The sequence below is a fragment of the Streptomyces sp. NBC_00448 genome (assembly GCF_036014115.1).
GTDB lineage: Bacteria > Actinomycetota > Actinomycetes > Streptomycetales > Streptomycetaceae > Actinacidiphila.
This window is the reverse complement of sequence record NZ_CP107913.1, coordinates 2,348,223-2,405,893: the sequence shown is the minus strand read 5'-3', so window position 1 is coordinate 2,405,893 and position 57,671 is coordinate 2,348,223. Positions and strand designations below refer to the sequence as shown.

45 protein-coding genes and 1 pseudogene (1 of these 46 only partly in view) are annotated in these 57,671 nt (G+C 72.1%); 33 read left to right on the top strand and 13 right to left on the bottom strand.

Going from position 1 to position 57,671, the window contains the following annotated elements:
• The 10 genes from OG370_RS10245 to OG370_RS10200 all read left to right on the top strand — a co-directional run.
• Positions 1–97 carry the 3' portion of a Rieske (2Fe-2S) protein gene (locus OG370_RS10245; protein ID WP_328462793.1) on the top strand. The gene continues 335 nt to the left of window position 1, outside the view, so only the last 97 of its 432 coding nucleotides appear in the window; its start codon lies off the left edge, out of view; its stop codon occupies positions 95–97.
• 47 nt (positions 98–144) lie between these two features.
• A complete protein-coding gene (gene uvrC / locus OG370_RS10240) occupies positions 145–2,364 on the top strand; it encodes an excinuclease ABC subunit UvrC (RefSeq protein ID WP_328462791.1) in 2,220 nt (739 codons plus the stop codon).
• Between the two features lie 197 nt (positions 2,365–2,561).
• On the top strand, positions 2,562–3,455 hold the full coding sequence (gene rapZ, locus OG370_RS10235; protein ID WP_328473962.1) for an RNase adapter RapZ: 894 nt from the start codon (positions 2,562–2,564) through the stop codon (positions 3,453–3,455).
• 2 nt (positions 3,456–3,457) lie between these two features.
• Positions 3,458–4,477 carry a gluconeogenesis factor YvcK family protein gene (locus OG370_RS10230; RefSeq protein ID WP_328462789.1) on the top strand — a complete coding sequence of 340 codons (1,020 nt, stop codon included), beginning with the start codon at positions 3,458–3,460 and terminating at the stop codon, positions 4,475–4,477.
• Positions 4,468–5,445, top strand: coding sequence for a DNA-binding protein WhiA (gene whiA, locus OG370_RS10225; protein ID WP_103884000.1), 978 nt, complete (start codon positions 4,468–4,470; stop codon positions 5,443–5,445). Before OG370_RS10230 ends, whiA begins: the two co-directional genes overlap by 10 nt.
• Positions 5,446–5,890: 445 nt before the next feature.
• Entirely contained in the window at positions 5,891–6,895 is a 1,005-nt protein-coding gene (gene gap / locus OG370_RS10220; protein ID WP_328462784.1) for a type I glyceraldehyde-3-phosphate dehydrogenase, read from the top strand.
• Positions 6,896–7,045: 150 nt separating this feature from the next.
• On the top strand, positions 7,046–8,260 hold the full coding sequence (locus OG370_RS10215) for a phosphoglycerate kinase (RefSeq protein WP_328462782.1): 1,215 nt from the start codon (positions 7,046–7,048) through the stop codon (positions 8,258–8,260).
• Between the two features lie 6 nt (positions 8,261–8,266).
• Positions 8,267–9,052 carry a triose-phosphate isomerase gene (tpiA, locus tag OG370_RS10210; RefSeq protein WP_328462780.1) on the top strand — a complete coding sequence of 262 codons (786 nt, stop codon included), beginning with the start codon at positions 8,267–8,269 and terminating at the stop codon, positions 9,050–9,052.
• Between the two features lie 126 nt (positions 9,053–9,178).
• A complete protein-coding gene (gene secG / locus OG370_RS10205; RefSeq protein WP_328462778.1) occupies positions 9,179–9,415 on the top strand; it encodes a preprotein translocase subunit SecG in 237 nt (78 codons plus the stop codon).
• 228 nt (positions 9,416–9,643) lie between these two features.
• Entirely contained in the window at positions 9,644–9,979 is a 336-nt protein-coding gene (locus OG370_RS10200; protein ID WP_073497103.1) for an RNA polymerase-binding protein RbpA, read from the top strand.
• Between the two features lie 38 nt (positions 9,980–10,017).
• Here OG370_RS10200 and OG370_RS10195 read toward each other — a convergent pair whose 3' ends face one another.
• On the bottom strand, positions 10,018–10,905 hold the full coding sequence (locus OG370_RS10195) for a MurR/RpiR family transcriptional regulator (protein WP_328462775.1): 888 nt from the start codon (positions 10,903–10,905) through the stop codon (positions 10,018–10,020).
• 58 nt (positions 10,906–10,963) lie between these two features.
• Here OG370_RS10195 and OG370_RS10190 point away from each other — a divergent pair, with 58 nt between their 5' ends.
• From OG370_RS10190 to pgi, 3 genes are all read left to right on the top strand, one after another.
• Positions 10,964–12,157, top strand: a complete 1,194-nt coding sequence (locus OG370_RS10190) for an N-acetylglucosamine kinase (protein WP_328462773.1) — start codon at positions 10,964–10,966, stop codon at positions 12,155–12,157.
• A 178-nt stretch (positions 12,158–12,335) separates the two neighbouring features.
• Positions 12,336–13,100: an SIS domain-containing protein gene (locus OG370_RS10185; RefSeq protein WP_328462771.1), complete on the top strand. Its 765-nt coding sequence runs from the start codon at positions 12,336–12,338 to the stop codon at positions 13,098–13,100.
• Between the two features lie 245 nt (positions 13,101–13,345).
• On the top strand, positions 13,346–15,004 hold the full coding sequence (pgi, locus tag OG370_RS10180; protein WP_328462769.1) for a glucose-6-phosphate isomerase: 1,659 nt from the start codon (positions 13,346–13,348) through the stop codon (positions 15,002–15,004).
• A gap of 142 nt (positions 15,005–15,146) precedes the next feature.
• On the opposite strand, the gene pgl is transcribed toward pgi, so the two are convergent.
• The 5 genes from pgl to tkt are packed head-to-tail and all read right to left on the bottom strand — an operon-like array spanning position 15,147 to position 21,789.
• Complete coding sequence (gene pgl / locus OG370_RS10175) at positions 15,147–15,929, bottom strand: 6-phosphogluconolactonase (RefSeq protein WP_328462768.1); 783 nt, start codon at positions 15,927–15,929, stop codon at positions 15,147–15,149.
• Positions 15,926–17,005, bottom strand: a complete 1,080-nt coding sequence (opcA, locus tag OG370_RS10170; RefSeq protein ID WP_328462766.1) for a glucose-6-phosphate dehydrogenase assembly protein OpcA — start codon at positions 17,003–17,005, stop codon at positions 15,926–15,928. Before opcA ends, pgl begins: the two co-directional genes overlap by 4 nt.
• Positions 17,002–18,525, bottom strand: coding sequence for a glucose-6-phosphate dehydrogenase (gene zwf / locus OG370_RS10165; RefSeq protein WP_402449978.1), 1,524 nt, complete (start codon positions 18,523–18,525; stop codon positions 17,002–17,004). Before zwf ends, opcA begins: the two co-directional genes overlap by 4 nt.
• Before the next feature lie 22 nt (positions 18,526–18,547).
• Positions 18,548–19,666, bottom strand: coding sequence for a transaldolase (tal, locus tag OG370_RS10160; protein WP_328462762.1), 1,119 nt, complete (start codon positions 19,664–19,666; stop codon positions 18,548–18,550).
• 35 nt (positions 19,667–19,701) lie between these two features.
• Complete coding sequence (gene tkt, locus OG370_RS10155) at positions 19,702–21,789, bottom strand: transketolase (RefSeq protein WP_328462760.1); 2,088 nt, start codon at positions 21,787–21,789, stop codon at positions 19,702–19,704.
• Between the two features lie 293 nt (positions 21,790–22,082).
• On the opposite strand from tkt, the gene OG370_RS10150 reads away from it, so the two are divergent.
• From OG370_RS10150 to OG370_RS10135, 4 genes are all read left to right on the top strand, one after another.
• Positions 22,083–23,042: a heme o synthase gene (locus OG370_RS10150; RefSeq protein WP_328462758.1), complete on the top strand. Its 960-nt coding sequence runs from the start codon at positions 22,083–22,085 to the stop codon at positions 23,040–23,042.
• Between the two features lie 312 nt (positions 23,043–23,354).
• Entirely contained in the window at positions 23,355–26,495 is a 3,141-nt protein-coding gene (locus OG370_RS10145; RefSeq protein ID WP_328462756.1) for a GH92 family glycosyl hydrolase, read from the top strand.
• A gap of 147 nt (positions 26,496–26,642) precedes the next feature.
• A complete protein-coding gene (locus OG370_RS10140; protein WP_328462754.1) occupies positions 26,643–26,978 on the top strand; it encodes a hypothetical protein in 336 nt (111 codons plus the stop codon).
• Between the two features lie 121 nt (positions 26,979–27,099).
• Positions 27,100–28,185, top strand: coding sequence for an amidohydrolase (locus OG370_RS10135; protein WP_328473960.1), 1,086 nt, complete (start codon positions 27,100–27,102; stop codon positions 28,183–28,185).
• Positions 28,186–28,201: 16 nt separating this feature from the next.
• Here OG370_RS10135 and OG370_RS10130 read toward each other — a convergent pair whose 3' ends face one another.
• The gene (locus tag OG370_RS10130; RefSeq protein ID WP_328462752.1) at positions 28,202–29,218 is read right to left on the bottom strand and encodes a COX15/CtaA family protein; all 1,017 of its coding nucleotides are present in this window, start codon (positions 29,216–29,218) and stop codon (positions 28,202–28,204) included.
• A gap of 144 nt (positions 29,219–29,362) precedes the next feature.
• On the opposite strand from OG370_RS10130, the gene OG370_RS10125 reads away from it, so the two are divergent.
• Entirely contained in the window at positions 29,363–30,661 is a 1,299-nt protein-coding gene (locus OG370_RS10125; RefSeq protein WP_328462750.1) for a glycosyl hydrolase family 28-related protein, read from the top strand.
• A gap of 54 nt (positions 30,662–30,715) precedes the next feature.
• On the opposite strand, the gene OG370_RS10120 is transcribed toward OG370_RS10125, so the two are convergent.
• Entirely contained in the window at positions 30,716–31,543 is an 828-nt protein-coding gene (locus tag OG370_RS10120; RefSeq protein ID WP_328462748.1) for a phytanoyl-CoA dioxygenase family protein, read from the bottom strand.
• Positions 31,544–31,613: 70 nt separating this feature from the next.
• Here OG370_RS10120 and OG370_RS10115 point away from each other — a divergent pair, with 70 nt between their 5' ends.
• Positions 31,614–32,453, top strand: coding sequence for a helix-turn-helix domain-containing protein (locus OG370_RS10115; RefSeq protein ID WP_328462746.1), 840 nt, complete (start codon positions 31,614–31,616; stop codon positions 32,451–32,453).
• Here the strand turns inward: OG370_RS10115 and OG370_RS10110 are convergent.
• From OG370_RS10110 to OG370_RS10100, 3 genes and pseudogenes are all read right to left on the bottom strand, one after another.
• A pseudogene (locus OG370_RS10110) lies at positions 32,450–32,977 on the bottom strand (GntR family transcriptional regulator); the annotation flags it as partial. The gene OG370_RS10115 and the pseudogene OG370_RS10110 overlap by 4 nt on opposite strands.
• 115 nt (positions 32,978–33,092) lie before the next feature.
• Positions 33,093–33,902, bottom strand: a complete 810-nt coding sequence (locus OG370_RS10105; RefSeq protein WP_328462744.1) for an ABC transporter permease — start codon at positions 33,900–33,902, stop codon at positions 33,093–33,095.
• A complete protein-coding gene (locus tag OG370_RS10100) occupies positions 33,899–34,825 on the bottom strand; it encodes an ABC transporter ATP-binding protein (RefSeq protein ID WP_328462742.1) in 927 nt (308 codons plus the stop codon). Before OG370_RS10100 ends, OG370_RS10105 begins: the two co-directional genes overlap by 4 nt.
• Positions 34,826–34,993: 168 nt before the next feature.
• Between OG370_RS10100 and OG370_RS10095 the strand changes: the two genes are divergently transcribed.
• The 11 genes from OG370_RS10095 to OG370_RS10045 all read left to right on the top strand — a co-directional run bounded on the left by OG370_RS10095 (position 34,994) and on the right by OG370_RS10045 (position 46,169).
• Positions 34,994–35,899 (top strand): helix-turn-helix transcriptional regulator, encoded by a 906-nt coding sequence (locus OG370_RS10095; RefSeq protein WP_328462740.1) that lies wholly within the window; start codon positions 34,994–34,996, stop codon positions 35,897–35,899.
• Positions 35,896–37,317, top strand: coding sequence for a Fe-S cluster assembly protein SufB (sufB, locus tag OG370_RS10090; RefSeq protein ID WP_328462738.1), 1,422 nt, complete (start codon positions 35,896–35,898; stop codon positions 37,315–37,317). Before OG370_RS10095 ends, sufB begins: the two co-directional genes overlap by 4 nt.
• 69 nt (positions 37,318–37,386) lie before the next feature.
• The gene (gene sufD, locus OG370_RS10085) at positions 37,387–38,568 is read left to right on the top strand and encodes a Fe-S cluster assembly protein SufD (RefSeq protein ID WP_328462736.1); all 1,182 of its coding nucleotides are present in this window, start codon (positions 37,387–37,389) and stop codon (positions 38,566–38,568) included.
• 8 nt (positions 38,569–38,576) lie between these two features.
• The gene (locus OG370_RS10080; protein WP_328473958.1) at positions 38,577–38,894 is read left to right on the top strand and encodes a bifunctional 3-phenylpropionate/cinnamic acid dioxygenase ferredoxin subunit; all 318 of its coding nucleotides are present in this window, start codon (positions 38,577–38,579) and stop codon (positions 38,892–38,894) included.
• 7 nt (positions 38,895–38,901) lie between these two features.
• The gene (gene sufC / locus OG370_RS10075; RefSeq protein WP_328462734.1) at positions 38,902–39,666 is read left to right on the top strand and encodes a Fe-S cluster assembly ATPase SufC; all 765 of its coding nucleotides are present in this window, start codon (positions 38,902–38,904) and stop codon (positions 39,664–39,666) included.
• 23 nt (positions 39,667–39,689) lie between these two features.
• On the top strand, positions 39,690–40,940 hold the full coding sequence (locus OG370_RS10070; protein WP_443060856.1) for a cysteine desulfurase: 1,251 nt from the start codon (positions 39,690–39,692) through the stop codon (positions 40,938–40,940).
• Positions 40,941–40,953: 13 nt separating this feature from the next.
• Positions 40,954–41,409, top strand: a complete 456-nt coding sequence (sufU, locus tag OG370_RS10065; protein WP_328462732.1) for a Fe-S cluster assembly sulfur transfer protein SufU — start codon at positions 40,954–40,956, stop codon at positions 41,407–41,409.
• Positions 41,406–41,753, top strand: coding sequence for a metal-sulfur cluster assembly factor (locus OG370_RS10060; RefSeq protein ID WP_328462730.1), 348 nt, complete (start codon positions 41,406–41,408; stop codon positions 41,751–41,753). Before sufU ends, OG370_RS10060 begins: the two co-directional genes overlap by 4 nt.
• Positions 41,754–42,038: 285 nt before the next feature.
• Entirely contained in the window at positions 42,039–42,749 is a 711-nt protein-coding gene (locus tag OG370_RS10055) for a DUF4232 domain-containing protein (RefSeq protein WP_328462728.1), read from the top strand.
• Positions 42,750–42,980: 231 nt separating this feature from the next.
• Positions 42,981–44,666 (top strand): MGH1-like glycoside hydrolase domain-containing protein, encoded by a 1,686-nt coding sequence (locus tag OG370_RS10050; protein WP_328462726.1) that lies wholly within the window; start codon positions 42,981–42,983, stop codon positions 44,664–44,666.
• 132 nt (positions 44,667–44,798) lie between these two features.
• Positions 44,799–46,169 (top strand): ricin-type beta-trefoil lectin domain protein, encoded by a 1,371-nt coding sequence (locus tag OG370_RS10045; RefSeq protein WP_328462724.1) that lies wholly within the window; start codon positions 44,799–44,801, stop codon positions 46,167–46,169.
• Positions 46,170–46,249: 80 nt separating this feature from the next.
• Here OG370_RS10045 and OG370_RS10040 read toward each other — a convergent pair whose 3' ends face one another.
• On the bottom strand, positions 46,250–47,491 hold the full coding sequence (locus OG370_RS10040) for a glycosyltransferase (protein WP_328473954.1): 1,242 nt from the start codon (positions 47,489–47,491) through the stop codon (positions 46,250–46,252).
• 341 nt (positions 47,492–47,832) lie between these two features.
• On the opposite strand from OG370_RS10040, the gene OG370_RS10035 reads away from it, so the two are divergent.
• Entirely contained in the window at positions 47,833–49,662 is a 1,830-nt protein-coding gene (locus tag OG370_RS10035) for a DUF2264 domain-containing protein (protein WP_328462722.1), read from the top strand.
• 149 nt (positions 49,663–49,811) lie between these two features.
• Here the strand turns inward: OG370_RS10035 and OG370_RS10030 are convergent, their stop codons facing one another.
• Positions 49,812–52,034, bottom strand: a complete 2,223-nt coding sequence (locus tag OG370_RS10030) for an alpha-L-rhamnosidase-related protein (protein ID WP_328462721.1) — start codon at positions 52,032–52,034, stop codon at positions 49,812–49,814.
• A 343-nt stretch (positions 52,035–52,377) separates the two neighbouring features.
• On the opposite strand from OG370_RS10030, the gene OG370_RS10025 reads away from it, so the two are divergent.
• Both OG370_RS10025 and dapD read left to right on the top strand, forming a co-directional pair.
• A complete protein-coding gene (locus OG370_RS10025) occupies positions 52,378–56,394 on the top strand; it encodes a family 78 glycoside hydrolase catalytic domain (RefSeq protein WP_328462720.1) in 4,017 nt (1,338 codons plus the stop codon).
• Between the two features lie 293 nt (positions 56,395–56,687).
• Positions 56,688–57,665 (top strand): 2,3,4,5-tetrahydropyridine-2,6-dicarboxylate N-succinyltransferase, encoded by a 978-nt coding sequence (dapD, locus tag OG370_RS10020; protein ID WP_328462718.1) that lies wholly within the window; start codon positions 56,688–56,690, stop codon positions 57,663–57,665.
• Positions 57,666–57,671: the final 6 nt, after the last annotated feature.

Here is a 57,671-nt window from a genome sequence, read left to right as displayed (position 1 = left end):
GACCGGCGCCGTCGTGCGCGGCCCGGCCCCGAAGGCACTGCCGGCGGTGGACATCAAGGCGGTCGGCGGCAAGCTGACGGCGGGCCCCGCGAGCTGAGCGCTCCTGCCCCTGGATCGTCGTATCCCGACAGTAGGGTGGAAGGCATGGCAGACCCCAGCAGCTATCGACCGAAGCCGGGCCAGATCCCCGACTCCCCAGGGGTCTACAAGTTCCGGGACGAGCACCGCCGGGTGATCTACGTCGGCAAGGCGAAAAGCCTGCGGCAGCGCCTGTCGTCGTACTTCCAGGACATCACCAACCTGCACCAGCGCACCGCCACGATGGTCACCACCGCCGCGTCCGTGGAGTGGACGGTGGTCTCCACCGAGGTCGAGGCGCTGCAGCTGGAGTACTCCTGGATCAAGGAGTTCGACCCACGGTTCAACGTCAAGTACCGCGACGACAAGAGCTATCCGTCGCTCGCCGTGACGATGAACGAGGAGTTCCCGCGGGTTCAGGTGATGCGCGGGCCCAAGCGCAAGGGCGTGCGCTACTTCGGGCCGTACGCCCACGCGTGGGCGATCCGCGAGACCGTCGACCTGCTGCTGCGGGTCTTCCCGGTCCGCACCTGCTCGGCCGGGGTGTTCAAGCGTTCCGCGCAGATCGGCCGGCCCTGCCTGCTCGGCTACATCGGCAAGTGCTCCGCGCCGTGCGTCGGCCGGATCAGCCCGGAGGACCACCGTGAACTCGCCGAGGAGTTCAGCGACTTCATGGCCGGCCACACCGGCACCTACCTGCGCCGGCTGGAACAGCGGATGAAGGACGCGGCCGCCGCCATGGAGTACGAACAGGCGGCCCGGCTGCGCGACGACATCGAGGCGCTGCGCCGCGCCATGGAGAAGAACGCGGTGGTGCTCGCCGACGCCACCGACGCCGACCTGATCGCGGTCGCCGAGGACGAACTCGAAGCGGCCGTGCAGATCTTCCACGTCCGCGGCGGCCGGGTGCGCGGGCAGCGCGGCTGGGTCACCGACAAGGTGGAGGCGGTCGACACCGCGGGCCTGGTCGAGCACGCCCTCCAGCAGCTGTACGGCGACGAGCGCGGTGACGCGGAGCAGTCCGGCGGCAGCGGCGGCGTGCCCAAGGAAGTGCTGGTCCCGGCGCTGCCCGAGCCGGAGGAGCCGGTGGCGCAGTGGCTGGCCGAGCGGCGCGGTTCGCACGTCAGCCTGCGGGTGCCGCAGCGCGGCGACAAGAAGGACCTGATGGCCACCGTGCAGCGCAACGCGCAGCAGGCGCTGGCCCTGCACAAGACCAAGCGCGCCTCGGACCTGACCACCCGCTCCCGCGCGCTGGAGGAGATCGCCACCGCCCTCGACCTCGACACGGCGCCGCTGCGTATCGAGTGCTACGACATCAGCCACCTCCAGGGCGACGACGTGGTGGCGTCCATGGTGGTCTTCGAGGACGGCCTGGCCCGTAAGAGCGAGTACCGCCGCTTCCAGATCAAGTCGTTCGCCGGGCAGGACGACGTCCGGTCCATGCACGAGGTGATCACCCGCCGGTTCCGCCGCTATCTCCAGGAGAAGCAGCGCACCAGCGAGTGGGAGGAGCAGGAGCAGAACCCGCAGGACCAGCAGGGCTCGCCCGACGGCGGCCGGCAGCAGCCCGACGACCACGACCACGACCTGGCCGATCACCTGGCCGGACACGGGCACGACCTGGCCGGGCACGACCTGGCCGGGCAGGACGACGCGGCCGGGCACGACGACGCGGCGGAGCAGGACGAGGCGGTCGGCGGTCCGATCGACCCCGACACCGGCCGCCCCCGCAAGTTCGCCTACCCGCCGCAGCTCGTCGTGGTCGACGGCGGCCAGCCCCAGGTCGCCGCCGCGAGCCGGGCCCTGGCCGAGCTCGGCATAGACGACGTCGCGGTGTGCGGGCTGGCCAAGCGGCTGGAGGAGGTCTGGCTGCCGGGCGACGACGACCCGGTGATCCTGCCGCGCACCAGCGAGGGCCTGTACCTGCTCCAGCGGGTCCGCGACGAGGCACACCGCTTCGCCATCGCCTACCAGCGCAGCAAGCGCTCCAAGTCGATGAAGGCCGGCGCCCTGGACGCGGTGCCCGGGCTCGGCGCCACCCGCAAGCAGGCCCTGCTCAAGCACTTCGGCTCGCTGAAGCGGCTGCGCTCGGCGACCATCGCGGAGATCTGCGAGGTACCGGGGATCGGCCTTCGCACCGCGGAGACGGTCGCCGCCACCCTGGCGGCCGCGGCACCGGCCGGGCCGGCCGTGAACACCGCGACCGGAGAGATCATCGAGGACCGCGACGGGCAGCCCGCCGGGCCCGCGGCAGACCCGTCAGACCATCGGGGGAAGAGCAGATGAGCGAGCACGAAGAACCCAGGACCGCCACACCAGGAACCGGCACACAGGGCACCGGCAGCACCGGTAGCGCCGACAAGACCGGCACCGGCGACGCGAGCGGCACCGCCGACGAGACCGGCACCACCGACGACATCCGCACCATCAACGGGAACAGCACCATCGACGAGAACACCGCCGACAACGGGACCAGCACCGACATGACCAGCGGCGCAACGGGGGAGACCCCGGCGGCCATCCCCGAGCTCGTGATCATCTCCGGCATGTCCGGAGCCGGCCGCAGCACCGCGGCCAAGTGCCTGGAGGACCTCGGCTGGTTCGTCGTGGACAACCTGCCGCCCGCCCTCATCCCCACCATGGTCGACCTCGGCGCCCGCTCCCAGGGGAACGTGGCGCGGATCGCGGTGGTGGTCGACGTGCGCGGCCGGCAGTTCTTCGACAACCTGCGCGAGTCGCTCGCCGACCTCGCCACCAAGGGCGTCAAGCGCCGGGTGATCTTCCTGGAGGCGTCCGGCGACGCGCTGGTGCGCCGCTTCGAGTCGGTCCGCCGCCCGCACCCCCTGCAGGGCACCGGCCGGATCGTCGACGGCATCGCGGCCGAACGCGACCTGCTGCGCGAACTGCGCGGCGACGCCGACCTGGTGATCGACACCTCCAGTCTCAACGTGCACGAACTGCGGGCCAAACTCGACGCCCAGTTCGCCGGTGACGAGGAACCGGAACTTCGGGCCACCGTCATGTCGTTCGGCTACAAGTACGGGCTGCCCGTCGACGCCGACCTGGTGGTGGACTGCCGCTTCCTGCCCAACCCGCACTGGGTGCCGGAGCTGCGTCCCTTCACCGGGCTCAACGACGAGGTGGCCACGTACGTGTTCAACCAGCCCGGCGCCAAGGAGTTCCTGGACCGGTACGCCGAGCTGCTGCACATCATCGCGTCGGGCTACCGGCGCGAGGGCAAGCGCTATGTGACCATCGCCGTCGGGTGTACCGGCGGCAAGCACCGCAGCGTGGCGATGTCGGAACGGCTCGCGGCGCGGCTGGCGGCGGACGGAGTGGAAACGGTGACCGTACACAGGGACATGGGGCGCGAGTGATCATGACGGGTAGGCGGCGGCGCCGCGGCGGCAAGGACGCCGCCTCGGGCCGCCGGTCCGGGGTACCGCCGAAGGTGGTCGCCCTGGGCGGCGGCCACGGCCTGTCCGCCTCCCTGGCCGCGCTGCGCCGGATCACCGGCGATCTGACCGCGGTGGTCACGGTCGCCGACGACGGCGGCTCCAGCGGGCGGCTGCGCGCCGAGATGGGGGTGCTGCCCCCCGGCGACCTGCGCAAGGCGCTGGCCGCGCTGTGCGGCGACGACGAGTGGGGGCAGACCTGGTCGCGGGTGCTCCAGCACCGCTTCGTCAGCGGCGGCGACCTGCACGGCCACGCGGTCGGCAACCTGCTGATCGTCGCGCTGTGGGAGCAGTTGAAGGACGAGGTCGCCGCCCTGGAGTGGGTGGGCCGGCTGCTGGGCGCGCACGGCAGGGTGCTGCCGATGTCGGCGGTGCCGCTGGAGTTGGAGGCGATCGTCCGCGGCCACGACCCGAAACTGCCCGACGCCGTGTCCACCGTACGGGGGCAGGCCACCGTCGCGTTGACGCCCGGCGAGGTGCAGGAGGTGCACCTGGTGCCCGCCGACCCGCCGGCGGTGCCCGAGGCGGTGCAGGCGGTGATGGACGCGGACTGGGTGGTGCTCGGCCCGGGTTCGTGGTTCTCCTCGGTCATCCCGCACCTGCTGGTACCGGAGTTGGCCGACGCGGTGGCCCAGACCAGGGCCCGGCGGGTGCTCACGCTCAACCTCGCGCCGCAACCCGGAGAGACCGAAGGTTTTTCTCCGCAGCGTCACTTGGAGGTTTTGGGCCGACACGCCCCTAAACTCACCATCGACGTGGTTCTCGCCGACGAAGCCGCCGTACCCGACCGGGACAGCCTGGAACAGGCCGCCCAGAAGTTGGGCGCAACGGTGGAACTGGCCCGGGTCGCCGCCCCCGACGGGCCGCGGCACGACCCCGAGTCGTTGGCGGCCGCGTATGACCGGATTTTTCGTATGCGTGGAAGGATCGGCCCATGGCGATGACGGCAGCGGTGAAGGACGAGATTTCCCGGCTCCCCGTCACCCGGACCTGCTGCCGCAAGGCGGAGGTCTCGTCGATCCTGCGCTTCGCGGGCGGCCTGCACCTGGTGAGCGGGCGGATCGTGATCGAGGCGGAACTCGACACCGGGATCGCGGCGCGCAGGTTGCGCAAGGACATCCTGGAGATCTTCGGGCACGCCTCCGACCTGGTGGTGATGGCCCCGGGCGGGCTGCGCCGCGGCAGCCGGTACGTCGTGCGGGTGGTGGCCGGCGGCGACCAGCTGGCCCGGCAGACCGGCCTGGTGGACGGGCGCGGCCGCCCGATCCGCGGGCTGCCCCCGCAGGTCGTCTCCGGCGCGACCTGCGACGCGGAGGCGGCCTGGCGCGGCGCCTTCCTCGCGCACGGGTCGCTCACCGAGCCCGGCCGGTCCTCCTCCCTGGAGGTGACCTGCCCCGGGCCCGAGGCCGCCCTCGCGCTGGTCGGGGCCGCCCGCCGGCTGCAGATCCCGGCGAAGGCCCGCGAGGTGCGCAACGTGGACCGGGTCGTGGTCCGCGACGGCGACGCGATCGGCGCGCTGCTCACCCGGCTCGGCGCCCACGACTCCGTGCTCGCCTGGGAGGAGCGGCGGATGCGGCGCGAGGTGCGCGCGACCGCGAACCGGCTCGCCAACTTCGACGATGCGAATCTCCGCAGGTCGGCTCGTGCGGCGGTGGCCGCTGGGGCGCGGGTGCAGCGCGCCCTGGAGATCCTCGGGGACGACGTCCCCGAGCACCTCGCCGCCGCCGGGCGGCTGCGGATGGACCACAAGCAGGCGTCCCTCGAGGAGCTCGGTTCCCTCGCGGAGCCGCCGCTGACGAAGGACGCGGTGGCCGGGCGTATCCGGCGGCTGCTCGCGATGGCGGACAAGCGTGCGTCCGATCTCGGGATGCCCGGCACCGAGGCCAACCTCACCGAGGAAATGGTCGGCTGACCCCGGGGCCCCTCCCGGGCGAGGGTGCCCTTGCCAGGGGCGCGGGGAACTGCGCGACCAGCCCAATACCGGCCGGTGGTCCGGATGCTCGCCGCGGGGGCTGGGCCTGCGGGCCCGGCGCGCCACCGCAATTGGCTGAGCGCGCAGTTCCTCCCCCAGAGCTTCGCCTGGGAGGTACCCCCAGCGCCCCTGGGGGGAACCGCCCTCCGCGTCGGCACCCCGAGCCCGGTGGGAGGGTGCAGCCGCCCGCGGAGGGCACCCATGACCGTTGCCGCGGCGCAGCCGCCCGCGGAGGGCACCCCGGACCGTTGCCGCGGCGCAGCCGCCACGTGGCTTGCCGATGTCACCTCGTACACGCCGGGGAGGTAGGGTCGGGGGTGGTCGGGGACATCCCATATTTCGCAGCCGGAGAGGGACTCCGGCGACTGAGCGAGGAGATCGGTTCGTGACGATCCGGGTAGGCATCAACGGCTTTGGCCGCATCGGTCGTAACTTCTTCCGCGCCATCCTGGAACAGGGTGCGGACATCGAGATCGTGGCTGTCAACGACCTGGGTGACACCGCGACCACGGCACATCTGCTGAAGTACGACACCATCCTGGGGCGCCTCAAGGCCGAGGTCACCCACACCGCCGACACGATCACCGTGGACGGCCACACCATCAAGGTGCTCGCCGAGCGCGACCCCGCCGCCATCAACTGGGGCGAGCTGGGCGTCGACATCGTGATCGAGTCCACCGGGATCTTCACCAAGGCGGCCGACGCGGGCAAGCACATCGCCGGCGGCGCCAAGAAGGTCATCATCTCGGCGCCCGCCACCGACGAGGACATCACCATCGTGATGGGCGTCAACCAGGACGCGTACGACCCGGCGGCGCACAACATCATCTCCAACGCCTCCTGCACCACGAACTGTGTGGCGCCGATGGCGAAGGTGCTGCTGGAGAACTTCGGCATCGTCAAGGGCCTGATGACGACGGTGCACGCGTACACCAACGACCAGCGCATCCTGGACTTCCCGCACAAGGACCTGCGTCGCGCCCGTGCCGCCGCGGAGAACATCATCCCGACCACCACGGGTGCCGCCAAGGCCACCGCGCTGGTCATCCCGGAGCTGGCCGGCAAGCTCGACGGCATGGCCATGCGCGTCCCGGTCCCGACCGGCTCGGTCACCGACCTGGTGGTCGACCTGGAGCGCGAGGTCACCAAGGACGAGGTCAACGCGGCCTTCCAGAAGGCCGCCGAGGGCCAGCTCAAGGGTCTGCTGGAGTACACCGAGGACCCGATCGTGTCCTCGGACATCGTCAACACCCCGGCGTCGTGCACCTTCGACTCGAAGCTGACCATGGTGCAGGGCAAGACCGTCAAGGTCATCGGCTGGTACGACAACGAGTGGGGCTACTCCAACCGCCTGGTGGACCTCACGGTCTTCGTCGGCGACCGGCTCTGAGGCACCGCCGGAGCCGCGGCCGCGTAGCCGTTTCCGTCAGCCACCGCACCGTGATGTGAGCGACAGGGTCCGGACGAGCGCGATGACGCGCCGTCCGGGCCCTGTTCGCGTGCGTCCGGTGCCGGACCCTACTCACAGGAGACCCGACAGATGAAGACGATCGACGATCTGATCGCCGACGGACAGGTCGAGGGCAAGCGGGTGTTCGTCCGCGCCGACCTCAACGTGCCGCTGGACGGCACGACCATCACCGACGACGGCCGTATCCGGGCCGCCGTGCCGACCATCGCCAAGCTCGCCGAGGCCGGCGCCACGGTGGTCGTCGCCTCGCACCTGGGCCGCCCCAAGGGCGAGCCCGACCCGAAGTTCTCGCTCGCCCCGGTCCGCGATCGGCTGGCCGAACTGCTGGACCGCCAGGTGCTGTTCGGCACCGACACGGTCGGCGAGCAGACCCGGCAGGCGCTGGAGGGCGCCGGTGCCGGCGACGTGGTGCTGCTGGAGAACCTGCGCTTCTTCCCCGGCGAGACCAGCAAGGACGACGCCGAGCGCGGCGCGTTCGCCGACCGGCTCGCCGCCCTCGCCGACACCTATGTGGGTGACGGCTTCGGCGCGGTGCACCGCAAGCACGCCTCGGTGTACGACCTGCCGGCCCGGCTGCCGCACGCCGCCGGCGGCCTGATCGCCACCGAGGTCGGGGTGCTGAAGAAGCTCACCGAGGACGTCTCCCGCCCCTACGCGGTGGTGCTCGGCGGCTCGAAGGTGTCCGACAAGCTCGGCGTCATCGACCACCTGCTGGACAAGGCCGACCGCATCCTGGTCGGCGGCGGCATGGTCTTCACCTTCCTCAAGGCCCAGGGCCACGAGGTCGGCAAGAGCCTGCTCCAGGAGGACCAGATCCCGGTCGTCACCGAGTACCTGGAGCGGGCGAAGGCCAAGGGCGTGGAGTTCGTGCTGCCGGTCGACGTGATCGGCGCCACGCAGTTCCCCGACCTGAAGACGAAGGCGCCGGCGGAGCCGGTCACCGCTCCCGTGGACGCCATCCCCGCCGACCTGATCGGCCTGGACATCGGCCCGGAGTCCCGCAAGCTGTTCGCCGAGAAGCTCGCCGACGCGGCGACCATCTTCTGGAACGGCCCGATGGGCGTCTTCGAGCACCCCGACTTCGCCGACGGCACCCGCGCCGTCGCGCAGGCGCTGGTCGACGCTCCCGCGTTCAGCGTGGTCGGCGGCGGCGACTCGGCCGCGGCTGTCCGCATCCTGGGATTCGACGAGAATGCTTTCGGCCATATTTCCACCGGCGGCGGCGCCAGCCTGGAGTACCTCGAAGGCAAGACGCTGCCCGGCCTTTCCGCTTTGGAGAACTGAAGACCGATGAGTGAGCAGAGCACCCGCACCCCGCTGATGGCGGGCAACTGGAAGATGAACCTCAACCACCTCGAGGCCATCGCGCACGTCCAGAAGCTCTCCTTCGGCCTCAACGACAGGGACCACGACGCGGTCGAGGTCGCCGTCCTGGTGCCCTTCACCGATCTGCGCTCCGTGCAGACCCTCGTGGACGGCGACCGGCTGCGGATCAAGTACGGCGCCCAGGACGTGTCGGCGCACGACCACGGTGCGTACACCGGCGAGATCTCCGGGCCGATGCTGGCCAAGCTGAAGTGCGAGTACGTCGTGATCGGGCACTCCGAGCGCCGCCAGTACCACGGCGAGGACGAGGAGATCGTCAACAGCAAGGTGAAGGCCGCGTTCCGGCACGGCCTGACCCCGATCCTGTGCGTCGGGGAGGGCCTGGACGTCCGCAAGGCCGGCAACCAGGTCGCGCACACCCTCGCCCAGCTCGACGGCGCGCTCAAGGACGTGCCCGCGGAGCAGGCGGCGGGGATCGTCATCGCCTACGAGCCGGTCTGGGCGATCGGCACCGGCGAGGTGGCCACCCCCGAGGACGCCCAGGAGGTCTGTGCGGCGATCCGCGGCCGGCTGGCGGAGCTGTACGACCAGGAGCTCGCCGACGGCGTCCGTATCCAGTACGGCGGCTCGGTCAAGGCGGGCAACGTGGCCGCGATCATGGCCCAGCCGGACGTGGACGGCGCCCTGGTGGGCGGCGCCGCGCTGGACCCGGAGGAGTTCGTCAAGATCGTCCGGTTCCGGGACCAGTGACGGACCGGTGAAGTCAGGGGGCTGGTGAAGTACCCTGTCGGGGCCGGAGTGGTGTAGCGACACCGCCTCCGGCCCCGCGCCGTAACCGTGTAGTGCCGTCATGTAGTCGAGAGAGTTGGTCCAGCCGTGGTCATCGGGTTCTCCATCGCCCTCATCATCTTCAGCCTGCTGCTCCTGCTGCTCGTGCTCATGCACAAGGGGAAGGGCGGCGGCCTTTCCGACATGTTCGGCGGCGGCATGCAGTCCACCGTCGGCGGTTCGTCGGTGGCCGAGCGCAACCTCGACCGGATCACCGTGGTGATCGGCCTGCTGTGGTTCGCGTGCATCGTCGCTCTCGGCATCGTGATGAAGGTGAAGAACTAGCGGGCGCCGTAAGGGGCCTTGCGGCCCACCCGCGCGGGTGACGCGCGCGCCCCGTCCGACTACCGCCCATTGCGGGCGAATTGACGCCGTGTCGCGAAGACGACTTGTCCACGACTTATCATGGACGCGCGTCTTGGGATACCGTGCCCTTTCCCGCCAGGTGCGGGGGCGAACCGGTCTCCGTCAAGTGGGCGACCTCGCAGCACCATCACGCAGGGAGTTACGACCGTGGCAAGTGGCAACGCGATCCGTGGCAGTCGGGTCGGAGCGGGGCCGATGGGAGAGGCCGAGCGCGGCGAGTCCGCTCCGCGCCTGCGCATCTCCTTCTGGTGCTCCAACGGGCACGAGACCCAGCCGAGTTTCGCCAGCGACGCGCAGATCCCGGAGACCTGGGACTGCCCCCGCTGCGGCTTCCCGGCCGGGCAGGACGAGGAGAACCCGCCGGCACCGCCGCGCACCGAGCCGTACAAGACACACCTGGCGTACGTACGGGAGCGCCGCTCGGCCGCCGACGGCGAGGCGATCCTCGCCGAGGCACTGGCGAAGCTCCGGGGCGAGATCTAGTTCCGGGCGCTTCGCCCGCCCCCGACCGCCGGACCGGCTCAGGAAGCTGAGCCGGTCCGGCGGCCGGGGGCCTTTTTCGTGGTGTGGGCCGCCGCGATGTGCGCGGTCAGCGCGATGGAAGCGGTCGCCCGCTCGTAGGTGAGCTGCGCGACGCGGGCGTAGAGGCAGTCCACGATCAGCAGCACGGAGTGGCGGGTGCCGAAGTTGCCGCGCCGGAAGCTGGTCTCGCCGGAGAACGACGTCAGGCGGACGTCGGCGGCCTGCGCGATGGGCGAGCGCGGGTCGCCGGTGACGGCCACGGTCGCCGCCCCTCGGTCCGCGGCCAGCCGCAGGGGCTCCAGGACCTCGCGGGTGGTGCCCGAGTGGGAAACCGCCACCACCGCGTCGGAGGGCGTCAGCAGGGCCGCTGAGGTCTCCGCGGCGTGCACCTCGGTCCAGGCGTGGGCGGCGCAGCCGATGCCGAAGAGCCGGGCCTGCGTCTCGTGGGCGACGATGCCGGAGCCGCCGACCCCGTAGACGTCGATCCTGCGGGCCCGGGCGAGGGCCTGCGCGGCCCGTTCGAGCGCCTCCCGGTCCAGCAGCTCCGCGGTGTGCCGCAGCGCCCGCAGATCCGCCTCCGCGACGACTCCGATCACCTGCTCCAGGTCGTCGTCCGGCCCGATCCGCGGGCCCAGCGCGGCACTTCGCGGCTCGGCCTCGGTCCGGCCCTGCTCCTGCGCCAGCTCGATCAGCAGCTGCTGGTAGGACTCCAGGCCCAGCGCCCGGCAGAACCGTGTCACCGTCGCCTGCGAGGTCCCCGTGCGCCGCCCCAGCTCCGCCGCGGAGCCGTGGGTGGCCGCGACCGGATCGGCGAGCACCAACTCGCCGACCTTGCGCAGCGACCCGGACATCCGGGGAAGTTCGGTGCGGATCAGTGCGGTGATCATGACGACTCGTCCCGTCGGGGTTGTGCGGCGGTGAATTCATCAACCACGATGCATGGTGATGAGTGAAATCTACAGCCACCCGGCGGGCGGCGGCAGCGGTATCGACCCGGACGGGGCGGCGGGCCGGCCGCCCCTGGTCGTGGGCATCGACGCGGGCGGGACGCGCAGCCGGGCCTGCCTGGCGGTGGGCGTGCCCGGCGGCCGGGTGCTCGGGCGGGGGAGCGGCGGCCCGGGCAACGCCATGAGCGTCGGCCGCGCCGACCTGACCCGCCATCTCGCCGCGGCCGTGGGCGAGGCCGTGGCACACGCGCTGCCCGCCGATCCGGAGGTACGGGGCCGGATCGGCGCGGCATACGGGGGGTTCGCGGGGGCGGCGCCGGGGATCGGGCCGGAGCGCGGGGAGGAACTGGCCGTGTCCTGCCTGCGCGACGCGCTCGCCGCGCACGGGATCACCGGGGTGCCGGTCGCCGTCGGCGGCGACACCGAGGTCGCTCTCGCCGCGGCACCCGGCGCCCCCTCCGACGGGCTCGTCCTCATCGCGGGCACCGGCGCCATCGCCGCCCGCCTCGCCGGGGGCCGCCGGGCCGCGGTCTCCGACGGCCACGGCTGGCTGCTCGGCGACGAGGGCAGCGGGTTCTGGCTCGGCAACCGCGCGACGCGGGCGGCGCTGGAGGCGCTGGACGGCCGCGGTCCGTGGACGACGCTGGTGCCGCGGGTGGTGGCGCACTACCTGGGCGGCGCGGCGGGCGGAGCCGGGGGATCGGACGTCGGTGGGTCGGCGGCCGGTGGCTCGGCGGCCGGGGGAGGGGACCCGGGGAGCGGCGACGTGCTGCGGCGGGCGCTGGAGGTCGGGCCGGCCAGCGACGCGGTGGCGCGGCACCTGCTCGGGGAGGTTGTCGTCACGCGGGCGTACGAGCAGGCGCCGGCCCGGCTGGGCGCGCTCAGCCCGATCGTGGTCGAGGAGGCGGAGGCGGGCGACGCGGTGGCGCGGGGCCTGCTGGACGCGGCGGCCGGGCTGCTCGCGGCGACGGTGCGCTCGCTGGAGCCGCGGCCGGGCGAGCCGCTGGTGGCGACCGGTGGGCTGCTGGGGCCGGGCGGGCCGCTGCTGGGCCGGGTGACCGAGCGGCTGGCGGATCGTGGGCTGCGGGTCTTCCCGGTCGCGGACGGCTCCACCGGTGCTGCCGCGCTCGCGTGCGGGCTGCTCGACGGAGGCGGTTCGGGCGGTCGGGGCGGACCGGGTGCGGCGGTGTGAATCGGGAGATTCGGGCGGTTCGCGGTGAGCGGCGGAGCATCCGGCACCCGGGTGTCTTGACGGGCGATGGTGGCTCAATGTTTCATCGACGTATTGAACGGTTGGTTCAATCAACCGGAATCGCATCCGTACATCCGCAGAGCTCCAGCAGCAGGACTTCCGCAAAGGGGACCCGGGCATGGCCGAGGGACAGATCAGCGCCGCGACGTTCGCCGACGAGGGCCGCGCGGCGGTGGAGCGGGCGATCGGCGCGAACAAGGAGACCGTGGCGGCCGCCGCCCGGCTCCTCGCGGACTGCGTGGCCGCCGACGGCGTGATCCACGGCTTCGGCACCGGCCACTCGCAGGCCACCGTCATGGAACTGGTCGGCCGGGCCGGCGGCCTGATCCCCACCAACCGGATCGGCCTGTCCGACCTGGTGCTGCGCGGCGGCGAGGACCGCGCGGTGCTCGCCGACCCGCTGCTGGAGCGCTCCCCCGGCCTGGCCCGGCGGCTGTACGAACTGGCCACGCCGCGTCCGCAGGACGTGTTCGTGATCGTCTCCAACTCCGGCGTCAACAACTCGATCGTCGACATGGCGCTGCACGTGAAGGAGGCCGGCCACCCGCTGATCGCGCTCACCTCGCTCACCCACACCCGCGCGGTGCCGGCCCTGCACTCCAGCGGCAAGCGGCTGGCCGACCTCGCGGACGCCGTACTGGACAACTGCGCTCCCGCCGGCGACGCGCTGCTGCCGCTGCCGGGTGGCGGCGCCCTAGGCGGGGTGTCCACGATCACCTCGGCGCTGCTGGTGCAGATGGCCGTCGCCGAGGCCGTCGGCCTGCTGGGCGCGGAGGGCCACGACGCGCCGATCTACATCTCCGCGAACCTCCCCGGCGGCCACGAGCGGAACAAGGTGCTGGAGGAGCGGTACGCGGGCCGTATCCACCGCGGCGGTTTCTGACCGCCCGGCCCCGAACCGGCCCCGAACCGGCCGCGAACCGGCGGCGGCCCCAGGGCCGTTCGCCGGTGGTCCGGCGGCGGACGGGCGACCCTTCATCCGCGGTCCGGTCCTGGTTCGGCCCCGGTTCACCGGCGGTCCGGTGACGGCGAAGCGGCCGGTGGGCGGCGCGCCCGGGTGCCGGATCTCGTTCTGGCGTGCCATCAATTAGTTTGGGTGTCGCAGCGAGGACGAGGAGAAGTGGACTGATGTCCGAAACGAACGCGCAGGGCACCCCCCGGCTCGACCAGCGCCCCGAGTGGCACGCACTCGCCAAGCACAGCGAGGAGCTGTCCGGCACCCATCTGCGGGACCTTTTTGACCGCGACCCCGACCGGGGCAGCCGCTACACCCTCCAGGTCGGCGACCTCCACCTGGACTACTCCAAGCAGCTCATCACCGACGAGACCCTCCGGCTGCTGCGGGAACTGGCCGCGGCCACCGGGGTGTTCGAGCTGCGGGACGCCATGTTCGCCGGCGAGCGGATCAACGTCACCGAGGACCGCGCGGTGCTGCACACGGCCCTGCGCGCCCCGCAGTCCGCGACGATCGCGGTGGACGGGCAGAACGTCGTACCGGCCGTGCACGCCGTGCTCTACAAGATGACGGTCTTCGCCGACCGGGTCCGCTCGGGCGAGTGGACCGGCCACACCGGCAAGCGGATCAAGAACGTCGTCAACATCGGCATCGGCGGCTCCGACCTCGGTCCGGCCATGGCCTACGAGGTGCTGCGCTCCTACGCCGACCGCGACCTGACGGTCCGTTTCGTCTCCAACGTGGACGGCGCCGACCTGCACGAGGCCGTGCGTGACCTGGACGCCGCGGAGACGCTGTTCATCGTCGCCTCCAAGACCTTCACCACCATCGAGACCATCACCAACGCGACGTCCGCCCGGCAGTGGCTGCTCGGCGAACTCGGGGCCGGCGACGAGGCGGTGGCCAAGCACTTCGTGGCGCTGTCCACGAACGCGGAGAAGGTCGCGGAGTTCGGCATCGACACGCAGAACATGTTCGAGTTCTGGGACTGGGTCGGCGGCCGCTACTCGTACGACTCCGCGATCGGCCTGTCCCTGATGATCGCGATCGGCGCCGAGGCCTTCCGGAGCATGCTGGCCGGCTTCCACCTGGTCGACGAGCACTTCAGGACCGCGCCCCCCGAGCGGAACGTCCCGCTGCTGCTCGGCCTGCTCGGCATCTGGTACGGCAACTTCCACGACGCGCAGGCGCACGCGGTGCTGCCCTACAGCCACTACCTGAGCCGGTTCACCGCCTACCTCCAGCAGCTCGACATGGAGTCCAACGGCAAGTCCGTGGACCGCGAGGGCAACCCGGTGGACTGGCAGACCGGCCCGGTGGTCTGGGGCACCCCGGGCACCAACGGTCAGCACGCGTACTACCAGTTGCTGCACCAGGGCACCAAGCTCGTGCCCGCCGACTTCATCGGCTTCGCCCGGCCGCTGCCCGAACTCGGCCCGCTCGCCGGGCAGCACGACCTGCTGATGGCGAACTTCTTCGCGCAGACGCAGGCGCTGGCGTTCGGCAAGACCCCGGACGAGGTCCGCGCCGAAGGGGTGCCCGAGGAACTGGTGCCGCACAAGACCTTCCGCGGCAACCACCCCACCAGCACCATCCTCGCCACCGAGCTGACCCCGTCCGTGCTCGGCCAGCTCATCGCGCTCTACGAGCACAAGGTGTTCGTCCAGGGCGCGGTGTGGAACATCGACTCCTTCGACCAGTGGGGCGTCGAGCTCGGCAAGGTGCTGGCCAAGCGCGTCGAGCCCGCGCTCACCGAGGGCGCCGACGTGCCGGGCCTGGACCCGTCCACGAAGGCGCTCGTGGCGAAGTACCGCGAGCTGCGCGGCCGCTGAGCCCGCGGCGGCTGAAGCGGACGCGGCTGAGCCGGAGGCGGCTGAGCCCGAGGTGGCCGCCCGGCCTGGCCGCGACACCACGAAGGGGGACCGGAATCCATGATTCCGGGCCCCCTCCGTCGATCTGCCGACGGCGCCGCCGCTACGACGAGGCCGCCGGATACAGCTCGGCGGGGATCTTCGCGGCCGCCGCGCGGTCCAGCAGCCACAGCGTGCGGGCCCGGCCGTGGGCGCCCGAGGCGGGTGCCTGGACCTCGCCCGGCGAGGACAGTGCGACCGCGACCGCGCCCGCCTTGTCCTCGCCCGCGGCGAGCAGCCACACCTCCCGGGCCGAGCGGATCGCCGGGAAGGTCAGCGAGATCCGGGTCGGCGGCGGCTTGGGCGAGCCGTGCACACCGATCACGGTGCGGACGGTCTCCCGGGTGCCGGGGTGCTCCGGGAAGAGCGAGGCCACATGGGTGTCCGGGCCGACGCCCAGCATGAGGACGTCGAACGACGGCACCCGGGCGTGGTCCTCCGGCCCGGCCGCGGCGGCCAGCTCCGTCGCGTAGGCCGCCGCGGCGGCCTCCACGTCGGACTCGTAGGCGCCGTCGGACGGCGCCATCGGGTGCACCCGGGCCGGATCGAGCGGCACCGAGTCCAGCAGCGCCTCCCGGGCCTGCGTGTAGTTGCGCTCCGGGTCCCCCTCGGGGAGGAACCGCTCGTCGCCCCACCACAGGTCCAGCCGCGCCCAGTCCACGGCGTCACGCGCCGGGGCCTCGGCGAGCGCGGCCAGCAGCCCGTTGCCGTTCCGCCCGCCGGTGAGCACCACCGAGGCGGAGCCACGGGCGGCCTGGGCGTCCACGATCTTCGTGATCAGCCTGGCCGCCGCGGCCCGCGCCATCAACTCCTTGTCCCGGTGGACGACCACCTGCGGCGTACTCACTTCTCCGCCGCCGCCTTGCCGGAGCCCGAGCCGGAAGCGGCCTTCTTCGCCGGCGTCGCCTTCGCCGCGCCCTCGGCCTTGGCTCCCGACCCGTTGGACCCGGCGGACCCGTTGGACCCGGTGGACCCGGCCGCGCGCGCGATCCCGTCGGAGTTCAGCAGCTGTCGCTCGCCGAACTTCACGGTGGCGCGGTATATGTCGTCCGGGTCGAGCCTGCGCAGCTCCTCGGCGATCAGCTCCGAGGTCTCCCGGCGCTTGAGCGCCACATGGCGGTCGGGCTGCCCCGGCACCGCCAGTTCGGCCAGCCCGCCCTCGGGCCGGTCCAGGCAGATGTCGCCGTCGGAGGTGGCCAGCCGCACCGCGGTCAGCCCGGGGCCGTTGCTGACCTTGCGCTCCACCGGCACACCGAGCCGGTCCGCCAGCCACAGCACCAGCAGTTCGGCGCTCGGGTTGTACGCCTCACCCTCCACCGAGGCACTCTCGATCTTGCCGTGCCGCTGGTCGAGAGCGGCGGCCAGCATCGAGCGCCATGGGGTGATCCGGGTCCAGGCCAGGTCGGTGTCACCGGGTGCGTACGTCTTCGCCCGCAGCCCGAGCGAGCCCACCGGGTCCTCGGCGGCCGCCGAGTCGGTGATCCGGCGCGCCGCCAGCCGGCCCAGCGGGTCCTCCGAGGCGTTCTCCGGGGCCTTGTCCGGCCACCAGCACACCGCGGGGGCGTCCGGCAGCAGCAGCGGCAGGACCACCGACTCGGCGTGGTTGGCCAGCTCGCCGTGCATACGCAGCACCACGGTCTCGCCGGTGCCCGCCTCGTCGCCGACCACGACCTCGGCGTCCAGCCGGGCCAGCGCCCGGTCCCGCGGCGAGCGCCCGGGCCGCTTGATGACGACCAGTATCCGGGAGGGGTGCTCCTTGGACGCCTCGTGCGCGGCCTTCAACGCGTCGTAGGCGCTGCCCTCGTCGGTGACGATGACCAGCGTCAGCACCATGCCGACCGCTGGGGTGCCGATCGCCCGCCGGGCCTGGATCAGCCCGGCGTTGATCTTCGAGGACGTGGTGTCCGTCAGATCGATCTTCATGGCCTGCGCCAGCTCCTGCCGTCTTGTGCGAGCATCTCGTCCGCCTCGGTCGGGCCCCAGGTGCCGGACGCGTACTGCGCCGGCTTGCCGTGCCTGTCCCAGTACTGCTCGATGGGGTCGAGGATGGTCCAGGACAGCTCGACCTCCTGGTGCCGCGGGAAGAGGTTCGCGTCACCGAGCAGCACGTCCAGGATGAGCCGTTCGTACGCCTCCGGGCTGGACTCGGTGAACGACTCGCCGTAGGCGAAGTCCATCGTGACGTCCCGCACCTCGGTGGAGGTGCCCGGCACCTTGGAGCCGAACCGCACGGTCACGCCTTCGTCCGGCTGGACCCGGATGACCAGCGCGTTCTCGCCCAGCTCCTCGGTGGCGCCGGACTCGAACGGCAGGTAGGGGGCCCGCTTGAAGACCACCGCGATCTCGGTGACGCGGCGGCCGAGCCGCTTGCCGGTGCGCAGGTAGAACGGCACACCCGCCCACCGGCGGTTGTTGATCTCCAGCTTCACCGCGGCGTAGGTGTCGGTCTTGGACTTGGGGTCGATGCCGTCCTCCTCCAGGTACCCGAGCACCTCCTCGCCGCCCTGCCAGGCGTGTGCGTACTGGCCGCGCACGGTGTACTTGCCCAGGTCGTCGGGGAGCACGACCGCGCCGAGCACCTTCAGCTTCTCCGCGGTGAGCGCCTTGGGGTGGAAGGAGCCGGGCTCCTCCATCGCGGTCAGCGCCAGCAGCTGCAGCAGGTGGTTCTGGATGACGTCGCGCGCGGCGCCGATGCCGTCGTAGTACCCGGCCCGGCCGCCGATCCCGATGTCCTCGGCCATGGTGATCTGCACGTGGTCGACGTAGGACCGGTTCCAGATCGGCTCGTACATGGTGTTGGCGAAGCGCAGCGCCAGGATGTTCTGGACGGTCTCCTTGCCCAGGTAGTGGTCGATCCGGAAGACCTCGTTGGGCGGGAAGACGTCGTGCACGATCTGGTTGAGCTGCTGGGCACTGGCCAGGTCGTGGCCGAACGGCTTCTCGATCACCGCGCGCCGCCACGAGTCGCCGGTGCCCTGCGACAGGCCGTGCTTCTTCAGCTGCTGCACCACGTTCGGGAAGAACTTCGGCGGCACGGACAGGTAGAAGGCGAAGTTGCCGCCGGTGCCGCGGGCCTTGTCCAGGTCCTCGATGGTCGACTTGAGCTGCTCGAAGGCCTTGTCGTCGTCGAAGTTGCCCTGGACGAAGCGGCAGCCCTCGGCGAGCTGCTGCCAGACCTCCTCGCGGAAGGGGGTGCGGGCGTGCTCCTTGACCGCGTCGTGCACCTCCTGCGCGAAGTCCTCGTTCTCCCACTGGCGGCGGGCGAACCCGACCAGCGCGAAGCCCGGCGGCAGCAGACCGCGGTTGGCCAGGTCGTACACCGCCGGCATCAGCTTCTTGCGGGACAGGTCGCCGGTGACCCCGAAGATCACCAGGCCGGACGGCCCGGCGATCCGCGGCAGCCGCCGGTCGAGCGGGTCACGCAGCGGATTGCCCACCGTCAGCTTCTCGTCCTCGGATGTCACCTCACGCCTCCGAAGGGGCGAGCCGCTCGAGTTCGGCCTTGGTGGAGTCCAGGAGTTCGTTCCAGGCCGCCTCGAACTTCTCGACGCCCTCGTCCTCCAGTACCTGCACCACGTCGTCGTACGACACGCCGACCGTGGCGAGCGCGTCGATGTCGGCCTGCGCCTGCGCGTAACCGCCTCGGACGGTGTCGCCGGTGACCTCGCCGTGGTCCGCGGTCGCCTCCAGCGTGGCCTCGGGCATGGTGTTCACGGTGTTCGGCGCGACCAGCTCCGTGACGTACAGCGTGTCGGAGTAGGCGGGGTCCTTCACACCGGTGGAGGCCCACAGCGGGCGCTGCTTGTTGGCGCCGGCCCGCTCCAGGGCGGCCCAGCGGTCGGTGCCGAAGACCTCTTCGTACGCCTGGTAGGCCAGCCGCGCGTTGGCCACGGCGGCCTTGCCCTTGAGCGCCTTGGCCTGGTCGGAGCCGATCTTCTCCAGCCGCTTGTCGATCTCGGTGTCCACGCGGGAGACGAAGAACGACGCGACGGAGTGGATCTCGGCGAGGTCCAGGCCGGCGGCCTTGGCCTTCTCCAGACCGGACAGGTAGGCGTCCATCACCGCGCGGTACCGCTCCAGCGAGAAGATCAGCGTGACGTTGACGCTGATGCCCTTGCCGATCACCTCGGTGATCGCCGGCAGCCCGGCCTTGGTCGCGGGGATCTTGATCAGGGTGTTCGGGCGGTCGACCAGCCAGGCCAGCTGCTTGGCCTCGGCGATCGTGGCCACCGTGTTGTGCGCCAGCCGCGGGTCCACCTCGATGGACACCCGGCCGTCCTGGTGGTTGCTGGCGTCGTAGACCGGACGCAGGATGTCGGCGGCGTCGCGGACATCCGCGGTGGTGATCATCCGCAGTGCCTCCTCGACGGTCAGCTTCCGCGCCGCGAGGTCCTTCAGCTGTCCGTCGTATCCGTCGCCCTGGGAGATGGCCTTCTGGAAGATCGACGGGTTGGTGGTGACACCCACCACGTGCTGCTGGTCGATGAGTTCGGCCAGGTTGCCGGACGTGATGCGCTTGCGCGACAGGTCGTCCAACCAGATCGCGACGCCTTCGTCGGAGAGGCGCTTGAGTGCGTCTGTCATGGGAATTGCATCTCCTGAAATGTCGTGTACCAGCGTCAGCGGTCTGCGGCGGCGAGAGATTCCCGGGCCGCGGCGGCCACCGCCTCCGCGGTGAAACCGAACTCGCGGAAGAGCAGCTTGCCGTCGGCCGAGGCACCGTAGTGCTCGATGCTGACGATTCGGCCGGCGTCTCCCACGTAGCGGTACCAGGTGAGGCCGATGCCGGCCTCGACGGCGACCCGCGCCTTCACCGAGGACGGCAGCACACTCTCGCGGTACGCCGCGTCCTGCTCCTCGAACCACTCCACGCACGGCATCGAGACCACCCGGGTCGGGATGCCCGCGGCCTGCAGCTCCTCGCGCGCGCCCACCGCGAGCTGCACCTCGGAGCCGGTGCCGATCAGGATCACCTGCGCGGGGCCGCCCTCGGCCTCGAACATGACGTATCCACCGCGGGCGGTGTCCTCGTGGACCGGGTAGGTCGGCACGCCCTGCCGGGTCAGCGCCAGGCCGTGCGGGGCGCCCTTGCCGATCTCCTTGGTCCAGCGCTTCTGGATCTCGCGCCAGGCGATCGCCGTCTCGTTGGCATCCGCGGGGCGCACCACGTTCAGCCCCGGGATGGCGCGCAGCGAGGCCAGGTGCTCCACCGGCTGGTGGGTCGGGCCGTCCTCGCCGACGCCGATCGAGTCGTGCGTCCACACGTACGTCACCGGCACGTGCATCAGCGCGGACAGCCGGACGGCGTTGCGCATGTAGTCGGAGAAGACGAGGAACGTGCCGCCGTAGACACGGGTGTTGCCGTGCAGCGTGATGCCGTTCATCTCCGCGGCCATGGAGTGCTCGCGGATGCCGAAGTGCACGGTCCGGCCGTACGGGTCCGCGCCGGGCAGCGGGTTGCCGACCGGGAGGAACGACGAGTTCTTGTCGATGGTGGTGTTGTTCGACCCGGCGAGGTCCGCGGAGCCGCCCCACAGCTCGGGGATCACCGAGCCCAGCGCCTCCAGGACCTTGCCCGAGGCGGCGCGGGTGGCCAGCGAGGCGCCGGCCTCGAACTCCGGCAGCTGCTCCTGCCAGCCCTCCGGCAGCTCGGCCGCGTCGATCCGGTCGAACAGCTCGGCGCGCTGCGGGTTCGCGGTGCGCCAGGCGGCGAAGGACTTCTCCCACTGCGCGCGCGTGTCGCGGCCGCGGTCGCCGACCGCGCGGGTGTGGGTGATCACGTCGTCGGCCACGTCGAAGTGCTTGTCCGGGTCGAAGCCCAGCACCTCCTTGGTGGCCCGCACTTCGTCCTCACCGAGGGCCGAGCCGTGCGCGGCGCCGGTGTTCTGCTTGGTGGGCGCGGGCCAGCCGATGATCGAACGGACCGCGACGAACGACGGCCGCTCCGTCTCGGCCTTGGCGGCCAGCAGCGCGGCGTGCAGCGCGTGCACGTCGAGGTCGCCGTTCTCCTTCGGGGCCACCCGCTGGACGTGCCAGCCGTATGCCTCGTACCGCTTGACGGTGTCCTCGGAGACGGCCGTCTCGGTGTCGCCCTCGATGGAGATGTGGTTGTCGTCCCACAGCAGCACCAGGTTGCCGAGCTTCTGGTGGCCGGCCATCGAGGACGCCTCGGCGGAGATGCCCTCCTGCAGGCAGCCGTCACCGGCGATCGCCCAGATGGTGTGGTCGAAGGGAGAGGTGCCGACCGGCGCGTCCGGGTCGAACAGCCCGCGCTCGTAACGCGAGGCCATGGCCATGCCCACCGCGTTGGCCACGCCCTGGCCGAGCGGGCCGGTGGTGGTCTCCACGCCCGTGGTGTGGCCGTACTCCGGGTGGCCGGGGGTCTTGGAGCCCCAGGTGCGCAGGGCCTCCAGGTCGGCCAGCTCCAGGCCGTAACCGGCGAGGTAGAGCTGCGTGTAGAGGGTCATGCTGGAGTGCCCGGCGGACAGCACGAAGCGGTCGCGGCCGGTCCAGTCGGCGTTCGCCGGGTCATGCCGCATGATCTTCTGGAACAGCAGGTAGGCCGCCGGGGCCAGGCTCATCGCCGTGCCAGGATGGCCGTTGCCGACCTTCTGCACGGAATCCATCGCGAGGACGCGGGCGGTGTCCACGGCCCGCTGGTCCAGATCGCTCCACTCAAGGTCTGTGGTCGTCGGCTGCTTGCTCACCCTGGGTCAGGGCTCCTCTCCACATATGTTGAAAAGCGCCGGTGACTGGTGCCTACCCGACGTTCTTGAGCCTACCGCCGCAGGCGCGCGGGCCTTTGCCCACGCTGCCGCATCTGTGGATAACTCCTGCGCGGGCAACGGATGACACGCCCCGCCCATGGACACCCCCCGCAGAAAGCCGGGTATTCCCTACGTCTAGAGTGGCGTGGTACGCGCAGGGACCGTGGTCCGCCGCCGCATCCGCGGCCGGCAGGCAGCCGGGACCTGCTGGACTCATCTCTCGTGGGGTGTTCGTGACAGCCGTCGAATCCCGACCCGCAGGGGTCATCGGGACGGGCTCGGGACAGACGAACTCCGGGCACCGGCCGCCGCGTGCCCGTGTCATGGCGTTCGTCGCGCTGACCAAGCCGCGCATCATCGAACTGCTGCTCATCACGACCGTTCCGGTGATGTTCCTGGCGGCCGATGGCGTGCCCAACCTCTGGCTGGTGCTGGCGACCGTGGTCGGCGGCTACCTGTCCGCGGGCGGTGCCAACGCGCTGAACATGTACATCGACCGCGACATCGACGCGCTGATGCACCGCACCGAGCAGCGTCCGCTGGTCACCGGGATGGTCTCGCCGCGCGAGGCCCTGGTCTTCGGCATCGTGCTGTCGGTGGTGTCCACCGTGTGGTTCGCGGTGCTGGTCAACCCGCTGTCCGCCGCGCTGTCGCTGACCGCGATCCTCTACTACGTGTTCGTCTACACGCTGTGGCTGAAGCGGCGCACCGCGCAGAACATCGTGTGGGGCGGTGTCGCGGGCTGCCTCCAGGTGTTCATCGGATGGTCGGCCGTGCGCAACGAACTCGGCTGGGCGCCTTTCGTGCTCTTCCTCGTCCTGTTCTTCTGGACCCCGCCGCACTACTGGCCGCTGTCCATGAAGGTCAAGGACGACTACGCCCGGGTCGGCGTGCCCATGCTCCCGGTCGTCGCCGGCAACCAGGTCGTCGCCCGGCAGATCGTGCTCTACAGCTGGGTCATGGTCCTCACCTCGCTCACCTTGTGGTGGCCGCTGGGGGACACCTCCTGGTTCTACCCGGTGGTCGCGGGCGCCCTCGGCGCGTTCTGGCTGAAGGAGGCGCACGGGCTGCACGCCCGCGCCAAGGCCGGGGTGATGGGGGCCAAGCTCAAGGAGATGCGGCTGTTCCACTGGTCCATCACCTACGCCACGCTCCTGTTCGTCGCCGTGGCGATCGACCCCTTCCTGCACTAGGGACTTCCGCACCGGGGACTCCCGCTTCCCGCAGCGGCGACTCCCGCGCCCCAGGCGCGAAAGTGCCGTGCCGGCCCACATCGGGACAACCGGCACGGCCCCCATCGGCCCACCCCCGTACGACCGTTGATTTGAGCGCGGCCGGCCCCCAGGATGTGCTGGTCCCATCGACGAGTTCCTCGGGAGGTACGTGTGAGAAGGCGGCGCATGCTGCATGGCGCGCTCGTGACAGTGCTCGGTGCGGTGGCGACCCTGGTGGCCGCGGGTACGGCTTCGGCCGATATGACAACGTTGTCCAACAAACCGACAACGTTGTCATATTCCTCCACCTCCTCCGGTTCCGCGCTGGTGTCCGACCCGGCGAGCTATGTGGACCCGCTCATCGGCACCGGACGTGGCGGCTCGACCGTCGGCGAGATCAACAACTTCCCCGGCCCGTCCGCGCCGTTCGGGATGATGCAGTTCTCCCCGGACACGTCCGGCTCCTACGCCGGCTACCAGTACCACGACGACCAGATCCGCGGCTTCAGCCTCGACCACGCCTCCGTCGGCTGCCGCGCCTTCGGCGACGTGCCGATCCTGCCGGTGACGGGCGATGTGGGCAGCACCCCCTGGAACCTCACGGAGCACTTCACGCACACCGGGGAGAAGGCCGAGCCCGGCTACTACGCGGTGACCCTCGACGCGTCGGGCGTCCGCGCCGAGCTGACCGCCTCCACCCGGACCGGTCTGGCCGCCTTCACCTTCCCCCAGGGGGCCGCGGCGGCGCAGTTGCTGGTCAAGGCCGGTGGCAGCCTCAACGGCGACAAGAGCGCCGACGTCCAGGTGGTGGGCGACCGGGAGGTCACCGGCTCGGCCACCACCGGTGACTTCTGCGGCAAGGGCAACGAGTACACCGTCCACTACGCGATCACCTTCGACCAGCCCTTCACCGCGCACGGCACCTGGGACGGCAGGACCGTGACCAAGGGCGGCGACTCCGCGAGCGCCCCGGGCGCCGGGGCGTACCTCACCTTCGGCGACGGCGGCAGCCGGACCGTGCGGGCCAAGGTCTCGATGTCGTACGTGTCCGTGGCGGGCGCCCAGGCCAACATGGCCGCCGAGGTGCCCGGCTGGGACCTCGACGCGCTGCACCGGCAGACCCGCGACCAGTGGACGCGGACCCTGCGCAAGGTGCGGGTCGCGGGGAAGGACGCCGACGAGCTGACGACGTTCTACACCGCGCTCTACCACTCGCTGATGCACCCGAACACCTTCAACGACGCCGACGGCCGCTACATCGGCTTCGACGGCAAGGTCCGCACCCTGCCCGAGGGCCATGCGCAGTACACCAACTTCTCGGACTGGGACACCTACCGCTCGCTCGCGCCGCTGCAGGCGATGCTCTTCCCGCAGCAGGCGAGCGACATGGCCCAGTCCCTGGTCAACGACGCGGAGCAGGGCGGCTGGTGGCCGCGGTGGCCGCTGGCCAACGCGTACACCGGACAGATGACCGGCGACAACTCGGTGCCGCTCATCGCGAACCTGTACGCCTACGGGGCCCGCGACTTCGATCTGAAGACGGCGCTGAAGTACCTCGTCAAGGGTGCCACCACGGTGGACACGACCGCGGGCGCCTACCAGGAGCGGCCCGGCATCGCGGAGTACGTCGAGCGCGGCTACGCGCCGAACGACGACGCCGCCAAGGGCGACCACGGGCACGTCGGGGCCTCGGAGACCCTGGAGTGGGCCATCGACGACTTCTCGATCGCCCAGCTCGCCGACGCCGCCGGGCAGACCTCGGTGGCCCGCACCTTCGGCAGGCGTGGCCAGAACTGGCAGAACATCCTCGACCCCGCCACCGGCTACCTCGAACCGCGCGGCGAGGACGGCCGGTTCCCCGACAAGCCGGGCTTCCAGACCCCGGGCGACGGGCAGTTCGGCCAGGAGGGCTACGACGAGGGCAACGCCGCCCAGTACAACTGGCTCGTCCCGCAGGACATGGCGGGGCTGATCACCTCGATGGGAGGGGCGAGCGCCGCGACCGAGCGCCTCGACGGGTTCTTCTCCCAGCTCAACGCGGGCCCCAACGCCCCCTACATGTGGGCCGGCAACGAGATCGACTTCGGCGTGCCGTGGGTCTACAACCAGCTCGGCCAGCCGTGGAAGACGCAAGCGACGGTCCGGGAGATCGCCACCACCCTGTTCAGCCCCACCCCCGACGGCGAGCCCGGCAACGACGACCTGGGGGCGCAGTCCTCCTGGTACGTGTGGGCCGCGCTCGGCATGTATCCCGCGACGCCTGGCACGGCCGACCTCACCGTGCACAGCCCGATGTTCCAGCGGGTGGTGCTGGACCTGCCGGGCAAGGCCGCGGACCTGGACATCCGCGCCCCGCAGGCCGCGGACGACGCTCCTTACGTCCACCGGCTCACCCTCGACGGGCGCACCTGGGCGCGCACCTACCTGCCGCAGTCCGTCGTCTCGCACGGCGGGCGCCTGGACTTCACCCTGTCCACCACCCCCGACACGCACTGGGCCGCGTCCGCGAGCGTCGCGTCGCCCTCCTACCGCGCCGGTGAGCACGACTTCCTGGCCACGGCCACCCCGAACCAGTCGACGGTGGCGCCCGGCGGGGCGGCGGCCGACCTCACGGTCCATGCCCAGCGGCTGGCCGGGCACGGCCACGCGCTGACGGTCAGCGCCTCCCCGCCCCAGGGCATCAGCGTGACACCCGCCGGCACGTCCCTCGCGCTGGACCGGGCGACCGGCTCGGGCACCGTACGGCTGGCGGTCAAGGCGGCGGCGGGCACCGCGGACGGCTACTACGAGGTACCGCTCACCGTGCGCGGCACGGGAAGCGGCGGCGGCTCGCCGGTGCGCCTCACGGCCATCGTCCTGGTCGCCGCCGAGCACAGCCTGGCCGCGGAGTACGACAACGTGGGCACCACGCAGGACGGCGACCACGCGAGCGGCGACCTCGACGGCACCGGCAGCACCTACTCCCGTGAGGCGCTGGCCGCGGCGGGCCTGGACGGCGGCGCGCGCACCGAGGTGTCCGGGACGTCGTTCGTCTGGCCCGAGGCCCCCGTCGGACGCCCCGACAACGTGGTCGCCGACGGGCAGACCCTCGCGCTCGGGGACAGCGCGAAGACCGTCACCCGCCTGCTGTTCGTGGGCTCGGCGACCAACGGCGACCAGCGGGCCACCGCCCAGGTGACGTTCACCGACGGCAGCACGGCGCAGGCCGACCTGTCCTTCGGCGACTGGACGAAGCCCGGCGGCGGTTCGGCGCCGGTGCTGGGGAACACGCTGGTGGCCGCGACCGATCACCGCAACGAGTCCGGTGGTGCGGGCCCGGCGGCGTACGTCTTCGCCACCACGCCGTTCGCCGTGCCGCAGGGCAAGCAGGTCGCGAGCGTGACGCTGCCGGACAACGGGAACCTGCACGTGTTCGCCGTCGGCCTCGGCTGAGGCGCCCGCGTCCTCCGGTACCGCCCGTACCTCCCGTACCGCCCATACCGCCCGGCGGGGATCGGACCCCCTTCCCGATTCCCGCCGGGCTGATCCCCGTCGGGCGCCGTCTTCCGCCGAGGGATTACCGGTGAGTAGGGTGGGGGCATGGCTGAGAGCAAGGTGGACAACGACCCCCGGGCCGAGCGACGCGTGCGGCGGCTGACCAGGGAGATCCACGCGTTCGGGCGGGCGCACGGCGGCGCGGACGCGCAGATCGCGTACCTAGGGGAGCGCGGCGCCCGGATCGTGCTGGTGGGGGAGGACGGCGCCTGGGGCGACCTGGTCGCGCCGACGTACGAACTGGCGCAGCGGGCCGTGGGCGCGTCGGGAGTGACCGCGCACGAGGCGTTCGACGGGGAGATGGCCGCGAAGGTGCGGACAGGGCCGTACGAGTGGTCCCGGATGGCAGGCATCCAGCTCGGCGGCCGGGCCGGCAGCTGACCGCGCTCCCTATTACCGCCCAGGTCGTTAGGACCTGTGCGGGCTGCCCCCTGCGGCCGTCCGCGCAGCGACCGAGGACCTGGGCAGGTCCGTGACCGACGGACGGGACGGGGTGCGGCCGATGGCCGGCACGGCACAGGCACACCTGGTGGACGCGCACTGCCACGGGGTGTACCCGGGCGAGCTGGGACTGGGCTCCTTCGAGGCGCGGCTGCCGGGCACCGCCGCCCCCGGCACCACCCTCTTCGACAGCCCCACCGGGTTCGCGCTGCGCCGCTGGTGCCCGCCGCTGCTCGGCCTGGAACCCCACTGCCCGCCGGCCCGCTACCTCGCCAGGCGCCGCGAGTTGGGCGCCTACGAGTCCGCCCGGCTGCTGTTGCGCGGCACGGGCGTGACGGCGTACGTCCTGGACACCGGTGAACCCGGCGAGCTCACCTCGCCGAAGGACCTCGCGGCGACCACGGGCGCGCCCGTCCTGGAGACGGTCCGGCTCGAACCGCTCGCCCAGCAGGTCGCCGACACCTCCGGCACGGTCGGCTCCTTCCTCGCGAACCTCGCGGAGGCCGTGCACGGTGCCGCGCTCGGTGCGGCCGGGTTCTCCTGCGGTGACGGGTCCGCCGGCACGGACGGCCGGGCCGGTGCGGAGGAGGGCGGCGAGGACACGCGCCCGCCCGGGCCGCTGGAGGTACGGCAGGCCGCCGCGGCCTGGCTCTCCGCCCGTGCGGTGGGGGCGCGGCCGGCCGATCCCGTCCTGCTGCGGCACATCCGGTGGCATGCCGTCGCCACCGGGTTGCCGCTGCTGCTGCGGTACGGCGCGGGTGGGGGCGGGCCGCGCGCCGCCTTGAGTTTCCTGCGGGCCACCACGGGGCTCGGCACCGAGGTCGTGCTGCTGCCCGACGCGCCCCACGAAGCGGCCGCCGCCGATCTCGCGACCGAACTCCCGCATGTCTACGTCGGCGTCGGGCGGAACCCCTCCGGGGTGCTCGGGCGGACGCCTTTCGGCAAGGTGCTCTACGCGAGCGGCGCGGGCGGACTGCCCGAGCTCGCCGTGACCGCGGCACGAGGGTTCCTGTCGGAGCTGGGGCAGGCCGTCGCCGAGCGCGTCCGCGCGGGTGAGTGGTCCGCGGCGGACGGACGCCGCGTGACGTCCTTGGTGACGGCGGACAACGCCCGGCGGGTGTTCCCGTTCGAGCAAGGGGCGCCCTGAGCGTAGCGCCCCTTGCTCACGCGGTGACGCGGGAGGACGCGGCGGACCCGGGGGCCCTGGCGGCGGACGGCACCGACTCGCCGGGCTCGGTGAAGGGGCGTTCGCGGAAGGAGAGCAGCACGCGCAGGACCGCGATCCAGACCAGGCAGGCGCCGAACATGTGCAGGTCGACCAGGGCCGCCGGCAGGTGCGTGAAGTACTGGACGTAGCCGATGACGCCCTGCCCCATGAGGACGAGGAAGAGCTCGCGGACGCGGTGCTGCGGGCCGATCGGCGCGTCGACGGCACGCAGGACGAACCAGAGGGCGACGGTCAGGCCGACCACGACCCACGCGAAGTCCGCGTGGAGCTGGGCGATGGTCTTCCAGTCCACGTCGATCCGCCGGACCTTGAAGGAGCCGCTGGAGTCGCCCGGGTGCGGCCCGGCGCCGCTGACGAGGGTGCCGACGACGATGAGGATCGCGGAGGCGGTGGCGAGCAGCTGCCCGAGCTGCCGTACCGGCTTGCCGACCAGCGGGCGGGGCGACGCGTCGCCCTCCCGGAGGCGCTGCCAGGTGAGGGTGGCGACGGTGATCAGGGCCGCCGACAGCAGGAAGTGGAACGACACGACGTACGGGTTGAGCTTGGTGAGCACCGTCAGCCCGCCCCACACCGCGTTGAAGACGACCACCCAGAACTGCGCCCACGCCAGCCGGTACAGGCCGCGCCGCGGCGGTTCCTGCTGCGCGCGGATCGCGATGATCGCCCACCCGACCGTGGCGCACAGCACATACGTCAGCATGCGGTTGCTGATCTCGATGGTGTGGTGGATGCCCATCTCACGGGTGCCGAGCAGGCTGTCACCGCTGCACGTCGGCCAGGTCGGGCAGCCCAGGCCCGAGGCGGTCAGCCGGACCGCGCCCCCGGTGATCACGATCACCACGGACATCACCAGCGCCGCGAGCGCCGCCCGGCGCACCGCCCCTGAGCTGGGGGTCCACCGTGCGGCGATGAAGGCGAGCGGGTTTCGCGCGATTTCGGGCAGCTTCGGCACGGGCCCATCGTAGGCGCACCCCTTGTGCACGGATTCACGAGGGGTGCCGGCTGCGCGGCCGGACGTACATCTCGGGAAAACGCCCGCAACCCGGGCCCACCGGCCCTACCATCGTCGGTCACAGCCATACGGGAGGGGCCCCGGATGACCGGCGAGCACCGTGACAGCGTCAACCGCCGACGCCTGCTGTACGGGGGCGCGGCGGCGGCGCTGGCCGGGACCGGCGCGGCGGCCTGGGCGAGCGGCGCCTGGGACGCGCCCGCGGCCGGTTCCGGGTCCCAGGACCACCCCGGGTACGCCGACGTGGTCGCCGACTTCGGCGCCAAGGGCGACGGCATCGCCGACGACAGCGCCGCGTTCCAGGCCGCCTACGCGTACGCCGAGAAGCGGGCCGCCGGCGGTACCGGCCGTACCGTGATCACGGTGCCGCCCGGCCAGTACCGGGTGACGAGGCCCGGCGCGCTGCTCGACGCCGACTCGCCCTCCCACCGGGTCAACGGGCTGCGCTTCGTGGGCGCGGGGCTGCGGATCAGCGACATCGTCTTCGCGCCCGACAGCACCGACGGCCCCGACGGCGGCAGTTACCTGTGCCGCAACAACGACACCTGGCAGAACATCTCGTTCGAGGGGCTGCGCTTCACCTCCGGCACTCCCGGTGCCTCGTTCTTCTACTCCTACTCCACCGGCGGCGCGGCCAACTACCGCTTCTCGGAGTGCGAGTGGATGGGGGAGTGGGAGTACGGCATCGCGCTCGACGGCAGCAACACCAACTCCGAGATGCGCTGGGAGGCGTGCCGGGTGGGCGGCGCCTACCGCAAGGCGTTCCTCTACGCGGGGCTGTCGCTGCACTCGACCGACGTCGAGCAGCAGGACCAGTTCCTCAACTACTGGTTCACCGACATGAACGTCACCTACGAGTGGGGCAACTTCCTGGAGTTCCCCTACGGCGGTTCCGTGACCTGCCGCGCCGGCAGCTACATCGTCACCGGGCGGCGCCCCACCCCGCACCCCGACTACGGCTTCGAGAGCGCCTTCTTCCGCTTCCCGCGCCCCGCCCACTTCGACGGGGTGCAGCGCTTCCACGCCGAGGACGTCCGCTTCGAGTTGCGCGACGACGCGGTCGTGGTGATCGACTGCGCCTGGAACCGCGGCACCGTGCACTTCAACGACTGCGACGACACCGCGCACGCGTACCGGGCCTTCTCCGACGGCCTGCGCGCCCACCGCTACACCCTCGCCGAGGGCGGTCCCCTGGTGCGCTACGACTCCTGCCAGCTCGTCGGCACCCACCAGTACCGCACCGCCCCCGGCGCCACCCCGCCGCTGTGTGTCCGCTACGACATGTGCCGCCTCGCCTCCCACCCGAGCGGGTCCTTCCTCGCCCTGGACGCGGGCCAGGACCGTAGCTTCGCCACCTTCGTGAGCTGCCTCCCGGCGACCTGAGCGCGGCGGGGCGCCCCGGGCGTACCCGGGTGCGCCCGCCCGTGCCCGGGCGGATCAGTGCGAGGCTCCCTCCCACCCGTCTCCGCACGGGCCGCCCCCCACTGCCTCGCCGATGGTGACCTCGGCGCCGTCCGCGCCGATCAGCGGCAGGTAGGGGCGGGCGATCTCGACGCTCGACCGGGGGACGTAGTGGAAGATGAGCGAGCGGCGGAAGCGGTCCGCGGTGGAGTTGGGCGCCGAACCGTGCACGGCACTGCCGTGGAAGAACAGGACGTCGCCCGGCCGCATGTCGGTCCGGACGGTGGACAGGCCCTCGCGCGGCCGGACGAGTCCGGTGGTGAAGGACTGCGCCGGGTCCGCCTCCTCGGGGCAGAGCACGTCCATGGTGTGGCTGCCGGGAACGACGCCGAGCGCGCCGTTCGCCGCGTCGCAGCGGTCGACCGCGATCCACGCGGCGATGCAGGTCTCGGGATGCGCGCGAAGGAAGTAGTTGTCCTGGTGCATCGCCTGGCCGCGCGCGCCCGGGGGCTTGAAGTAGAACATCGACTGCGCGCCGTACACCGGGCCGACCGCCGCCGTGACCACGTCGAGGATGCGGGCGTCGGTCATCAGCCTGCGCGCGATGCGGCCGACCTCCAGGTCCGTCCTGCGGTGCGGGTTCATGAAGCGGGGGTAGCGGGCGAGGATGTCGTCGGCCGGTACCTCGTCCACGGCGCCCACCGCGCCGCGGTCGGTCTCGACCTGGGTCATGAACGCGGCCCTGACCGCGTCGATCTCGTCGGCGCCGAGCAGGCCGTCGACCTGGATCACGCCGTCACGTGCGTACCGGTCGCGCACCGCGGCGTCGTCGCCGGGGGCGAGGGAGAGTGTGCTGGTCGTCATGGACTCATCGTCGGACCCGCGCGGCGGGAAGGGCATGGCGGAACCGGTCGCGGCCATGGATGATCCTGTCATGAGCGTACGCCGGACCTCCGTGACCATCGCGTCGCCGCACCACCGCGTGCTGTGCGGACGGCTCGACGAGGACAGCAGGTACCGCACGGTCCGGAGCGGGGGCACGACGGACTGGGTCATGTTCGTCACGGTGGCCGGACGGGGGCGGTTCCGGTCTCCCGGGCACCCCGACCTGCTCGCCGGACCGGACCGGATCACGCTCGTCGAGCCCGGCACCGCGCACGACTACGGCACCGACCGCGAAGCGGGCACCTGGTCCCTGCGATGGGCGCACCTGGACCCGCCGGCCGGCTGGCTCCCGCTGCTCGACTGGCCCGTGGCGGCGCCCGGCATCGGCCAGGTCGACGTCGACGCGACGGTCCGCGCCCGCGTCGTCCAGGCGCTCGACCGCGCGGTCTCCGCCCGGCGGGCCGGCCTGCGCCGCAACACCCTCTTCGCGATGAACGCCGTCGAGGAGGCGCTGCTGTGGTGCGACACCCGCAACCCGCGCGAGACCGTGCTCGATCCCCGGCTCCTCGCGGTCCTGGAGCACGTCGGCGAGACCGTCGAGCAGCCGCACACCGTCGCCTCGCTGGCCCGGATCGGCGGGCTGTCCCCCTCCCGCCTGGCCCACCTCGCCTCCGCGCAGCTCGGCACCAGCCTCATGTCCCACGTGGACCGCCAGCGGATGGACCTGGCCCGCCAACTCCTCACGGTCACCGATCTGCCCGTGGCCACGATCGCCGCCCGCACCGGGTTCACCGACCCCCTCTACTTCTCCCGCCGCTTCCGCGCGGCCACCTCCCTCTCACCCACCGCCTTCCGCACCCGCGAGCGCGGCAGGGGAGCAGCCGGCTAGGCGTCGAAGTCGTACTCCAGCACGTAGGACGCCGCGTCCAGCGCCATCTCGTTGACCTCGACGGCCTGCCCGTCATCCGTGAAAGCCGTTCGGCAGACCAGGACCACCGGCGTCCCCGCGGCGAGCTCCAGCCGCTCGGACTCCTCGGCGGAGGGCATGCGCGAGCGGACCTCCTCGCGGAAGTGCACCGGCTTGTGGCCGAGTTCGGCGAGCCGTGCGTAGATCCCGCCGGGCCCGGTGTCGGTCCGCGTGACGGCCGACCCCGCCACGAGGGACGCGGCCAGATACGACGTCGCCAGCAGCACCGGCTTGCCGTCGAGTACGAAGCGGCGGTTGCGCACGCAGACCGCGTCGCCGACCTTGAGCCCCAGGACGGCTGCGATGTCCTCGCGAGCCTTCTCCTCGGTGACCTCGACCTGGTCGACGACGAGTTCCCGCCCCTCGGCCTCAGCCGCCCAGATCGACTGTCCGTTGCCCCACCGGCTGCCGGCCACCCGCTGAATCCCACGCCGCCGCAGCGGCCGATGTCCGCTCTCTTTGCCCATACGTCTCGGTCCTCTCCGCTGCGGACAGCGTAGGGGCCGGATGCGGGCGCGCCTGGGCGAAGGGGCTCCGTCGCGTCGATCGGGAGGTGGCGCCCTACTCCCAGCGGAAGAAGCGGCCCGCCGCCGCGAGGCCGACGACGGACCACACCGCGAGGATGCCGAGGTCGGACCAGGGGATGCCGGCGCCGTTCTGGAGGACGTCGCGCAGGCCGTCGGAGAGTGCCGAGATCGGCAGGAGCTTGAGGACGTCCTGGACGCCGCCGGAGAACTTGGACATCGGGACGATCACGCCGCCGCCGACCAGCAGGAGGAGGAAGACGAGGTTCGCGGCGGCGAGGGTGGCCTCGGCCTTGAGGGTGCCGGCCATGAGCAGGCCGAGCCCGGAGAACGCGGCGGTGCCGAGCAGGAGGAGGAGCAGGACGGCGGCGGGGTCGCCGTGCGGCGACCAGCCGAGGGCGAAGGCGATCACCACCAGCAGGGCGACCTGGAGCGCTTCGGTGACCAGCACCGAGCAGGTCTTCGCCGTCATCAGCGCCCAGCGCGGCAGCGGCGAGGCGCCGAGGCGCTTGAGCACGCCGTAGCGGCGCTCGAAGCCCGTCGCGATCGCCTGGCCGGTGAACGCCGTGGACAGCACGGCGAGCGCGAGGATGCCGGGGGCGAGGAAGTCCACGGACTTGCCGGGGCCGGTGTCCACGATGTCCACCGCGCTGAAGAGCACCAGCAGCAGGGCCGGGATCACCACGGTGAGCAGGAGCTGCTCGCCGTTGCGCAGCAGAATCTTCGTCTCCAGCAGCGCCTGCGCCCGGATCATCCGGGGCAGCGGTGCCGCGCCGGGCGCGGGGGCGAAGACGCCGGCGCCTTCGCCCTCGCCGGTGACGTGCGCGGTGTCGGTGGTGACGCTCATACCCGCAGCTCCCTGCCGGTCAGTTCCAAGAAGACGTCCTCCAGGGTGCGCCGCTCCACCGCGAGGTGGTCGGGCATGACGCCGTGCTGGGCGCACCAGGAGGCGACGGTGGCCAGCAGTTGCGGGTCCACCGTGCCCTCGATGCGGTACGAGCCGGGGGAGAGCTCGCCGGCACGGGTGTCGGGGGGCAGGGCGTTGAGCAGTGAGGCGAGGTCCAGGGCGGGGCGGCCGGTGAAGCGCAGGGTGTTCTCGGCGCCGCCGCGGCACAGCTCCTCGGGGCTGCCGGCGGCGATCGAGCGGCCGGCGTCGATGATCACCACCTGGTCGGCGAGTTGCTCGGCCTCGTCCATGAAGTGGGTGGTGAGCACCACGGTGACGCCGTCGGCGCGCAGCTCGCGGACCAGGTCCCAGGTGGCGTGCCGGGCCTGCGGGTCCAGGCCGGCGGTGGGCTCGTCGAGGAAGACCAGTTCGGGGCGGCCGACCACGGCCATGGCCAGCGCCAGGCGCTGCTGCTGGCCGCCGGACAGCCGCCGGTAGGTGGTGCGGCCGCAGCCGTCCAGGCCGAGTCGCTCGATGAGCAGCGCCGGGTCGACGGGGTGGGCGTGGAGGGTCGCCGCGTGCCGCAGCATCTCCTCGGCGTGGGCGCCCGGGTAGACGCCGCCGGACTGGAGCATCACGCCGATCCGCGGCCGCAGTTCGCCACCCTGGGTGACCGGGTCGAGGCCGAGGACGCGGGCGGTGCCGCCGTCGGGCCGCCGGTAGCCCTCGCAGACCTCGACGGTGGTGGTCTTGCCCGCGCCGTTGGGGCCGAGCACGGCGGTGACGGAGCCGCGCGGCACGGTCAGGTCGAGGCCGTCGACCGCGGTCCTGGTGCCGTACCGCTTGACCAGACCGGTCACCTCGACCGCGGACTCGTTTCGCATGGCGACGAGTCTAGGGAGCGCGGAGGGACTCCACGGCGGCAGGGCGGAACCCGGACGGTCCGGGGCCGTGCCGGGCCCGGAAGTGAGGTGACCCTAAGTGATGTAGCCCACCGCGCAGGTGAAGGGCCGAGCTTGCCCCTGCCCGCCGAATTAAGCAACAATGGCGTTGTGAAATACGTAGGCGGTGCTGCCCGCGCGGCGGCGGAGGAGCAGACGACCGGTGAGCGGCGTACCCGCAACCGCGTCGCCAGCTCCATCCTGGGCCACGGGCCCTCCACCGCCGCGGACCTCGCCGAGCGGCTGGGCCTCACCCAGGCGGCGGTGCGCCGCCACCTGGACGCCCTCGTCGCGGAGAACATCGTGGAAGCCCGCGAGCAGCGGGTCTACGGCAGCCGCGGCCGCGGCCGCCCCGCGAAGGTCTTCGCGCTCACCGACTGCGGCCGGGACGCCTTCGACCAGGCATACGACCAGCTCGCCGCGGACGCGCTGGGCTGGATCGCCCAGTCCGCCGGCGGCGGAGAGCAGGGCGAGGCCGCGGTCACCGCGTTCGCGCGGGCCCGGGTCGCCGCCCAGGCCGAGCGGTACCGCGAGCTGATCGACGCCGCCGCGCCCGACGAGCGGGCCCAGGCGCTGGCCCGCGCCCTGACCGCGGACGGGTACGCTGCAACAGCGCGGAGCGCCCCCGGCCCGGCCGGGGAGCAGCTGTGCCAACACCACTGCCCGGTGGCTCACGCCGCCGAGCAGTACCCGCAGCTCTGCGAGGCGGAGGCCGAGGTCTTCTCCCGCCTGCTCGGGACCCACGTCCAGCGGCTTGCCACCATCGCGCACGGCGACGGGGTGTGCACCACGTTCATCCCGCAGGCCCACCAGGGCCGGCCCGCCGCGGCACCCGAGGAACCGGCAGCACCCGCACCACCCGTACGACCACCCGCAGCACCACCCGATCCGGCCGCGAAGTCCGCGTCCCCCGCAGGACCCGCGGCCCCGGTATCGGCAGCAGGACCCGCAGAACCCGCAGTAACCACACGCACAGACCACGCACCAGTCAGCACGTCCGGGAGGAACCCCGCATGACTGCTCCCACGGAGACCACTCACCCGGAGCTCGAAGGCATCGGCACCTACGAGTACGGCTGGGCCGACTCCGACACCGCCGGCGCCGCCGCCAAGCGCGGTCTGTCGGAGGAGGTCGTCCGCGACATCTCCGGCAAGAAGTCCGAGCCGGAGTGGATGCTGAAGATGCGGCTGAAGGGCCTGCGGCTGTTCGGCAAGAAGCCGATGCCGACCTGGGGCTCCGACCTCACCGGCATCGACTTCGACAACATCAAGTACTTCGTGCGGTCCACGGAGAAGCAGGCGGAGTCCTGGGAGGACCTGCCCGAGGACATCAAGAACACCTACGACAAGCTCGGCATCCCGGAGGCGGAGAAGCAGCGCCTGGTCGCCGGCGTCGCCGCCCAGTACGAGTCCGAGGTCGTCTACCACCAGATCCGCGAGGACCTGGAGGAGCAGGGCGTCATCTTCCAGGACACCGACACCGCGCTGCGCGAGCACCCGGAGCTGTTCCAGGAGTACTTCGGCACCGTCATCCCGGCCGGCGACAACAAGTTCGCCTCGCTGAACACCGCGGTGTGGTCCGGCGGCTCGTTCATCTACGTGCCGAAGGGCGTGCACGTGGAGATCCCGCTGCAGGCGTACTTCCGGATCAACACCGAGAACATGGGCCAGTTCGAGCGGACCCTGATCATCGTCGACGAGGACGCGTACGTCCACTACGTCGAGGGCTGCACCGCGCCGATCTACAAGTCGGACTCGCTGCACTCCGCGGTGGTCGAGATCATCGTGAAGAAGGGCGGCCGCTGCCGCTACACGACCATCCAGAACTGGTCGAACAACGTCTACAACCTGGTCACCAAGCGCGCCGTCGCCTACGAGGGCGCGACCATGGAGTGGGTCGACGGCAACATCGGCTCCAAGGTGACCATGAAGTACCCGGCGGTCTACCTGATGGGCGAGCACGCCAAGGGCGAGACGCTCTCCATCGCCTTCGCCGGCGAGGGCCAGCACCAGGACGCGGGCGCCAAGATGGTGCACATGGCGCCGAACACCTCGTCCAACATCGTCTCCAAGTCGGTGGCGCGCGGCGGCGGCCGGACCTCCTACCGCGGCCTGATCGAGATCGGCGAGGGCTCCTCCGGCGCGAAGTCCAACGTGCTGTGCGACGCCCTGCTGGTCGACACGATCTCCCGCTCCGACACGTACCCGTACGTGGACGTGCGCGAGGACGACGTGTCGATGGGCCACGAGGCGACCGTCTCCAAGGTCTCCGACGACCAGCTCTTCTACCTGATGAGCCGCGGGATGACCGAGTTCGAGGCCATGGCGATGATCGTGCGCGGTTTCGTCGAGCCGATCGCCAAGGAGCTGCCGATGGAGTACGCCCTCGAACTGAACCGGCTGATCGAGCTGCAGATGGAAGGCGCGGTCGGCTGACCCGGTTCACCCCGGCGCCCCGCCTTCCCGCACCGATCGAAGCAATCCAAGAGGAGCAGCAGTACACCCATGGCCGAGAACACCCCTGCGGGCAGCACCACGGACGGTGCCATCACGGTGGGGCAGCCGACCGAGCAGCCCGCCGACGCCCGGGTCAGCGCCGCCCCGTCCTACGACGTGGCCGACTTCCCCGTGCCGAACGGGCGCGAGGAGGAATGGCGCTTCACGCCGCTGGCGCGGCTGCGCGGGCTGCATGACGGCACCGCGGAGGCGACCGGCTCGCTGCGGGTCGAGGTGACCGCGCCCGACGGCGTCGTCGTGCAGACCGTGGACCGCACCGACCCGCGGGTCGGCAAGGCCGGCAAGCCGGTGGACCGGGTCGCCGCCCAGGCGTTCAGCGCCTTCGAAAAGGCGTCGGTGGTCAGCGTCCCCAAGGACACCGTGCTCACCGAGCCGATCCGGATCTCCGTGCACGGCGAGGGCGGCGTCGCCTACGGCCACCAGGTCGTGGAGGTCGGCGCGTTCGCCGAGGCCGTGGTGGTGCTGGACCACACCGGTGACACCACCCTCGGCGCCAACGTCGAGTTCCTGATCGGCGACGGCGCCAAGCTCACCGTGGTGTCCGTGCAGGACTGGGCCGACACCGCCGTGCACGCCGCCCAGCACACCGCGCTGATCGGCCGTGACGCGAGCTTCAAGTCCGTCGTCGTCACCTTCGGCGGCGACCTGGTCCGGCTGCACCCCCGGGTGGTCTACGGCGCCCCCGGCGGCGAGGCCGACCTGTTCGGGCTGTACTTCACCGACCGCGGCCAGCACCAGGAGCACCGCCTGTTCATCGACCACGACACGCCGCACTGCCGGTCCAACGTGGCGTACAAGGGCGCGCTCCAGGGCCAGGACGCGCACGCGGTGTGGATCGGCGACGTGCTGATCCGGGCCGCGGCCGAGGGCACCGACACCTACGAGCTGAACCGGAACCTCGTCCTCACCGACGGCGCCCGGGTCGACTCGGTGCCGAACCTGGAGATCGAGACCGGCGAGATCGTCGGCGCCGGACACGCCTCCGCGACCGGCCGGTTCGACGACGAGCAGCTCTTCTACCTGATGAGCCGCGGTATCCGCACCGAGGACGCCCGCCGCCTGGTGGTGCGCGGGTTCTTCGGCGAGCTGGTCCAGCAGATCGGACTGCCCGACCTGGAGGAGCGGCTGATGGCGAAGATCGACGCGGAACTGGAGGCGGCGGTCGGATGACCAGCACCGTGCCCTTCGTCCGCGCCTGCGCGCTCAGCGAGTTGGAGGACGACACCCCGCGCCGGGTCGAGATCGACGGCGTGCCGATCTCGGTGGTCCGCACCGAGGGCGAGGTGTTCGCGATCAACGACATCTGCTCGCACGCCAACGTCTCGCTCTCCGAGGGCGAGGTGGAGGACTGCCAGATCGAGTGCTGGCTGCACGGCTCCAGCTTCGACCTGCGCACCGGCAAGCCCTCCGGACTGCCCGCCACGCGGCCCGTCCCCGTATACCCCGTCAAGATCGTTGGGGACGACGTGCTCGTCTCCGTCACCCAGGAGTCCTGAGTCACCCATGGCCACGCTTGAAATCCACGACCTGCACGTCACCGTCGAAGCCGACAACGCCACCAAGGAAATCCTCAAGGGCGTCGACCTCACCGTGAAACAGGGCGAGACCCACGCCATCATGGGCCCCAACGGCTCCGGCAAGTCCACCCTGGCCTACTCCCTGGCCGGGCACCCCAAGTACACCGTCACCGGCGGCACCGTCACCCTCGACGGTGAGGACGTGCTGGCGATGACCGTCGACGAGCGGGCCCGGGCCGGCGTCTTCCTCGCCATGCAGTACCCGGTCGAGATCCCCGGGGTGTCGGTCTCCAACTTCCTGCGCACCTCCGCCACCGCCATCCGCGGCGAGGCCCCCAAGCTGCGGACCTGGGTGAAGGAGGTCCGGGAGACCATGGAGCACCTGCACATGGACCCCGCCTTCGCCGAGCGCAACGTCAACGAGGGCTTCTCCGGCGGCGAGAAGAAGCGCCACGAGATCCTCCAGCTCGAACTGCTCAAGCCGAAGATCGCGATCCTCGACGAGACCGACTCCGGCCTCGACGTCGACGCCCTGCGGATCGTCTCCGAAGGCGTCAACCGGGTCCGCGAGCAGGGCGAGGTGGGCACCCTGCTGATCACGCACTACACGCGCATTCTGCGCTACATCAAGCCCGACTTCGTGCATGTCTTCTCGGCCGGCCGGATCGTCGAGTCCGGCGGCGCCGAGCTCGCCGACAAGCTGGAGGAAGAGGGCTACGAGTCCTACGTGAAGGGTGGCGCTGCCGCGTGACATCGACCTCGCCGATCGGCAGGGTGCCGGCCGGCCTCCTCGACACCGAGGCGATCCGCAAGGACTTCCCGATCCTGGACCGCCTGGTCCACGACGACCGCCGCCTGGTCTACCTCGACAACGCGGCCACCTCGCAGAAGCCGCGCCAGGTGCTGGACGCCCTCAGCGCCTACTACGAGCAGTCCAACGCCAACGTGCACCGCGGCGTCCACGTGCTCGCCGAGGAGGCCACCGCGCTGTACGAAGGCGCCCGCGACAAGGTCGCCGCCTTCATCAACGCGCCCAGCCGCGACGAGGTGATCTTCACCAAGAACGCGTCGGAGTCGCTGAACCTGGTGGCGAACATGCTGGGATGGGCCGACGAGCCCTACCGGGTGGACGGCGACACCGAGATCGTCATCACGGAGATGGAGCACCACTCCAACATCGTGCCGTGGCAGCTGCTCTCGCAGCGCACCGGCGCCAAGCTGAAGTGGTTCGGCCTCACCGACGACGGCCGGCTCGACCTGTCCGACATCGAGCAGGTGATCACCGAGAAGACCAAGATCGTCTCCTTCGTGCTGGTCTCCAACATCCTCGGCACCGTCAACCCGGTCGAGGCGATCGTGCGCCGCGCCCAGCAGGTCGGCGCGCTCGTCCTGATCGACGCCTCCCAGGCCGCCCCGCACATGCCGCTGGACGTCCAGGCGCTCGGCGCGGACTTCGTCGCCTTCACCGGCCACAAGATGCTCGGCCCGACCGGCATCGGCGTGCTGTGGGGCCGCCAGGAGCTGCTGGAGGACCTGCCGCCCTTCCTCGGCGGCGGCGAGATGATCGAGACCGTCTCGATGCACTCCTCCACCTACGCGCCCGCGCCGCACAAGTTCGAGGCCGGCACCCCGCCGATCGCCCAGGCGGTCGGCCTCGGCGCGGCCGTGGACTACCTCAGCGCGCTCGGCATGGAGAACGTCGCCGCGCACGAGCACGCGATCACCGAGTACGCCCTGACCCGGCTGCTGGACGTGCCCGATCTGCGGATCATCGGCCCGACCACCGGCGAGGACCGCGGCGCGGCGATCTCCTTCACGCTCGGCGACATCCACCCGCACGACGTCGGTCAGGTGCTGGACGAGCAGGGCATCGCGGTCCGGGTCGGCCACCACTGCGCCCGCCCGGTGTGCCTGCGGTACGGAATTCCCGCGACCACCCGAGCGTCGTTCTATCTGTACTCCACTCCGGCCGAGGTCGACGCCCTGGTCGAGGGGTTGGAGCAGGTCCGGAACTTCTTCGGCTGATGGTGGTGCTGCTGTGAAACTCGACTCGATGTACCAGGACGTGATCCTGGACCACTACAAGCACCCGCACGGCCGCGGTCTGCGCGACGGCCAGGCCGAGGTGCACCACGTCAACCCCACCTGCGGCGACGAGATCACGCTGCGGGTGCGGCTGGACGGCAGTGTCATCGGCGATGTCTCCTACGAGGGCCAGGGCTGCTCGATCAGCCAGGCCAGCGCCTCGGTGCTCAACGAGCTGCTGGTCGGCAAGGAGCTGGCCGAGGCGCAGAAGATCCAGGAGACCTTCCTGGAGTTGATGCAGTCCCGCGGCCGGATCGAGCCCGACGACGCGATGGAGGAGGTGCTGGAGGACGCGGTCGCGTTCGCCGGCGTCTCCAAGTACCCGGCGCGCGTGAAGTGCGCCCTGCTGAGCTGGATGGCCTGGAAGGACGCCACCGCCCAGGCGCTGGCCGAAGGGAAGCCCGTATGACGAACAACACCGTGCCCAACGGCCTGAGCACCACCCCGGCCTCCGAGGAGGAGGTGCGCGAGGCGCTCTACGACGTCGTCGACCCCGAACTGGGCATCGACGTGGTCAACCTCGGCCTGATCTACGGCATCCACATCGACGACACCAACACCGCCACCCTCGACATGACCCTCACCTCGGCGGCCTGTCCGCTGACCGACGTCATCGAGGAGCAGGCGCAGACCGCCACCGAGGGCATCGTGCGCGAGCTGAAGATCAACTGGGTCTGGATGCCGCCGTGGGGCCCGGACAAGATCACCGACGACGGCCGCGAGCAGTTGCGCGCCCTGGGCTTCAACGTCTGAGCCGAGGGACTGCCGTCCGGATCTCCGCCGCCGACGGGCGGCCACCGCGTGAGCACGCGGTGGCCGCCCGTCGGCGTTGTGGTGCGGGCGCCGGGGCAGCGATGGAGAGGGCGCCGGACCAGCCACTTCCGTGATGATTGTCGGGTGAATGTCGCGGCGGATGACCCGTTGTGTCCCCGGGGAGTAACGGCTCGCCGACGACCGCTGACATCGCCGGTTCTGTGGGTACACGATCATCGAAGGCGCCTCACCCGCCTCAGTGATCGCACAGGAAAGGCAAGGACTATGCGTACCAGGACCGCCCGGACCGGAACACTCGTCGTCATGCTCGCCACCGCCGGCCTCGCGCTCGCGGCGTGCGGACCGGACGACAGCAACGCGTCCGACTCCTCCTCGGCCTCGTCGTCCTCCGCCACCTCGGCGCCGTCCGGGACGTCGTCCGGGACGTCGTCCGCGCCCGGCGACGACTCGGCGGGCGGCGAGACGGCGAACCCGGCCACCGTCGGCGGCACGTCATCGGGGTCCGGCGGGTCGGGCGGGTCCGGCAGCACCGCGTCGGCCGGCACCACCGTGCCCGACTGCACCACCAACCAGCTGTCGGCCACTGCCGGCAACTTCTCCGCCGGCGCCGGGACCGCCGGCTTCCAGATCGTCTTCCAGAACACCGGCTCCTCGCCGTGCACCCTCTCCGGCTACCCCGGCGTCTCCTTCGTGAAGATCCACAACATCCAGCTCGGCAAGGCGGCCGCGCGGACGAGCGACACCCCCGCCACCAGGGTCACGCTGATCCCCGGCGCCCACGCGTACGCCGACGCGCTGAGTGTCAACGGCCAGAGCGGCTACTCCGCCGCGCAGTGCGACCTGACCACGGTGCCGACCCTGCGCGTCTACCCGCCGAACCAGAAGGAGTCCCTCAACATCCCCTGGAACCGGCAGGAGTGCGTCGGCTCCTCGATCCAGAACCTGCGGGTCGGCGCGGTGCACGGCAACAAGTAGCCGCCGTGGCGGCTCCATCCGCCGGGCGAGGAGGTGTGGTCGGACCCCTTGGCGGTGTCAACGCGGGCTGCTAGCTTCCACGTTGACACTTTGACAACGTTGCCATCATGCGTCACGGCACCGTCGGTGCGTCGATCAGGCGTGCCCGGGATGCCGGACGGCGGTGGGCGGCAGCGTTCCGTGCAGCGTGCCGCGCGGTGGTGGCGCGCGGGCGTGAAGGGAGTGGACGCCATGGACTCGGGTGCGGCCGCGGAAGAGCCGGGACAGGAAGTGGGGCGGCAGGCGCGGCGCCTCACCAGACGCGGCGTCCTGGGGACCGCCGGCACCGGCATCGTGGCGGGCACGCTCGCCGCTGCCGGCCTGGGCGGTCTGGGGACGGTCGAGGCACACGCCGACTCCCCTGCGCAGGGCGGCGGTTGGGGGTCCCCGGCTTCGGGGACGGGCGGCGCGCGGATCGGCTACACCCTGCCGACCCTGACCTTCGGCGACTCCTCGACCCAGCAACTGGTCGGCGCCGCCTACGAGTCGGCGCTGACCGACCTGTTCGGCATCAACACCGCCTACGCGGACCCGGGGACGTATGACGCGGCCGGGCTGGTGACGTATCCCAGCGGTTCGTTCATCCGGGCCGGCGGCGGGTATCCGCTGCCGCAGCGGTGGACGCGTGACGCGGCGGTCAACGCGTGGAACGCGGCGAGCCTGCTCGGTCCGGTGATCGGCCGCAACACCCTGTGGTCCGTGGTGGAGCGGCCGGACGGCGGCCTCATCGTGCAGCAGGACAACCAGTGGTGGGACCAGGTGGTCTGGGTGCTCGGTGCCTGGAACCACTACCTGGTCACCGGCGACCGGGAGTTCCTGGCCGACGCGTACGCCACGGCCGTGCACACCCTGGCCGCCCGCAAGGCGAAGAACTTCAACGCCGACTTCGGGCTCTACCAGGGCCCGTCGTTCATGAACGACGGCATCGCCGGCTATCCGGCGCCGCCGTGGACCACCGGGGTCGACTCGTCGTTCGTGCTGGACTACCCGCACACCGACGAGTTGATGTGCCTGTCCACCAACTGCCTCTACTACGGGGCCTATCGGGCGGCCGGGGACATGGCGCAGACGCTGGGCCACCCGGCGGACGCCGCCGCTCACCGCGCCGCCGCCCAGGCCGTGCGGGACGCGATCGACACGCACCTGTGGCGCGAGGACGCCGGGACGTACGGGTACTTCGTGCACGGCCAGGACGCGTCGGCGGGCCGGCTGGACACCTCCCAGGAGGGCGCGGGCCTGGCGTTCGCGGTGCTGCTCGGGGTGGCCGACGCCGACCGTGCGCGCCGGGTGGTGGCGGCCGCGCACTGGCAGCCGCACGGCATCGTGAACGTGTGGCCGCACTTCGAGCGGTTCAGCGACGACAAGCCCGGACGGCACAACGTCCTCGTGTGGCCCATGGTCCACTCCATGTTCGGCCACGCCGCGGCCGCCGTGGGGCGGGCGGACCTGTTCGCCCGGGCGGTGGGGGAGTTGGCCGCGCTGGTGCAGGGCAGCGACAACAGCTTCTACGAGCTGTACGACTCGCTGTCGGGCGCGGTGGACGGCGGCTGGCAGACCGGCGGCGACGGCACCGCCTCCCACTTCACCTCGCAACCCGACCAGGCGTGGTCGGCGACGGGATACCTGCGGATGATCTTCGCCGGGCTGTTCGGGGTGGACTGCACCGAGCAGGGCCTGCGGCTGTCCCCGACCCTGCCGGACGGCTGGGGGCCGGTGACGCTCGGCGGGCTGCCGTACCGCGGCGCGACCGTCGACATCACGCTCAAGGGGGCCGGTACCCGCGTGCGCGCGTGCACCGTGGACGGCCGTCGCGCGGCGCTGCTCGTGCCGGCCGGCGCCACCGGCCACCACACGGTGGAGATCACCCTCGGCGGTTGACGGCCGCCCACCCGTTCTCCCGCGCACCGGGTGCGTCAGGCCCCGGTGCGCGGCGAGTCAGCCCAACAGAGCACAGCGCGCAGGGTCCTTGGAGCCGCGGTGCGGCTCCCTACGGTGGGAGGTGGCGTGGGAATGTCGCGCAGGATCAGCGGAAGCGGGAGCAAGAGCGGGAGCGGAAGGCCGGCGGTCGGGCGGCGGCGGGCGCTGCTGCCCGTCGGGATCGCGGCGGCGGTCGCGGCGATGGCGGTGTTCCTGGCTCCCGCGGCGATCGCCGGAGCGCCGGCGACGCCCTCGGGCACAACGGCGGCGGGCCGATCAGCGGCGGGCACGACGGCCGCCGCCGCGGCGGACGACGCCGGGCTGAACTACGTGGCGATGGGCAGCTCCTTCGCCGCGGGGCCGGGCATCCCGCCGGCCCAGACCGGCACGGGCGCGGCCGCCTGCGCCCGGTCGCAGAACAACTACGCGAGCGTGCTGGCCCGGGACATCGGCGCGAACCTCACCGACGCCTCGTGCAGCGGCGCGACGACCGCGAACGTGCTGACCACCGGCCAGGCCGGGCAGCCGCCGCAGATCGACGCGGTCACCAGCGCCACCCAGCTCGTCACCGTCACCATCGGCGGCAATGACGTGGACTATCTGGGCAGCATCGACGCGTACTCCTGCCAGACCAGCGGCGGGTCGAACTGCGGGAGCGTGGACCAGGGTTCGATCGACCAGACCTTCGGGGTGCTGGCCGGGCGGATCGAGAACGTGGTCGACGCGGTGCACGCCACCGCGCCCCAGGCGAAGGTGCTGCTGGTCGACTACTTCACCATCCTGCCGGACTCCGGTGTCTGCACCGGGGTGCCGCTCACCGCCGACCAGGCCGCGTACGAGCGCAGCATCGCGTCCCGGCTGGCCGACGCGACGAGCACCGCGGCGACCGCGACGGGCGCGACGCTGGTGGACCTGGCCGCCGCGAGTCACGGCCACGACGCGTGTGCGGCCGTCCCGTGGGTGGAGACGTACACGCCCGCGGCGGGCCGCTCGCAGTACCACCCGAACGAGGCCGGGATGAGCGGCGCGGCCGCGCTGGTGGAGTCCGCGCTGGCGTCCGGCGGGCAGACCCGTACCGGCCCCGTCACCTCCGGCATCCCGGGCAAGTGCGTGGACGTCGCCAACTCCGGGACCACCGACGGCACGCACGTGCAGCTGTGGGGCTGCAACGGCACCGGCGCGCAGAACTGGACGGTCGTGCCGGGCGAGGGCGGCACGCTGCGCGCGCTGGGCGGCTGCCTGGACGTGAGCGGGAGCGGTACTGCCGACGGCACGCTGGTGCAGTGGTGGCAGTGCAACGGCAGCGGTGCGCAGCGCTGGCTGGCCGGGGCGAACGGCTCGCTGGTCAACCCGGAGTCCGGGCGCTGCCTGGACGACCCGAACAGTTCGACGGCCGACGGGACGCAGTTGCGGATCTGGGACTGCAACGGAACCGCCGCGCAGAGCTGGACCCTGCCGAGCTGACGGCCCCGGCCCGGCCCGCCGCCGCTGCCCGCCGCCCGTCCGTACGACGTACGCCCGGCGCGGTCCGGCGGGCCGGGCCGTCACGGCGCCCGGTGGAGCACCTTCAGGTAGTCCGCGGCGAACCGTCGCATCGTGTAGCGCTCCAGCGCGCCGGTCCTGGCGCGCCTGCCGAGTTCCCGGCACAGCGCAGGGTCGTCGAGCAGCCGGATGAGCGCGGTACGCACGCCCGCGAGGTCGGCCGGATCGACGAGCAGGCCGTTGTGCCCGTGCGTGACCTGCAACCGCAGCCCGCCCACGTCGGACGCGACCACCGGGCGGCCCTTGACCATCGCCTCGGTCACGGTGAGCCCGAAGCCCTCCTGCAGGCTCTTCTGCAGGACCACGTCGGCCCTGCGCTGCAAGGCGTTCACCACGAGCGCGTTGCGCTCCGGGTCCCTGAGCGAGATGTTCACCAGGTGCACCCGCGCGCGGTCCTCGTCCGGCAGCCCGCTCAGAACGGAGGTCACCTCGGCGAGGACGGCGAGGCCCTCGGGGTCGTCGGGGATCTCCGCCGGCTCGGTACCCGCGAGCACGACGTGCACGTCCTTCGGGAGACCCACGACGCAGCGCACCACCCCGGGCATGTCCTTGAGCGGGTCCCAGCGCGACACCTGCAGCACGACCCGCGCGCCGGCCGGCAACGGCCGGTCCTGCCGGACCGTCACGCCGGTCGAGGCGCGGCCGGTGGTGAGGCCGATGCCGGCGAGCACCGCGGCGACCTCGTCCCCGGTGAGTTCGCGGTTCTTCGTCGCCGCCGGGTCGACCGCGGGCGGGACCACGAACAGCTCGCGCGTGCGCGGCGGGGCGAACCCGGGCATCGTGGTCACGACGGCGTCCACCGCGGCGAGTTCGGCGGCGAACACCCGCCACACCGCGCCGGGGCCGCGCTCGGGCGCGACCTCGGCCCCGATGTGGCAGTGCCAGACCACCCGCGCGCCCGCGGCTTTGACCGCCGGGGCCAGCCCGAGCGTCTGCGGGTCGTGCAGGACCACCACGTCGCCCGTGGTCACCCGCCGGGCGAACCACTCGGCCTGCGGCGCGAGCGCGGCACGGTAGGTCCGCGCCATCTCCGGGTCGTCGAGCCGGCCGGGGTCGGCCTGACCGTGCAGCAGGTGGTGCAGGTACTTCGTCACCGCGTAGAACTCGGCGGTGCCGCCGATCACGGCCCAGCCCGCGGGCTGGTGGCGCAGCAGGCCGCGCAGCAGTTCCGAGACACCCCCCCGGTCGCCGTCGCGTTGACGTGGACGACCAGCGGTTTCCCGGTGCCGGGGTCGATCTCCCAGACAGGTGTCGGGATCGCCGCCGGTAACCGTGAACGATCGCCCATTCGGTGCCCTCCCCGGCGAGACGTGTCGGCGTCACCCTAGCCGGGGACGGCCACCGGGATGTAGGAAAATGAACAACTGACGGTAATTTTCGAGCCGTTCTATGGACAATCCGAAGAACGCGAGCGGGCCCGGGGGGGTGGTGCCTGGCAACCGGAAGGCGCGCACGACGCGTTGCCGGGTGCGGGCCGCACCTGCGCCCGGCCGGCCGAGGAGGAGGCGCCCGCGGGCCGAATGCCGTTGACGCCTCTCGAAAGAGTTGCGAAAATTATCGCAACTTCACTGTGGAGGCGGTATCCATGACCACCGGGATCGGCCACGGCGCGCGGGCACGCGCGGACCTTCAGGCGTACGTCGGGGAACTGGCCGCGGCGCTGGTGCCGCACGCGAGCCCGGGAGGCGCGCGGATCATGCCGGGGGTGAACGTCGCGGCCTACGGCGACGAGGCCGCCGGCCTGGAGGGGTTCGCCCGGCCGCTGTGGGGGCTGGCGCCGCTGGCCGCGGGCGGCGGCGACTTCGCGCACTGGGAGCTGTGGGCCCGCGGACTGGCCGCCGGCACCGACCCCGAACACCCCGAGTACTGGGGCGACATCGGCGGCTTCGACCAGCGCCAGGTGGAGACCGCCGCGCTCGGCTTCGCGCTCGCGCTCGCCCCCGAGCGCCTGTGGGACCCGCTCGACGGCAGGGCGCGCGACCGGGTCGGCCGCTGGCTGGCCGGGTCGCTGGACCGCGCCACCCCGCCGAACAACTGGAACTTCTTCCCGGTCATGGTGAGCCTCGGCCTGGACCGGGTCGGCTACGCCCACGACCGCGACGCCCGGCACACCCGCCTGGACGCACTGGAGACGTACGCCCTCGGCGAGGGCTGGTACAGCGACGGCCCCACCCCGCAGCGCGACTACTACATCCCGTGGGCGATGCACTTCTACGGCCTGATCTACGCGGCGCTCGGCGGCCAGGAGGACCCGGCCAGGGCGGAGCGCTTCCGGCAGCGCGCGGCCTCCTTCGCCGCGGACTTCCGGCACTGGTTCGCCGACGACGGCGCCGCGGTGCCCTTCGGCCGCAGCCTCACCTACCGCTTCGCGCAGGGCTCCTTCTGGGGCGCGCTGCCGTACGCGGGGGTGGACGCGCTGCCGTACGGCGAGGTGAAGGGCCTGCTGCTGCGGCACCTGCGCTGGTGGCGGGCCCGGCAGGCGGACATCGCGCCCGGCGGGGTGCTCTCGGTCGGCTACGCCTACCCGCAGCCGCTGATGGCCGAGCAGTACAACGCGCCCGGGTCGCCGTACTGGGCGATGAAGGCGTTCCTGCCGCTCGCGCTGCCGGCCGAGCACGACTTCTGGACGGCGGGGGAGGAGCCGCACGCGGCCGCGGCGCCCACCGGACCGGCCGAGCCGAGCGGGCAGGCCGCCGTGCAGGAGGCGTCCACGCAGCCGCACGCCGGCGCGGTCCTGCTGCGCTCGGGCGGCGACGTGACCCTGCTCAGCGGGCTCCAGCAGGGCACCTGGGCGCGCGCCGGCTCCGCGAAGTACGCCAAGTTCGCCTACTCCACCCGCTTCGGCTTCAGCGTCCCGTCCGGTGAACTCGGCCTGATCCACGGGGCGTACGACTCGGTGCTCGCGGTCAGCGACGACGACCCGGACGCCGAGCCGACGCACTTCCGGGTCCGCGAGGGGAATGCGGAGCCGCGGACCGCGGCCGACGGCACCGTGTCCAGCACCTGGCACCCCTGGTCCGACGTCGAGATCACCACCTGGCTGAGCGCCGCCGCGCCCTGGCATCTGCGCACCCACCGCATCCGCACCGCCCGGCCGCTGCACACCGCGGAAGGAGGGTTCGCCGTCGACCGCGACGCCGGGCTGGTCCGGTCCGAGGGCGCGGCCGGCAGCGCGGTGGCGGTGTCCACCGCGGGCGACCTCAGCGGGCTGCGCGACCTCGGCGACGGCGAGGCCCGCACCGGGCAGGTCATCCACACGCTGCCCGGCACCAACCTGCTGGCCCGCCGCACCGCGTTGCCCACGCTCACCGGCCGGCTGGAGCCGGGAGAGCACTGGTTGCGCTGCGCGGTGCTGGGCGCCGGGGCCCAGGGCGCGGCGGCGTGGGAGGGGCCGGTGCCGCCGGCCGTCGTCTGACGCCGAGCGGCGAGGCGTACGAACCCCCTTGCCCGCAGCGTGTGTCGGGGCCCGTCGAGCGTTCCGGCTCGACGGGCCCCGCGCTGTCCGTTCGGCGGTTCGGCCGTTCGGCGGTTCGGCGTTCGGGCGGTTCGGCGGTTCTGCCCTGCTCAGCCGCGCCGGACCGTGACCGTCCTGCTGCCCGCCGGCACGCCGGTCAGCAGGACGTGACTCCCCTCCCTGCGGGCGGAGTAGAGGCGCGGTGCGCGGTCCCACGCGGTCCTGCCGTCCACCTTCACGACGTAGGACCCGTCGGCCGGCACCGGCACCGCGATCTCGCCGACCGCGCCGCTCGCGGCGGTGACGGTCAGGTCGAACTCGCCGCGGCCGCGGTCCCGCCAGGACACCCCGATCACGCCGGCCGGAGTGGTCAACTGCCCCTCCGCGCGGCCGACTCCGCCCGGGTGCGGGGCGACGCGGTAGCCGGCGGTGCCGCCGTCGTCGGCGGGCGCGATGCCCAGCAGCCGGAAGGTCAGCGCCGAGGTCGGCCCGGTGGACCAGCCGTGGGCGGCGCTCATGTAGGAGCCGGAGTAGTCCGAGCTGCCGTCGGTGCGGTAGCCCTCCCAGAACGTACTGGCCGTGCCCTGGGGCGCGTTGAGCATGTAGCCCCACTCGCGGCGGATCAGGTCGAGCGCGGTGCTGTCGCGGCCGGCCGCGAAGTGCGCGTGCACCTCCATGCCGCCGGGGAAGGGGTGCACCGCCTCGGCGCTCTTCTCCGGGGTGAGTGCGCCGACCGGCGTCCAGCGCGCGCCGAGCGCCTGGCTGACCGCGCTCGCCCGGTCCGCGTCCGGCACCAGCTCGAACCACACGGCCAGCGCGTTGCCGTCCTGCGGGTAGAGCGTGGAGCCGGGCTTGTCGCGGTAGAGCCCCGCGCCACCGTCCCAGTAACCGGCCGCCTCCACCGCGGACTTGAGCTTCGCGGCGGTCGCGGCGCTGCCGGCCGCGGTCGCGGTGTCGCCGGCCGCCCGGGCGAACGGTCCCGCGGTGACCAGCGCCCGGTACATGATGGCGTTGGCCTCGATGTTCTTGCCGTCGGAGTCGGTCCGCGCCCAGTCGGCGCTCGCCGTGACGTTGAGCAGCCCGTCGCTGTCGATCTTGGCGGTGATGTAGTCCAGCGCGGCCTTGTACTTGGGGTAGATCCCGGTCGCCCAGCCGGTGTCACCGGTGAACTGCAGGTAGGAGGCGGTGCCGATGAGCGTCCACAGGTGGTACGCGTCGGAGTTGCCGATGAAGTCGACGGCCGGGCCCGCGTAGGGGAGGGCGCCGCTTGCGGCCTGGTGGTTGTAGAGCGTCTGGAGGGAGTCGCGCACGGTCCGCATGTCGCCGAGCGAGACGTAGTCGGTCAGGACGGAGATGCCGAGGTCGCCGGGCCACACGGTGCGGTCGCGCTTGGCGCCGTCGACGAGCACGGTGTCGCCGGACTCCCCGATCCTGGCGCCGTTGTTCCAGCCGACCGCGGGCGGGCCCCACACCCGGCCCTGGTTGTTCGCCACGATGTTGGTCTGCACGGTGTAGGCGCCCGCGTACCAGATGCGGGTGAGCAGGTCGTCGTCGCAGGAGAAGTAGTTGGGGTAGGCGCGCAGGTCCGCCGCGTTGGGGGCGAAGGCGATCTCCACGCTGACCCCGGTCAGCTCCACGGCGCCGGCGGTCTGGTTGACGATCGTCAAGTAGCGGAAGCCGCCGCGCAGTTGGCTGGTCGGGTTGTCGGCGGCGTCGGTGCCGGAGACGGGCACGGAGGTCTGGGTGCTGATCCGGCCGGCGGGCTGCGCGGTGTAGCACACCGGGGGCTCGTTGTTGGAGCCGCCGTTGGAGCCGTCGCTCGACGTGGTGCTGACGTAGGTGGACAGCTCGCTGTAGGTCAGGCCCACCTTCTGGTCGGCGTCCGCGCCGGCGCCGAGGGTGAGGGTGACGTAGCCGCCGACCTCCTTGCCGAAGTCGAGGGTGACCGAGGAGCCCGCGCCGCTGAGCCTCGTCGCGGCCGAACCGGCCTTGCGCACCAGGTCCTTGGCGTTGCCGACGGTGCCGGTGGTGGCGTGCACCGCGACCGGGGAGACGGTGCGGGTCGCGGGGGAGAGCTTGAAGGTGTCCCACCGGCCGCTCGGAGCGGCGTGCACGCCGGACGCCTTGCCGCCGGCCGCGGACGCGGTGGCCGACGACGCGGCGGCCGGCACAACACCGTTGCCGCCCGCGGGGGTTGTGCCGGCCGCGGCTTCGGGCGCCGCCGCCTCGGCCGTCACGCCGCGCATCGCCGCGGCGGCGACCACCGAGGCGGCGCCCGCGCGGAGGAGCATCCTCCGCTTCGGCCCGGCGCCCGGTTCCGTGCTGTTCGACATGGTTCGCTCCTGTCGGGGCGCTGAGGTGGCCCGAGGGGGTCCCGGATGCGGTCGCGGTCCGCGATCGACGCACCGGATTGAAATGATTCAGATCTGATCGGTGGACACGCTATCCACGGTGCACCGGCACGGCAACAGTCGTGCGGCGACCAGTTTTCGGACAACTCGCGGGATCGGCAGGGAACTTACTGCCGTAATACCACCTAAATCCGATCGCCGGGTTTCCTCGCCCCGTACCGATCCGTGTCCGCACCCTTGTCCCTGGGGCGGGATTACCGGTAGGACGTGGCCTCGCGCATGAAACGTTATGGTTCCCAGAGTGGTCCCAGTGGGGAGACACCGCATGACCGTGTTCGGACTTCGAAGAGGCCGCAGGAGACGGGCGGCGGTGCTCGCCGTACTCGTCGCGACCGCGCTGGCCGTACCCACCGCCGCGTCGGCGCGAGCGCCGGGCGGGCAGTCGGGTGGACCGTCGTCCGGGCACGGCTCCGGCGGGCCGCTCGCCCCGGTCGGGCTGCGCGCCGACGGCCAGGCGTCGGACGTGCTGACCGACGCCGCCCACCCGTCGTTCGCCTGGACGGTGCGTGACACCGGCCGGGCCGAGGCCCAGACCGCCTACGAACTCCGGGTCGCGCCCGCCGCCCGGAACGGCGGAAAGCCCGCGGCGGGAGCGAGTTGGGACTCCGGCCGGGTCAGGTCCGCCGACTCCACCGCCGTCTCCTACGCCGGCCCCGCGCTCGCCGCCGACCGGACGTACACCTGGACGGTCAGGACCTGGAACAAGGAGGGCGCCGCGTCCCCCTGGTCGGCGCCCGCCTCCTTCGACACCGGGCTGCTGAACGCCACTGACTGGTCGGCCTGGTGGCTGCGCACCGACGACGGCGCGCTGACCCGCGGCGACTTCACGGTGGCCAAGCCGGTCGCCCGGGCCCGGCTGTACTTCGGCGCGCAGGGCATCGTGGAACCGCACCTCAACGGCGCCCGCGTGCAGGCGTCCGAGGTCCTCGACTCCTCGGTCACCGACTACAACTCGCGCGTGCTCTACCGCGACCTGGACGTCACCCGGCAGCTGCGCCAGGGCGCCAACACCCTCGGATTCATGGCGGGCAAGGGCCAGTTCAGCGGCCAGCCGGTCTTCGTCGCCCAACTCGACATCACCTACACCGACGGCTCCACCGCCGCCTTCGGCACCAGCCCGTCATGGCGGACCACCGCGGGCCCGGTGACCGGTGACGACTTCTGGTACGGCGAGACCTACGACGCCCGCAAGGCCGCGCCCGGTTGGGACGCGCCCGGCCACGACGACAGCGGCTGGACGGCCGCGCACGCGCTCTTCCCGGTCGCGCACCCGGTGAGCCTGGCCCAGGGCAAGCCGGTCACCGCGCTGGACACCACGACCACCGCCGGCTGGTCACCGGCCGCCCTCACCGACGGGATCGACAACTCCGTCGACGCCTCCGAGGGCTACCACTCGAAGATCGAGACGACCGCCGACACCACCAAGTGGGTGCAGACCGACCTCGGTTCCGAGCAGCGGCTGCGCACCCTCACGCTCTTCCCGGCCCGCCCCACCAACGACACGGCCGGCGACCTGATCGGCGCGGGCTTCCCGGTCCGCTACAAGGTCGAGGTCAGCGACGACCCGACCTTCGCCACGGCGACCACCGTCGCCGACCGCACCGGCGCCGACCAGGCCAACCCCGGCACCTCGCCGGTCACCCTCAGTACCGACACCACCGCCCGCTACGTCCGGGTCACCGCCACCAAGTTGCCTTGCAACGCGGCTGGTTGTACCTTCCGGCTGGCCGAACTCGGCGTCTACGGCGCCCACCCCGCGACCGGCTACGACGCCATGACCGCGCTCCGGGCCGACGTGACACCCCCGACCCGCGTCGTACAGACCGTCACCCCGGTCAAGGAGACCCGCCCCGCGGCGGGCGAGCGCGTCTACGACTTCGGCCAGAACCGCACCGGCTGGGTCACCATCAAGGCCGCCCAGCCCGCGGGCACCACCGCGACCCTCACCCAGGGCGAGATCCTGGACGCGAGCGGCCAGGTGACGACCTCCAACATCAGCTTCTCCGCCTCCGACCCGCCCCGGCAGACCAACCGCTACACCTTCGCCGGCACCGGCACCGAGACGTACGCCCCGCACTTCACCTACGCCGGCTTCCGCTACGCGGAGCTGACCGGCCTGCCCGACGACGTCCAGGTCACCGTGACCGCGCAGGTCGTCCACTCCGACGTCCCCACCACCGGGCAGTTCAGCACCTCGAACCCGCTGCTCGACAAGATCCAGGACGCGGTCGCCCAGACCCAGCTCAACGACCTGGAGTCCATCCCGATGGACTGCCCGACCCGCGAGCGGCACGGCTGGCTCGGCGACGCGGGCGACACCGACCAGGAGGCGATGAGCAACTACGACATGCAGGCGTTCTACGCCAAGTGGCTCGGGGACATCGCCACCAGCGCCAACGCCGACGGCAGCATCCCGTCCGTGGCACCCGCCAACGGCGGTCAGGGCTCCTGGGCCACCGACCCGGCCTGGGGCACCGCCTACCCGCAGATCATCTGGGACACCTACACGCAGTACGGCGACAAGCAGCCCATCACCGCCAACTACGCGCAGGTCAAGGCGTGGGTCGACTACCTCGCCACGATCAGCGACGCCGACCACGTGGTGGTCGACTCCCCGACCTCGTGGGGAGACGACTGGCTGGCCACCGTCAGCACCCCGCACGACTACTTCCAGACCGCGTTCTCCTACCTCGACGCGACCCTGCTCGCGAAGATGGCGACCGTGCTCGGCAAGACCGCCGACGCGACCCACTACAGCGCCGTCGCCGACCAGGTGAAGGCGGGCTTCCTCAAGCGCTACTTCGACGCCGCCACCGGCGTCTTCGGCAACGGCTCGCAGCTGTCCTACGCGATGCCGCTCGCGCTCGGCCTGGTCCCGGCCGGCCACGAGCAGACCAGCCTCGACCGGCTGGTGCAGGACATCGCCGCCCACGGCGACCACGTCACCACCGGATTCGTCGGCACCACCTACGTCTACCAGGCGCTCGGTGCGTACGGCCGCAACGACGTCGCCCTCGCCCTCGCCGAACGCGAGGACTACCCGAGCTTCGGCTACATGGTCGACCAGGGCCCCGGCACCATCTGGGAGAAGTGGCCGAACTCCTCGGCCCCCGACGGCACGTCGTCCAAGGACCACATCGGTCTCGGCGGCTCCATCGGCCAGTGGTTCTACCAGCAGCTCGCCGGCATCCAGCCCGGCGACTCGGCCGCCGGCGCCGGATACGGCCGGCTCACGCTCGCACCCAGCGTCGTCGGGGACCTCACCCACGTCTCGGCCACCCAGCACACCGTCCGCGGCACCGTCGAGGGCTCCTGGCAGCGCGACGGCAGCAAGCTCACCTACCACGCGGTCGTCCCGGTCGGTGCCACCGCCACCATCCGGCTGCCGCTGCTGGGAGGTACCGCCTCCACGGTCCGCGAGAGCGGCCGCACCCTCTACACCGCGGGCCGCGCCGGACAGTCCGACCCCGGGCTGACCGTCGGCAAGGCCACCGGCCAGACCCTGACGCTGACCGCCGGCTCCGGCGACTACACCTTCACCGTCACCCCGCCGAGCACCTCGGTCACCCACCTGTCCGTCACCGCGAGCGCCGCCGCGCCCGTCAAGGCCGGCGCGAGCGGCGACATCAGCGTGGTCGTCTCCGCGGCCGGCACGAAGTCCGGCTCCGCCGTGGTCGGCGCCCAGGTGCCCGCCGGGTGGACCGCGACCGCGACCCCGGCCGCCATCCCGATCACCCCCGCCGCCACGGTCACCCTCGCCACCGTCAAGCTCACCGTGCCCGCCGACGCGGCCAGCGGGGTGCACGCGGTGCCGATCCAGGTACGCGCGCCCGACGGCACGCTCGCCACCAGCACCGTGCAGGTCTCCGTCTTCGGCAGCTGGCCGGCCGGCACCACCGCGGACGCCTCCAGCTTCCACGCGCCCAACGTCGTCGACGGCGCCACCCGCACCTACGTGCCCGGGAACGCCATCGACGGCGACCCCGCCACCTTCTGGAACGACGACACGCAGGACGTCTATCCCGACACGCTCACCGTCACCACGCCCTCCGCCGTGACCCTCGACGGCGTCTCCTTCGTCTCCCATCCCGACGGCGTCCCCACCGACTTCACCGTCCAGACCTGGGACGGCTCCCAATGGGCCACCCGGGCCACCGTCTCGGGGAACTCCGCGGTCAGCCGCTGGATACCCTTCGACACCCCCGTCACCACCACGCAGCTCCGCATCGTCATCACCTCCGCGCAGAACAGCTTCTCCCGCGTGGTGGAACTGGCTCCCTGACGGTGCCGGACCCACCCGGCTGCCCCGTCCTGTCGGTTCAGGGACCACCTGTCGGTTCAGGGTTGCCCGCGCAGTTCCCCGCGCCCCTGGATATGTGCGGCTCCTCCGCGAAAGGAGGGCCACCTCCCAGGGGCGCTGGGGGTACCTCCCAGGCGAAGCTCTGGGGGAGGAACCGCGCCACCAGTCCTCCACCGGCGGGTGGTCCCGGGGCCGACAGCACCACGTACCCGGGCGGGTCCGGCACCCCCCGGGCGGGTTCGCTCAGCTCGCGGCGAGCGACTAGCGTGCTGACCATGACTGATACCCGTCCCGGCGCCGTAGCCGTCGGCCTTGCCACCGTCGCTGACGACGGCACCGTCCTCGACACCTGGTACCCCGCCCCGGAGCTGGCCGAGCAGCCCGGCCCGGCAGGGACCGAGCACCTGACCGCCGAGCGCGCAGCGGAACTGCTGGGCGCGGCCGCGCCGAAAGCGCTCGGCCCCGACCCGCGCCGGGGGGTGCGGGTCGTCGCGGTCCGTACGGTGATCGGCTCGCTGGACGACAAGCCGCTCGACGCGCACGACGCGTACCTCCGGCTGCACCTGCTCAGCCACCGCCTGGTCCGGCCGAACGACCAGAACCTGGACGGCATCTTCGGCCTGCTCGCGAACGTCGCGTGGACCTCGCTCGGCCCGGTGCCGGTGGCGGGCCTGGAGGACGCCCGGCTCGCCGCGCGGGCCGAGGGCACCCACCTGACGGTCTTCGGCGTGGACAAGTTCCCGCGGATGACGGACTACGTGGCGCCCGCCGGCGTACGGATCGCGGACGCCGGGCGGGTCCGGCTCGGCGCGCACCTCGCGGCCGGCACCACCGTCATGCACGAGGGCTTCTGCAACTTCAACGCCGGGACGCTCGGCACCTCCATGGTCGAGGGCCGTATCTCGCAGGGCGTGGTGATCGGCGACGGCTCCGACGTCGGCGGCGGCGCGTCGATCATGGGCACCCTCTCCGGCGGCGGCACCCAGCGCGTCTCGGTGGGCGAACGCTGCCTGCTCGGGGCCGAGTCCGGGCTCGGCATCGCGCTCGGCGACGACTGCGTGGTCGAGGCCGGCCTCTACGTCACCGCGGGCACCCGCGTCACCCTCCCCGACGGCCAGATCGTCAAGGCCGTCGAGCTGTCCGGCGCCGACAACGTCCTCTTCCGCCGCAACTCCACCACCGGCAAGGTCGAGGTCCTCCAGCGCACCGGCTCCTGGGGCGGCCTCAACGCGGCCCTTCACAGCCACAACTGACGGAGT

Bases quoted from the DNA above. Each gene is read 5' to 3' on its own strand.
- uvrC (WP_328462791.1), top strand. From the start codon at position 145: ATGGCAGACCCCAGCAGCTATCGACCGAAGCCGGGCCAGATCCCCGAC.
- rapZ (WP_328473962.1), top strand. From the start codon at position 2,562: ATGACCAGCGGCGCAACGGGGGAGACCCCGGCGGCCATCCCCGAGCTC.
- OG370_RS10230 (WP_328462789.1), top strand. From the start codon at position 3,458: ATGACGGGTAGGCGGCGGCGCCGCGGCGGCAAGGACGCCGCCTCGGGC.
- whiA (WP_103884000.1), top strand. From the start codon at position 4,468: ATGGCGATGACGGCAGCGGTGAAGGACGAGATTTCCCGGCTCCCCGTC.
- OG370_RS10215 (WP_328462782.1), top strand. From the start codon at position 7,046: ATGAAGACGATCGACGATCTGATCGCCGACGGACAGGTCGAGGGCAAG.
- tpiA (WP_328462780.1), top strand. From the start codon at position 8,267: ATGAGTGAGCAGAGCACCCGCACCCCGCTGATGGCGGGCAACTGGAAG.
- OG370_RS10195 (WP_328462775.1), bottom strand. From the start codon at position 10,905: ATGATCACCGCACTGATCCGCACCGAACTTCCCCGGATGTCCGGGTCG.
- OG370_RS10190 (WP_328462773.1), top strand. From the start codon at position 10,964: ATGAGTGAAATCTACAGCCACCCGGCGGGCGGCGGCAGCGGTATCGAC.
- OG370_RS10185 (WP_328462771.1), top strand. From the start codon at position 12,336: ATGGCCGAGGGACAGATCAGCGCCGCGACGTTCGCCGACGAGGGCCGC.
- pgi (WP_328462769.1), top strand. From the start codon at position 13,346: ATGTCCGAAACGAACGCGCAGGGCACCCCCCGGCTCGACCAGCGCCCC.
- opcA (WP_328462766.1), bottom strand. From the start codon at position 17,005: ATGAAGATCGATCTGACGGACACCACGTCCTCGAAGATCAACGCCGGG.
- tal (WP_328462762.1), bottom strand. From the start codon at position 19,666: ATGACAGACGCACTCAAGCGCCTCTCCGACGAAGGCGTCGCGATCTGG.
- OG370_RS10140 (WP_328462754.1), top strand. From the start codon at position 26,643: ATGGCTGAGAGCAAGGTGGACAACGACCCCCGGGCCGAGCGACGCGTG.
- OG370_RS10135 (WP_328473960.1), top strand. From the start codon at position 27,100: ATGGCCGGCACGGCACAGGCACACCTGGTGGACGCGCACTGCCACGGG.
- OG370_RS10125 (WP_328462750.1), top strand. From the start codon at position 29,363: ATGACCGGCGAGCACCGTGACAGCGTCAACCGCCGACGCCTGCTGTAC.
- OG370_RS10120 (WP_328462748.1), bottom strand. From the start codon at position 31,543: ATGACGACCAGCACACTCTCCCTCGCCCCCGGCGACGACGCCGCGGTG.
- OG370_RS10115 (WP_328462746.1), top strand. From the start codon at position 31,614: ATGAGCGTACGCCGGACCTCCGTGACCATCGCGTCGCCGCACCACCGC.
- OG370_RS10105 (WP_328462744.1), bottom strand. From the start codon at position 33,902: ATGAGCGTCACCACCGACACCGCGCACGTCACCGGCGAGGGCGAAGGC.
- OG370_RS10100 (WP_328462742.1), bottom strand. From the start codon at position 34,825: ATGCGAAACGAGTCCGCGGTCGAGGTGACCGGTCTGGTCAAGCGGTAC.
- sufB (WP_328462738.1), top strand. From the start codon at position 35,896: ATGACTGCTCCCACGGAGACCACTCACCCGGAGCTCGAAGGCATCGGC.
- sufD (WP_328462736.1), top strand. From the start codon at position 37,387: ATGGCCGAGAACACCCCTGCGGGCAGCACCACGGACGGTGCCATCACG.
- sufC (WP_328462734.1), top strand. From the start codon at position 38,902: ATGGCCACGCTTGAAATCCACGACCTGCACGTCACCGTCGAAGCCGAC.
- OG370_RS10060 (WP_328462730.1), top strand. From the start codon at position 41,406: ATGACGAACAACACCGTGCCCAACGGCCTGAGCACCACCCCGGCCTCC.
- OG370_RS10055 (WP_328462728.1), top strand. From the start codon at position 42,039: ATGCGTACCAGGACCGCCCGGACCGGAACACTCGTCGTCATGCTCGCC.
- OG370_RS10050 (WP_328462726.1), top strand. From the start codon at position 42,981: ATGGACTCGGGTGCGGCCGCGGAAGAGCCGGGACAGGAAGTGGGGCGG.
- OG370_RS10045 (WP_328462724.1), top strand. From the start codon at position 44,799: ATGTCGCGCAGGATCAGCGGAAGCGGGAGCAAGAGCGGGAGCGGAAGG.
- OG370_RS10035 (WP_328462722.1), top strand. From the start codon at position 47,833: ATGACCACCGGGATCGGCCACGGCGCGCGGGCACGCGCGGACCTTCAG.
- OG370_RS10030 (WP_328462721.1), bottom strand. From the start codon at position 52,034: ATGTCGAACAGCACGGAACCGGGCGCCGGGCCGAAGCGGAGGATGCTC.
- OG370_RS10025 (WP_328462720.1), top strand. From the start codon at position 52,378: ATGACCGTGTTCGGACTTCGAAGAGGCCGCAGGAGACGGGCGGCGGTG.
- dapD (WP_328462718.1), top strand. From the start codon at position 56,688: ATGACTGATACCCGTCCCGGCGCCGTAGCCGTCGGCCTTGCCACCGTC.